The organism is Halosolutus sp. DAT137 (genome assembly GCF_059736405.1).
Genome location: NZ_JCAQID010000008.1, coordinates 282,401 through 337,606, shown reverse-complemented (window position 1 = coordinate 337,606; position 55,206 = coordinate 282,401). Strand labels below are relative to the sequence as shown.

The 55,206-nt window shown below is 62.1% G+C and carries 58 protein-coding genes, 2 tRNA genes and 1 pseudogene (2 of these 61 only partly in view); 43 read left to right on the top strand and 18 right to left on the bottom strand.

Going from position 1 to position 55,206, the window contains the following annotated elements; translation table 11 throughout:
• On the top strand, positions 1 to 878 hold the 3' portion of the coding sequence (locus AC6I6L_RS14790; RefSeq protein ID WP_497918530.1) for an HAD family hydrolase. Its footprint begins 433 nt before the window's first position; the window shows 878 of its 1,311 coding nt (coding positions 434-1,311); its start codon lies beyond the left edge, outside the window; its stop codon occupies positions 876 to 878.
• Positions 879 to 956: 78 nt separating this feature from the next.
• Here AC6I6L_RS14790 and AC6I6L_RS14785 read toward each other — a convergent pair whose 3' ends face one another.
• Complete coding sequence (locus AC6I6L_RS14785) at positions 957 to 2,066, bottom strand: hypothetical protein (protein WP_497918529.1); 1,110 nt, start codon at positions 2,064 to 2,066, stop codon at positions 957 to 959.
• A gap of 241 nt (positions 2,067 to 2,307) precedes the next feature.
• Here AC6I6L_RS14785 and AC6I6L_RS14780 point away from each other — a divergent pair, with 241 nt between their 5' ends.
• A complete protein-coding gene (locus AC6I6L_RS14780; RefSeq protein ID WP_497918528.1) occupies positions 2,308 to 3,483 on the top strand; it encodes an acyl-CoA dehydrogenase family protein in 1,176 nt (391 codons plus the stop codon).
• A gap of 118 nt (positions 3,484 to 3,601) precedes the next feature.
• Positions 3,602 to 4,141 (top strand): HAD family hydrolase, encoded by a 540-nt coding sequence (locus AC6I6L_RS14775; RefSeq protein ID WP_497918527.1) that lies wholly within the window; start codon positions 3,602 to 3,604, stop codon positions 4,139 to 4,141.
• Between the two features lie 32 nt (positions 4,142 to 4,173).
• Here AC6I6L_RS14775 and AC6I6L_RS14770 read toward each other — a convergent pair whose 3' ends face one another.
• Positions 4,174 to 4,410, bottom strand: coding sequence for a DUF5822 domain-containing protein (locus tag AC6I6L_RS14770; protein ID WP_497918526.1), 237 nt, complete (start codon positions 4,408 to 4,410; stop codon positions 4,174 to 4,176).
• Between the two features lie 130 nt (positions 4,411 to 4,540).
• Between AC6I6L_RS14770 and panB the strand changes: the two genes are divergently transcribed.
• The gene (gene panB / locus AC6I6L_RS14765; RefSeq protein ID WP_497918525.1) at positions 4,541 to 5,353 is read left to right on the top strand and encodes a 3-methyl-2-oxobutanoate hydroxymethyltransferase; all 813 of its coding nucleotides are present in this window, start codon (positions 4,541 to 4,543) and stop codon (positions 5,351 to 5,353) included.
• A gap of 134 nt (positions 5,354 to 5,487) precedes the next feature.
• Here the strand turns inward: panB and AC6I6L_RS14760 are convergent, their stop codons facing one another.
• The 3 genes from AC6I6L_RS14760 to AC6I6L_RS14750 form a co-directional block, all read right to left on the bottom strand.
• Positions 5,488 to 6,264: an alpha/beta fold hydrolase gene (locus tag AC6I6L_RS14760; RefSeq protein ID WP_497918524.1), complete on the bottom strand. Its 777-nt coding sequence runs from the start codon at positions 6,262 to 6,264 to the stop codon at positions 5,488 to 5,490.
• 190 nt (positions 6,265 to 6,454) lie between these two features.
• Positions 6,455 to 7,267: an ABC transporter permease gene (locus AC6I6L_RS14755; protein ID WP_497918523.1), complete on the bottom strand. Its 813-nt coding sequence runs from the start codon at positions 7,265 to 7,267 to the stop codon at positions 6,455 to 6,457.
• Entirely contained in the window at positions 7,264 to 8,430 is a 1,167-nt protein-coding gene (locus AC6I6L_RS14750; RefSeq protein ID WP_497918522.1) for an ABC transporter ATP-binding protein, read from the bottom strand. Before AC6I6L_RS14750 ends, AC6I6L_RS14755 begins: the two co-directional genes overlap by 4 nt.
• A gap of 262 nt (positions 8,431 to 8,692) precedes the next feature.
• Between AC6I6L_RS14750 and AC6I6L_RS14745 the strand changes: the two genes are divergently transcribed.
• Together AC6I6L_RS14745 and AC6I6L_RS14740 are read left to right on the top strand one after the other, a co-directional pair.
• Positions 8,693 to 8,992 carry an Hsp20/alpha crystallin family protein gene (locus AC6I6L_RS14745; protein ID WP_497918521.1) on the top strand — a complete coding sequence of 100 codons (300 nt, stop codon included), beginning with the start codon at positions 8,693 to 8,695 and terminating at the stop codon, positions 8,990 to 8,992.
• On the top strand, positions 8,989 to 11,253 hold the full coding sequence (locus AC6I6L_RS14740) for a CDC48 family AAA ATPase (protein WP_497918520.1): 2,265 nt from the start codon (positions 8,989 to 8,991) through the stop codon (positions 11,251 to 11,253). The genes AC6I6L_RS14745 and AC6I6L_RS14740 overlap by 4 nt, the downstream gene beginning before the upstream one ends.
• Positions 11,254 to 11,459: 206 nt before the next feature.
• Here AC6I6L_RS14740 and bcp read toward each other — a convergent pair whose 3' ends face one another.
• The 4 genes from bcp to AC6I6L_RS14720 form a co-directional block, all read right to left on the bottom strand.
• Positions 11,460 to 11,939 (bottom strand): thioredoxin-dependent thiol peroxidase, encoded by a 480-nt coding sequence (gene bcp, locus AC6I6L_RS14735; RefSeq protein ID WP_497918519.1) that lies wholly within the window; start codon positions 11,937 to 11,939, stop codon positions 11,460 to 11,462.
• A gap of 102 nt (positions 11,940 to 12,041) precedes the next feature.
• Positions 12,042 to 12,947, bottom strand: a complete 906-nt coding sequence (locus tag AC6I6L_RS14730) for a DNA replication complex subunit Gins51 (RefSeq protein ID WP_497918518.1) — start codon at positions 12,945 to 12,947, stop codon at positions 12,042 to 12,044.
• Positions 12,944 to 14,119 carry a DNA primase small subunit PriS gene (gene priS, locus AC6I6L_RS14725; protein ID WP_497918517.1) on the bottom strand — a complete coding sequence of 392 codons (1,176 nt, stop codon included), beginning with the start codon at positions 14,117 to 14,119 and terminating at the stop codon, positions 12,944 to 12,946. Before priS ends, AC6I6L_RS14730 begins: the two co-directional genes overlap by 4 nt.
• A gap of 118 nt (positions 14,120 to 14,237) precedes the next feature.
• Positions 14,238 to 14,714: a GNAT family N-acetyltransferase gene (locus AC6I6L_RS14720; protein ID WP_497918516.1), complete on the bottom strand. Its 477-nt coding sequence runs from the start codon at positions 14,712 to 14,714 to the stop codon at positions 14,238 to 14,240.
• A 94-nt stretch (positions 14,715 to 14,808) separates the two neighbouring features.
• Here AC6I6L_RS14720 and AC6I6L_RS14715 point away from each other — a divergent pair, with 94 nt between their 5' ends.
• Together AC6I6L_RS14715 and AC6I6L_RS14710 are read left to right on the top strand one after the other, a co-directional pair.
• Complete coding sequence (locus AC6I6L_RS14715; protein WP_497918515.1) at positions 14,809 to 15,252, top strand: archease; 444 nt, start codon at positions 14,809 to 14,811, stop codon at positions 15,250 to 15,252.
• 106 nt (positions 15,253 to 15,358) lie between these two features.
• On the top strand, positions 15,359 to 16,831 hold the full coding sequence (locus tag AC6I6L_RS14710; RefSeq protein ID WP_497918514.1) for an RtcB family protein: 1,473 nt from the start codon (positions 15,359 to 15,361) through the stop codon (positions 16,829 to 16,831).
• A gap of 85 nt (positions 16,832 to 16,916) precedes the next feature.
• On the opposite strand, the gene AC6I6L_RS14705 is transcribed toward AC6I6L_RS14710, so the two are convergent.
• Positions 16,917 to 17,126, bottom strand: coding sequence for a hypothetical protein (locus AC6I6L_RS14705; protein WP_497918513.1), 210 nt, complete (start codon positions 17,124 to 17,126; stop codon positions 16,917 to 16,919).
• A 195-nt stretch (positions 17,127 to 17,321) separates the two neighbouring features.
• The gene (locus AC6I6L_RS14700; protein ID WP_497918512.1) at positions 17,322 to 17,990 is read right to left on the bottom strand and encodes a helix-turn-helix domain-containing protein; all 669 of its coding nucleotides are present in this window, start codon (positions 17,988 to 17,990) and stop codon (positions 17,322 to 17,324) included.
• A 260-nt stretch (positions 17,991 to 18,250) separates the two neighbouring features.
• Between AC6I6L_RS14700 and moaA the strand changes: the two genes are divergently transcribed.
• The 19 genes from moaA (at position 18,251) to AC6I6L_RS14605 (ending at position 31,328) form a co-directional block, all read left to right on the top strand.
• Positions 18,251 to 19,282 carry a GTP 3',8-cyclase MoaA gene (gene moaA / locus AC6I6L_RS14695; RefSeq protein ID WP_497918511.1) on the top strand — a complete coding sequence of 344 codons (1,032 nt, stop codon included), beginning with the start codon at positions 18,251 to 18,253 and terminating at the stop codon, positions 19,280 to 19,282.
• A gap of 174 nt (positions 19,283 to 19,456) precedes the next feature.
• Positions 19,457 to 19,539: transfer RNA gene (locus AC6I6L_RS14690), tRNA-Ser, on the top strand.
• Between the two features lie 72 nt (positions 19,540 to 19,611).
• Entirely contained in the window at positions 19,612 to 20,130 is a 519-nt protein-coding gene (locus AC6I6L_RS14685) for a 30S ribosomal protein S13 (protein ID WP_497918510.1), read from the top strand.
• Entirely contained in the window at positions 20,130 to 20,651 is a 522-nt protein-coding gene (locus AC6I6L_RS14680; RefSeq protein ID WP_497918509.1) for a 30S ribosomal protein S4, read from the top strand. Before AC6I6L_RS14685 ends, AC6I6L_RS14680 begins: the two co-directional genes overlap by 1 nt.
• Before the next feature lies 1 nt (position 20,652).
• Positions 20,653 to 21,042, top strand: coding sequence for a 30S ribosomal protein S11 (locus AC6I6L_RS14675; RefSeq protein ID WP_006064324.1), 390 nt, complete (start codon positions 20,653 to 20,655; stop codon positions 21,040 to 21,042).
• A 4-nt stretch (positions 21,043 to 21,046) separates the two neighbouring features.
• Positions 21,047 to 21,796 carry a DNA-directed RNA polymerase subunit D gene (locus tag AC6I6L_RS14670; RefSeq protein WP_497918508.1) on the top strand — a complete coding sequence of 250 codons (750 nt, stop codon included), beginning with the start codon at positions 21,047 to 21,049 and terminating at the stop codon, positions 21,794 to 21,796.
• 134 nt (positions 21,797 to 21,930) lie between these two features.
• Positions 21,931 to 22,015: transfer RNA gene (locus AC6I6L_RS14665), tRNA-Leu, on the top strand.
• Positions 22,016 to 22,176: 161 nt separating this feature from the next.
• Positions 22,177 to 22,530: a 50S ribosomal protein L18e gene (locus tag AC6I6L_RS14660; RefSeq protein ID WP_497918507.1), complete on the top strand. Its 354-nt coding sequence runs from the start codon at positions 22,177 to 22,179 to the stop codon at positions 22,528 to 22,530.
• Complete coding sequence (locus AC6I6L_RS14655; protein WP_497918506.1) at positions 22,527 to 22,976, top strand: 50S ribosomal protein L13; 450 nt, start codon at positions 22,527 to 22,529, stop codon at positions 22,974 to 22,976. Before AC6I6L_RS14660 ends, AC6I6L_RS14655 begins: the two co-directional genes overlap by 4 nt.
• A complete protein-coding gene (locus tag AC6I6L_RS14650) occupies positions 22,970 to 23,368 on the top strand; it encodes a 30S ribosomal protein S9 (protein ID WP_497918505.1) in 399 nt (132 codons plus the stop codon). The genes AC6I6L_RS14655 and AC6I6L_RS14650 overlap by 7 nt, the downstream gene beginning before the upstream one ends.
• Positions 23,369 to 23,380: 12 nt before the next feature.
• Entirely contained in the window at positions 23,381 to 23,575 is a 195-nt protein-coding gene (locus AC6I6L_RS14645) for a DNA-directed RNA polymerase subunit N (RefSeq protein ID WP_497918504.1), read from the top strand.
• A gap of 2 nt (positions 23,576 to 23,577) precedes the next feature.
• On the top strand, positions 23,578 to 23,763 hold the full coding sequence (locus AC6I6L_RS14640; RefSeq protein ID WP_497918503.1) for a DNA-directed RNA polymerase subunit K: 186 nt from the start codon (positions 23,578 to 23,580) through the stop codon (positions 23,761 to 23,763).
• Positions 23,760 to 24,971 (top strand): phosphopyruvate hydratase, encoded by a 1,212-nt coding sequence (gene eno, locus AC6I6L_RS14635; RefSeq protein ID WP_497918502.1) that lies wholly within the window; start codon positions 23,760 to 23,762, stop codon positions 24,969 to 24,971. Before AC6I6L_RS14640 ends, eno begins: the two co-directional genes overlap by 4 nt.
• The gene (rpsB, locus tag AC6I6L_RS14630; protein WP_497918501.1) at positions 24,968 to 25,768 is read left to right on the top strand and encodes a 30S ribosomal protein S2; all 801 of its coding nucleotides are present in this window, start codon (positions 24,968 to 24,970) and stop codon (positions 25,766 to 25,768) included. The genes eno and rpsB overlap by 4 nt, the downstream gene beginning before the upstream one ends.
• A 137-nt stretch (positions 25,769 to 25,905) precedes the next feature.
• Complete coding sequence (locus tag AC6I6L_RS14625; protein WP_497918500.1) at positions 25,906 to 26,034, top strand: hypothetical protein; 129 nt, start codon at positions 25,906 to 25,908, stop codon at positions 26,032 to 26,034.
• A gap of 375 nt (positions 26,035 to 26,409) precedes the next feature.
• A complete protein-coding gene (locus AC6I6L_RS14620; protein WP_497918499.1) occupies positions 26,410 to 26,622 on the top strand; it encodes a hypothetical protein in 213 nt (70 codons plus the stop codon).
• Complete coding sequence (locus AC6I6L_RS14615) at positions 26,600 to 27,115, top strand: DUF7285 family protein (protein ID WP_497918498.1); 516 nt, start codon at positions 26,600 to 26,602, stop codon at positions 27,113 to 27,115. The genes AC6I6L_RS14620 and AC6I6L_RS14615 overlap by 23 nt, the downstream gene beginning before the upstream one ends.
• Positions 27,109 to 28,320 (top strand): DUF7284 family protein, encoded by a 1,212-nt coding sequence (locus tag AC6I6L_RS14610; RefSeq protein WP_497918497.1) that lies wholly within the window; start codon positions 27,109 to 27,111, stop codon positions 28,318 to 28,320. The genes AC6I6L_RS14615 and AC6I6L_RS14610 overlap by 7 nt, the downstream gene beginning before the upstream one ends.
• On the top strand, positions 28,317 to 31,328 hold the full coding sequence (locus AC6I6L_RS14605) for a DUF7286 family protein (RefSeq protein ID WP_497918496.1): 3,012 nt from the start codon (positions 28,317 to 28,319) through the stop codon (positions 31,326 to 31,328). Before AC6I6L_RS14610 ends, AC6I6L_RS14605 begins: the two co-directional genes overlap by 4 nt.
• A gap of 115 nt (positions 31,329 to 31,443) precedes the next feature.
• Here AC6I6L_RS14605 and AC6I6L_RS14600 read toward each other — a convergent pair whose 3' ends face one another.
• The gene (locus tag AC6I6L_RS14600) at positions 31,444 to 32,664 is read right to left on the bottom strand and encodes an outer membrane protein assembly factor BamB family protein (protein WP_497918495.1); all 1,221 of its coding nucleotides are present in this window, start codon (positions 32,662 to 32,664) and stop codon (positions 31,444 to 31,446) included.
• Between the two features lie 200 nt (positions 32,665 to 32,864).
• Between AC6I6L_RS14600 and mvk the strand changes: the two genes are divergently transcribed.
• The 6 genes from mvk to AC6I6L_RS14570 all read left to right on the top strand — a co-directional run bounded on the left by mvk (position 32,865) and on the right by AC6I6L_RS14570 (position 39,896).
• On the top strand, positions 32,865 to 33,851 hold the full coding sequence (gene mvk / locus AC6I6L_RS14595; RefSeq protein WP_497918494.1) for a mevalonate kinase: 987 nt from the start codon (positions 32,865 to 32,867) through the stop codon (positions 33,849 to 33,851).
• A complete protein-coding gene (locus AC6I6L_RS14590; protein ID WP_497918493.1) occupies positions 33,848 to 34,600 on the top strand; it encodes an isopentenyl phosphate kinase in 753 nt (250 codons plus the stop codon). The genes mvk and AC6I6L_RS14590 overlap by 4 nt, the downstream gene beginning before the upstream one ends.
• A 286-nt stretch (positions 34,601 to 34,886) precedes the next feature.
• Entirely contained in the window at positions 34,887 to 36,239 is a 1,353-nt protein-coding gene (locus AC6I6L_RS14585; RefSeq protein ID WP_497918492.1) for an RNase J family beta-CASP ribonuclease, read from the top strand.
• A 1-nt stretch (position 36,240) separates the two neighbouring features.
• On the top strand, positions 36,241 to 37,299 hold the full coding sequence (gene idsA3 / locus AC6I6L_RS14580; protein ID WP_497918491.1) for a geranylfarnesyl diphosphate synthase: 1,059 nt from the start codon (positions 36,241 to 36,243) through the stop codon (positions 37,297 to 37,299).
• A gap of 112 nt (positions 37,300 to 37,411) precedes the next feature.
• Positions 37,412 to 38,086, top strand: coding sequence for a DUF8159 domain-containing protein (locus tag AC6I6L_RS14575; protein ID WP_497918490.1), 675 nt, complete (start codon positions 37,412 to 37,414; stop codon positions 38,084 to 38,086).
• A gap of 91 nt (positions 38,087 to 38,177) precedes the next feature.
• Positions 38,178 to 39,896, top strand: coding sequence for a glutamate--tRNA ligase (locus tag AC6I6L_RS14570; protein ID WP_497918489.1), 1,719 nt, complete (start codon positions 38,178 to 38,180; stop codon positions 39,894 to 39,896).
• A gap of 91 nt (positions 39,897 to 39,987) precedes the next feature.
• Here AC6I6L_RS14570 and AC6I6L_RS14565 read toward each other — a convergent pair whose 3' ends face one another.
• Positions 39,988 to 40,152, bottom strand: a complete 165-nt coding sequence (locus AC6I6L_RS14565) for a DUF8014 family protein (protein ID WP_497918488.1) — start codon at positions 40,150 to 40,152, stop codon at positions 39,988 to 39,990.
• 266 nt (positions 40,153 to 40,418) lie between these two features.
• Positions 40,419 to 40,904, bottom strand: coding sequence for a DUF456 domain-containing protein (locus AC6I6L_RS14560; RefSeq protein ID WP_497918487.1), 486 nt, complete (start codon positions 40,902 to 40,904; stop codon positions 40,419 to 40,421).
• A gap of 417 nt (positions 40,905 to 41,321) precedes the next feature.
• Here AC6I6L_RS14560 and AC6I6L_RS14555 point away from each other — a divergent pair, with 417 nt between their 5' ends.
• On the top strand, positions 41,322 to 42,059 hold the full coding sequence (locus AC6I6L_RS14555) for an SDR family NAD(P)-dependent oxidoreductase (RefSeq protein ID WP_497918486.1): 738 nt from the start codon (positions 41,322 to 41,324) through the stop codon (positions 42,057 to 42,059).
• Between the two features lie 26 nt (positions 42,060 to 42,085).
• Here AC6I6L_RS14555 and tmcA read toward each other — a convergent pair whose 3' ends face one another.
• Positions 42,086 to 44,371, bottom strand: coding sequence for a tRNA(Met) cytidine acetyltransferase TmcA (gene tmcA / locus AC6I6L_RS14550; RefSeq protein ID WP_497918485.1), 2,286 nt, complete (start codon positions 44,369 to 44,371; stop codon positions 42,086 to 42,088).
• Positions 44,372 to 44,466: 95 nt separating this feature from the next.
• Positions 44,467 to 45,504 (bottom strand): pentapeptide repeat-containing protein, encoded by a 1,038-nt coding sequence (locus AC6I6L_RS14545; RefSeq protein WP_497918484.1) that lies wholly within the window; start codon positions 45,502 to 45,504, stop codon positions 44,467 to 44,469.
• A 302-nt stretch (positions 45,505 to 45,806) separates the two neighbouring features.
• On the opposite strand from AC6I6L_RS14545, the gene rpl7ae reads away from it, so the two are divergent.
• The 7 genes from rpl7ae to AC6I6L_RS14510 all read left to right on the top strand — a co-directional run bounded on the left by rpl7ae (position 45,807) and on the right by AC6I6L_RS14510 (position 52,181).
• Positions 45,807 to 46,169: a 50S ribosomal protein L7Ae gene (gene rpl7ae, locus AC6I6L_RS14540; protein WP_497918483.1), complete on the top strand. Its 363-nt coding sequence runs from the start codon at positions 45,807 to 45,809 to the stop codon at positions 46,167 to 46,169.
• 11 nt (positions 46,170 to 46,180) lie between these two features.
• On the top strand, positions 46,181 to 46,405 hold the full coding sequence (locus tag AC6I6L_RS14535; RefSeq protein ID WP_008159535.1) for a 30S ribosomal protein S28e: 225 nt from the start codon (positions 46,181 to 46,183) through the stop codon (positions 46,403 to 46,405).
• Complete coding sequence (locus AC6I6L_RS14530; protein ID WP_497918482.1) at positions 46,405 to 46,779, top strand: 50S ribosomal protein L24e; 375 nt, start codon at positions 46,405 to 46,407, stop codon at positions 46,777 to 46,779. The genes AC6I6L_RS14535 and AC6I6L_RS14530 overlap by 1 nt, the downstream gene beginning before the upstream one ends.
• Positions 46,776 to 47,240: a nucleoside-diphosphate kinase gene (gene ndk / locus AC6I6L_RS14525; protein WP_497918481.1), complete on the top strand. Its 465-nt coding sequence runs from the start codon at positions 46,776 to 46,778 to the stop codon at positions 47,238 to 47,240. Before AC6I6L_RS14530 ends, ndk begins: the two co-directional genes overlap by 4 nt.
• Before the next feature lie 353 nt (positions 47,241 to 47,593).
• Positions 47,594 to 47,968 (top strand): DUF7344 domain-containing protein, encoded by a 375-nt coding sequence (locus AC6I6L_RS14520; RefSeq protein ID WP_497918480.1) that lies wholly within the window; start codon positions 47,594 to 47,596, stop codon positions 47,966 to 47,968.
• A gap of 401 nt (positions 47,969 to 48,369) precedes the next feature.
• Complete coding sequence (gene sod / locus AC6I6L_RS14515; RefSeq protein WP_497918479.1) at positions 48,370 to 48,972, top strand: superoxide dismutase [Mn]; 603 nt, start codon at positions 48,370 to 48,372, stop codon at positions 48,970 to 48,972.
• Positions 48,973 to 49,199: 227 nt separating this feature from the next.
• Positions 49,200 to 52,181, top strand: a complete 2,982-nt coding sequence (locus AC6I6L_RS14510) for an FAD-binding and (Fe-S)-binding domain-containing protein (protein ID WP_497918478.1) — start codon at positions 49,200 to 49,202, stop codon at positions 52,179 to 52,181.
• An 86-nt stretch (positions 52,182 to 52,267) separates the two neighbouring features.
• Here AC6I6L_RS14510 and AC6I6L_RS14505 read toward each other — a convergent pair whose 3' ends face one another.
• Entirely contained in the window at positions 52,268 to 53,842 is a 1,575-nt protein-coding gene (locus tag AC6I6L_RS14505) for a glycoside hydrolase family 32 protein (protein WP_497918613.1), read from the bottom strand.
• 218 nt (positions 53,843 to 54,060) lie between these two features.
• Between AC6I6L_RS14505 and AC6I6L_RS14500 the strand changes: the two genes are divergently transcribed.
• The gene (locus AC6I6L_RS14500) at positions 54,061 to 54,327 is read left to right on the top strand and encodes a DUF5827 family protein (RefSeq protein ID WP_497918477.1); all 267 of its coding nucleotides are present in this window, start codon (positions 54,061 to 54,063) and stop codon (positions 54,325 to 54,327) included.
• Positions 54,324 to 54,632, top strand: a pseudogene (locus tag AC6I6L_RS14495) (ATPase); the annotation flags it as partial. The gene AC6I6L_RS14500 and the pseudogene AC6I6L_RS14495, both read left to right, overlap by 4 nt.
• Positions 54,633 to 54,756: 124 nt before the next feature.
• Here AC6I6L_RS14495 and AC6I6L_RS14490 read toward each other — a convergent pair.
• A protein-coding gene (locus AC6I6L_RS14490; RefSeq protein ID WP_497918476.1) for an MBL fold metallo-hydrolase crosses the window boundary here: on the bottom strand, positions 54,757 to 55,206 show its 3' portion. Its footprint extends 129 nt past the window's final position; 450 of the gene's 579 nt are visible here — the last part of the coding sequence; the start codon falls outside the window, past its right edge; its stop codon occupies positions 54,757 to 54,759.

Below are 55,206 nucleotides of genomic sequence, written 5' to 3'. Positions count from 1 at the left end.
CGATTCAGGGCCTGGGCAGCGAAATCGTCCATTCGGGTGATCTCTCGATCGTCTACGAGGCGGGGACGGGCGTGTTCACGCCGGGCCACGGCGCGGAGACGAAGCAACTCCTCTACGAGGACTTAGACGACGAAATCCGCGACGTCTTCGACGACGTACGCAGCCGTATCCTGCCGGAAGCGCCGGAGAACCTCCGCCGTGGATGCCACTTGCAGGGCAACGAGTTCAATATCACCATGAAGCCGAACTACGAAACCGGGTCCTCGCAGGCGCGGGCGGTGATCGACGAAGCCCTCGTTTACGAAATCGATCTGCTCGCGGACGCCGTCGCGACGGCGATCGGAATCGACGGGCAAGCGTCCGACGAGGACGACGACCCCGACGACGTGGCCGAAAACGGTGCTGCCGAGATCGAGGGCGAACGCGTCCGGGACTGGACCCGCGCGTTCTATGCGGCCCAGGACCCGGAGATCAGAGCCGTTCTCGAAGGAGAGGGTGCCTATCCGGATATCGACGTGGATGCGGTTCCGGACTCGCTCGTCGACGTTCTCGAGCGGATCGACGTCGCTTACTACGAGGCTGACGCTGCAGAAATCGGCAGTCTCGAACTCAACAAGGTCGTCGGCGTCGAACGGGCGCTCGACGTGCTCGGCATCGAAGACCCGTTCGCACTCGTCATGGGCGACTCGAAGAGCGACCTGCGGGTCATGCGGTGGGTCGACGAGAACGACGCCGGAATCGCGGCCGCGCCGGAACACGCCTCCCGCGATACGCTCGATCACGTCCTCGAAACGGACGAACTCGTCTTCGATCAAGGAAAGAGCGTCGACGTGTTGCAAACGATCTACGCGCTCAATCGACTCGCTCGATTGGAGTGATACGAATCGGTATACTGTGTTTCCGGTGATCGAAGTGGGTCGGTCGAGACGACCCGCCGACGAATCTCCGTTTCGCGTTCAGAACGATCGGGTCCGCTGGGTCCCCGTGAGGATCAGGACGCGGCCGTCGTCGGTGATCGAAAAGCTTCCAAGCGTCGCCCACTCGTCGCCGATGTCCCGGTTTGCATCGACGTACTCGCGGAGCGTATCGGCGTCCGCGTTTCGCTCGTTCTCGTAGAGGAAGGCCTGACGGAGGTCAGTTTCTTCCCCGTTCAATTCGTACGAGATCGACGATCCCATGAGTCCGTTTTGGTAGTCCTCGAGACCGCTACCGGATGAAGGCATCTCGACATCCTCGTCCACCTCTCGCGGTTGAAACAGGGTGCCGTAGGCAAGGTGGCCGGTGCTGGATCGATTCAACAGCGTTTCGGCGTCCTCGTTTTCTTCCCACCGGTTTTCTCCGTTCCACCGGGCGTCGATCGCCCGTTCGACCGCGTCTACGGCGGCGATAGGGGTCGGACCGCTCACCTGAATGACGTGATTGTTGTTGACGGCAAACGACTCGTTCTGGGATTCGTACTGGTACAGGTCGTATCCTTCGTATTCACCCTCAGAAGAGAGCCCCTGACCGTCGTCTACCGGTTCGTTGTCGTCGATCCAACGCTCGAGACTGTCTTCGACGCGTTCGGTATCGAATCCACCACTGATAACGTCGACGGTCACGCTGATGGAGTTCGACTCCTCGTACTCCTGGGTCTGCCCGTCCCACGTTTCTTCTTCGACGGTGTACTCGATTTCCCACTCGATCGTCTGGCTGAGATGCCAGTTCGTCTCGGTTGCGGGCACGCTGATTTTGTCGCGCATCCTGCTCCCGAGCGACAGCGAGTCGAGACCGCCGAGTTCCTCTTCGTGGTCGAGTATCGGGTCGGTTTGCGTGAACCTGTACTCTCGCTGCCTAATTTCTTGACTGTCGAGAGATGGGCTTGCGAAGTGGTTTTCTCGCCACTGGGCTTCCTGAAAAATCTCGCCGAACGATGGTTCGACGAGCCAGTTCGAGACTGAGACACTATCGTACTCCTCCCCCATCCCCGGAATACTCGCCGTACAACCTGCAAGTCCAGCAGCACCGACCGCAAAGAGGCCGGCGCTTCCGTTTCGGAGCGCCTCGCGTCGTGAAATCTCTTTCATCTGGTTCAGACGATTACAGCGCGATTACATAAGCTCTCTGGAATTACAGGAGAAAATGTACGTATCGCTATCCTACCGGTTTCGGGGCACGGACGGACTCACGGGAGCGCAAACCTCCAGACGCATCGCCAATTCCCGGCGATCGCGATGCCGGAAGACCGGCGATCACGCTAGCGAGCCGGTAGGCGAGTTGCGGTCGACCGACTCGACGTATTTGTGCGCCCGCTGCGTATCGGCAGGTATGGATCGTACGGAGGAACGCGCGGCAGTTCGCGACGCGGTTCGCGAGTTCGCCCGTGAGGAGATTCGTCCGACTGCGCTCGAAGCTGATCGAACCGGGACGTTTCCCGAAGACGTCTGGGACGGACTCGCCAAACTGGACCTGACGGGACTGACGGTCCCCGAGGAGTACGGCGGGTACGATGCCGATCCGGTCACTGCCGCCGTGGTCAACGAGGAGGTAGCCTACGGGATGCTCGCGGTCGCAACGGCACTGTCGGTCCACTCGCTCGCCACGTCGTGCATCGCGACGTTCGCCAGCGAAGACCTGAAAGCGCGGTGGCTCCCCGAGATGGCTGCGGGACGACCGATCGGGGCCTTCGCGCTCTCGGAACCCCACGCGGGATCGAACCCGGCCGCAATGTCGACGGAAGCGCGCCGACGCTCCGCAGCGGAGACTGACGCCGACTCGCCGGAAACCGTTGCCGCCGAAGACGGCGACGAGTACGTCATCAACGGCGAGAAGCAGTGGATTACGAACGGCGATCGGGCAGGCGTCTACATCCTGTTCGCGAAGACGGACCGGGACGATCCGTCGACGGTGACTCAGTTTCTCGTCCCCGGAGACGTAGACGGACTGACCGTCGGTGAGAAAGAAGACAAACTCGGCCTTCGCGCGAGCGACACCACGAGTCTGACGTTCGACGATGTCCGAATCCCCGCGGAATTTCGTCTGACCGAGGAAGGAAACGGGTTGTCGGCGGCGTTCGAGATTCTCACCGGCGGCCGGATTGCGATCGCCGCCCAGTCGGTCGGACTGGCACAGTGTGCACTCGACGAGGCACTCGCCTACAGCCAGGAGCGCGAACAGTTCGGTGGCCCGATCGCTGACATCCAGTCGATCCGGCACAAACTTGCCGAAATGGCGACCAGAACGTCGGCCGCCAGGCTGTTGACCCGCGAAGCCGCCAAGACGCGGGCCGAAGGGGGCGCTGCACTCGAGGCGAGCATGGCGAAATACTCCGCCAGCGAGACGGCGATGTTCGTCACGAACGAGGCGGTCCAGATCCACGGTGGGTACGGCTACGTCACCGAGACGGACGTCGAACGGCTCTACCGGGACGCAAAGATTACCGAGATTTACGAGGGCACGACCGAAATTCAAAAGACCGTGATCGCCCGCGAATTGCTGGAGTGAGACGGGTGACTCTCTGCGCTGCCGGTGTGAGACGGGGGACTCTCTGCACATCCGCCTCAAACCGAAGACGAGAAAGACGACCGAAGTCACTATTCTTCACCCACCCGTATCACGACTCGTGAGCGATTACGACGCTGTCATCTACGATCTCGACGGAACGCTCGTTCATCTCGACGTCGACTGGGCGATCGTCGAGCGGGACGTTCGGGCCGTCTACGAGCGCGCAGATATCGATCCGCCCGGCGATGGGCTCTGGGGACTGCTCGGGGGTGCGGACGGCCAGGACATCGCCGCCGACGTCGAGGCTGCGATCGCTGCCCACGAACGCGCGGGTGCCCGACGGTCGCGTCGATTACCCCACGCGGACGACCTGCTCGAGCGCGACGGCCCGATCGCGGTCTGTTCGCTCAACTGCGAGGCCGCGTGTCGCGTCGCACTCGCAGAACACGGTCTCGCAGACGCCGTCGACGTCATCGTCGGCCGGGATACGGTCCGCAATCACAAACCACATCCGGAACCGCTGCTCGAAGCCGTCGACGAACTCGACGTCGCGCCCGATCGAGCGGTGTTCGTCGGCGACTCGCAAACGGACGAACAGACGGCCGATCGAGCGGGCGTCCCCTTCGAGTACGTCTGGGACGAAGAATTAGGTCTCTGAGACGGGGTCAGAAAACACTACCTTTGTCGGACTCACTCACTCTGGGTTCGTTTTGCGTACGCGAAGACGACGAGACCGACCAGCAGCCAGACGACCGCACCGACCCGAACCGCGAACTCCGCACGCGAACTCCACGTCGGCAGGTCAGCGGGAACGGAGAGCAAGGCGACGATCGGGGCCCCCACGAGAATCGTGGTGATGAACGTGACCTGCATCACCCAACCGTAGTCGATCCCTTCGGGATCGGTGGTTTCGACGGGTTCTGGCACACCTGACGGTCGCGAGGGAGTCGTATTAAGCCCGCCGTTTCGCCACCGCGGCTGTCGGCGCTCTGTAGCCGATCGTCCGACCGTCGATCGAGAGCGGAGACATTTAACGCCCGGACGCCAACGGTCGGGTATGCCGACGGTACGCGATCTGCAGGCCAAAACCGGCGAGGAACCGATCACGATGCTCACGGCGTACGACGCCCCCTCCGCGGCGATCGTCGACAACGCGGGCGTCGATGTCATCCTCGTCGGCGATAGCGTCGGGAACGCGACGCTTGGCTACGAGACGACGCTTCCGGTGTCGGTCGACGGCATAGCCCACCACGTCGGAGCCGTCTCCCGAGAGACCGAAGACGCGCTGGTCGTCGCGGATATGCCCTTCCTCTCGTTCGGGGTTGACGAGAAAGACAGCATCGAGAACGCTGGCCGGATGCTCAAAGACGAGGGTGCCCACGCAGTCAAACTCGAAAGCGGTCCTCACACCGTCGACCTCACCGAACGGATGGTCCAGCTGGGAATTCCGGTGATGGCCCACCTCGGACTGACGCCCCAGCACGTCAACCAGTACGGCGGCTACCCCCGGCAAGGGACCGATCAGAAGGCCGCAGAGCGGATTCTCGACCTCGCACGCGCTCACGAAGAGGCCGGCGCGTTCTCGCTCGTGCTCGAACACGTCCCAGCAAACCTCGCCGCGGAGGTCACCGACGCATTGAACATTCCGACGATCGGGATCGGTGCCGGCCCGGACTGTGACGGACAGGTGCTCGTGTTAAACGACGCGGTGGGGCTGAGCGAGTGGTCTCCCTCGTTCTCGAAGCAGTTCGGCGCGGTTCGCGAGGAGATGGAACGCGCGATCGACGAGTACGTCTCGGCCGTCGAATCGGGCGCGTTCCCCGCGGACGAACACAGTCACGAACAGCAGGATCTCGAGGAGTTCTACTGAGGCCGGCCACTGAGCGCTGGCTGACAGAGAGCGACATGGAACCGGGAAGCGGCCCGGAACCGGGAGGCGGCCCGGAATCCGAAAGTGGTCCGAAAACGGGAAGCGGCCCAAAGGCGTAGGTGCGGTCGCTCCAGTCAGTCGTCGATCGAGTCGAGAAAGTCCACGAGCGCTGCGTTGAACGCCTCGGGCTGTTCGATCATCGCAAGATGGGCCGCGTCTTCGACCTCGGCGAGTTCAGCACCCTCGATCTCGTCGGCGAGGTACTCGTGGAACCACGGTGGCGTCAACTGGTCGTATTCGCCGTAGATCGCGAGCGTCGGTACGTCGATTTCGCCCACTCGATCGCGAACGTCGAACTCGTGGCAGGTCAGAAAGTCCCGGCGAGTCACCGACTGTCCGCACTCGTGCAGTTGTTCGATCGATCGCTCGCGAATCTCCGGTCCGGGATCGTGAAAGAGCCGATCGGGACCGTGGAGAAATTCGACCGCGCGATCGAAATCCTCCTCGAGCCACACGAGCAGGTCCTCGAGAACGCCGAGTCGAGCCCCCGTCGCGGTGAGGACGATCGCTTCGGGCTCGAAATCCCGTTCGAGCAACGTATGCATGACAACCGCACCGCCCAGCGAGTTCCCGACGAGAACTCCTGCGCCCGTGGCCTCGGCAACGGCGATAACGTCGTCTGCGTACGCAGAGAGGGCAACGTACCCCGAACCGGCGTCGATGTCGTCCGAATCGCCGTGGCCGCTCAGGTCGACCCGGACGACCGGCGCGCGACCGGCCAGCGATCGCTGTTGACTCCAGACCGTCCGAGAGCCGCCGCTGCCGTGAATATAACAAACTGGCGGTCCGTCGCCGCCGCGATCCGTCACGTCGTAGGCCGTCTCCCGACCGTGATGCGAAACCGTCTCCATACGTCTCTGAACGGCGGGGATACCTATAAATACTCGATTCGCACGAGTGCTTCGTCGCAGCTATCATCACCAGCGCGACCGTATGGGGCGTGTCATACGGATTAGTGTCATTAATTACCGCCGATTGGCCAATACGGTTCGCCGTTCGGCGGTACCTACGGGCACTAATCCGTATCAGTCCCACGTGTCGTCAGTAATCGCCAAGAACCCCAAGACGCCGTGCTCGTCGGGTCGAGTACTGGAATACTGCGTAGCCCGCCGCAAGGTATCCCCCGGCGACGGCGATCAACAGCCCCAGTTCGATCGGCGCGAACTCCCAGAGCCGGATTCCGTCGACCATCGCGCGCTGGAGGAGGGCACTACCGTGGGCTAGCGGAAGAAATCGCATCCATCCGAGGTCGAACGCCGGTGCGGAAACCAGCACGATGAACCCGAACTGCAGGAGGTTGAGCCAGTTGCCGATCTGTTTGTAGAGGACGGTGATGCCGCCGGCTGCCAGGCCGAGCCCGAGTACCGAGACGATACTGAGCGTTGCGATGGCGACGACGGTGAGCAGATTCAGTGCCAGCGTCGTTCCGGTAAGGATGATCATGACCACCAGCACGATCGTCGACGTGAGGAACGTCCGGACGATCTTCGCGACGCCTTTGAGGAGCACGACCGGGGCGAATCCGAACGGCGTCATCACGTGGCGTTCGAGGGTACCCCACTGGACCTCGCTCCCGATGTCGTTGGAGATAGACGAGTACGCGCCGACCGAGAGCGTCCAGAGGAAGTAGCCGACGATGATCCCCTCGATCGAGCCGGTCAGGGCCTGCCCGGCGACCATCTGCCCGCCGTAAAAGAGCACGCCGAAAAAGAACAGCGCGACGATGATGCCGCCGATCGCGTTGGCGGGATAGCGAACGAAAAGCAGGAACTCGCGGTAGAGTACGGCTTTCGAGAGTAGGTAGTAGCCCGCCGGTCGTGGCGTCTCGACAGGGTCGGTCCCGCGTGCGGTCATCGGTCCTCCCAGTGGGTCTCGCGGACGGTCATCGGTCCCTCGTCGGGCGTCGTCAGGCCAACGAACACGTCTTCGAGGTCGGGTTCGACGGTGCGGAGGCCATCGAGAGTGACGCCTGCAGCGTGGAGTCGCGCCATCAGGTCGTACACACCGTCGCTGTCCGTCGTCACCTCGATTCGCACACCCCGATCGCGTCGCTCGACCTCGATCGTCTCGAATCGATTCCGAAGCGCTGAGACGATTTCCGGGGTAAGGTCGCTACTCGTAATCCGAACTGAGTGTCGATCGCTCCGGGACAGAAGGGCATCGACGGTGTCGTCCGCGATGATCGAGCCGTCGGACATGATGAGGACGCGATCGCACACCGTCTCGACGACGTCCATATTGTGGCTGCTCAGAACGACGGTGAGGTCCTCCTCTTCGACGAGGCGGCGCAACTCCCGCTGGAGCGTGCGCGAACTCTCGACGTCCAGCCCCAGCGTCGGTTCGTCGAGAAAGACCACCGTCGCCCCGCCGGCGATGACGCTGGCCAGGGACACCTTCTGTTTCATCCCGCGCGATAGCTCGCGTACCGGAACGTCGGCCTTCTCTGCGAGTCCGAGCTGTGTGAGTAGTCGGTCGTGGCGACCGCTCACCGAATCCGGATCGATGCCGCTGATGGTCGTAAAGTACCGGAGGTTTTCCCGGACGGTCAACCGCCAGTAGTCGTTTCGCGCGCCTTCCAACATCGCGTCGACGTGGGTGTAGGCCCGGCGCGGGTCGTCATAGACGTCGATCCCCCGAATTCGGACCGTTCCGCTGTCGGGGAGGACCATCCCGAGAATCGACTTGATCAGGGTCGTTTTCCCCGCACCGTTGGGACCGAGTAGTCCGACGATCGAGCCGGATTTGATGTCGAATGTCACGTCGTCGACCGCCGTAATCGCCTCGACTCCATTCCCGAAGCGTTTGGACAGTCCTTCGACGGCGACAGCGATCTGACCATCCGTCGCTGCCGGCTCGTTGTCGCGATTCTCTCGACGATCGGCCTGTGTTCGGTCGTCGGTAACGGGTCGGTACCGACCGAGTCCCGGTCCATCAGAAGCGCCCGCGGTTGCCATCCCGCCGGTCGGGCCACCGGTGTCCTCCCCGGAGGCCAACTCGCTGTTCTCTCCCACGGTCACACTCGACACTCAGGTGTGCCAGCTACAAAAGCCCGAGCCACCCACGAGAATCCGTGTCACCGACGGGAGTCTGATCCAGCCGCGAGCAGAGACCGATCGTTCTGTACCTGTCCACGCCGACGGCATCCCGTCGAACGCGTCGCAGACCGCTTAAACTGGTGTGAACTGCGAACAACGCTCTTTACCAAATTCAACTGCAGTCTATGGGTTTATCACCGAAAGATTTATATACTTTTGGTGCTTACCTTGGGTTAGTCAAAAAATGACACTCGAACAATTCACTCGCAACGACGGGCAGATTGCCCGGACGTACGAGTACGAAGACGAGGCGATGATCGTCGTTGACTTCGGCGCGGCCGGAGCCGACGCGACCGTCGATCTAGTCGACGATACCGTTATCGTCGTGATCGGGGACGCAGGCGAGCGTTCCGGCGATCGGACGAACGAATCGTCGCCTGAGGCGGATGCACAGTACGAATTCGAACTCCCGGCTGATGTAGACGACGCGCACACGTTTATGAAAAACGGGGTGCTCACTGTCGAACTGGAGAGCCACCAATGAAACTCACTGTCAAACCACTGAAACAGAAGGACGCAGGCCGCGGACTGGCGGCGATCGATCGGGTCTCGATGCGAGAGCTCGATCTCGAGAACGGCGACTACATCCTCATCGAAGGGAAAAGTGATGGCCAGACCGTTGCGCGCGTCTGGCCCGGCTATCCCGAGGACGAAGGGCGCGGAATCATCCGAATCGACGGCCGGCTTCGACAGGAGGCCGATGTCGGGATCGACGACCGCGTGACGATCGAGCCCGCGGACGTCAACCCCGCGAAATCGGTCACCGTGGCGCTCCCGCAGAACCTTCGCATTCGCGGTGACATCGGACCGCTCGTCCGCGACAAGCTTTCCGGCCAGGCCGTCACCGAGGGCCAGACCGTTCCGTTCTCGCTCTCGTTCGGCCCGATGGCCAGCTCTGGCCAGTCGGTCCCCCTGAAGATCGCGAGCACCTCGCCGTCGGGCACCGTCGTCATTACGGACTCGACGAACATCGAGATCTCCGAGACGCCGGCCGAACAGGTCACGTCCGGTCGCGGTCCCTCCGCAGAGGGCGTCCCGAACGTCACCTACGAGGACATCGGCGGCCTGGACGACGAACTCGACCAGGTTCGCGAGATGATCGAACTGCCGATGCGCCACCCCGAGCTGTTCCAGCAACTCGGCATCGAACCGCCGAAGGGCGTCCTCTTACACGGCCCGCCGGGGACGGGGAAGACCCTGATGGCCAAAGCCGTCGCCAGCGAAATCGACGCCCACTTCGAGACGATCTCCGGTCCGGAGATCATGTCGAAATACTATGGCGAAAGCGAAGAGCAACTCCGCGAGGTCTTCGAGGAGGCAGAAGAGAACGCGCCCGCGATCATCTTCATCGACGAACTCGACTCGATCGCGGCAAAGCGCGAAGACGCCGGCGGCGACGTCGAACGCCGGGTCGTCGCCCAGCTGCTCTCGCTGATGGACGGACTCGAAGAGCGCGGTCGCGTCACCGTCATCGCGGCGACCAACCGGATCGACGACATCGATCCCGCGCTTCGCCGCGGCGGGCGGTTCGATCGCGAGATCGAGATCGGCGTCCCGGACAAGGACGGCCGCAAGGAGATCCTGCAGGTCCACACTCGTGGGATGCCCCTGACGGAATCTATCGATCTCGATCAGTACGCGGAGAATACCCACGGCTTCGTCGGAGCCGACCTCGAGTCGCTGGCCCGCGAGAGCGCGATGAACGCGCTGCGTCGCATCCGGCCGGAACTCGACCTCGAGAGCGAGGAGATCGACGCCGACGTGCTCGAATCGCTGCAGGTCACCGAACGTGACTTCAAAGACGCGTTGAAAGGCATCCAGCCCTCCGCGATGCGAGAGGTCTTCGTCGAAGTCCCCGACGTCACCTGGAACGACGTGGGCGGACTCGGCGACACCAAAGAGCGCCTCCGCGAGACGATCCAGTGGCCACTCGACTACCCCGAAGTGTTCGAAGCTATGGACATGGAGGCCGCCAAGGGCGTCCTCATGTACGGCCCGCCGGGCACCGGGAAGACCCTGCTCGCGAAAGCCGTCGCCAACGAGGCCCAGTCGAACTTCATCTCGATCAAGGGCCCCGAACTGCTGAACAAGTACGTTGGCGAGTCCGAGAAAGGGGTTCGGGAGGTCTTCGAGAAGGCGCGGTCGAACGCACCGACCGTGATCTTCTTCGACGAGATCGACTCGATCGCGGGCGAACGCGGCCAGCGTCAGGGTGACTCCGGCGTCGGCGAACGCGTCGTCAGCCAGCTGCTGACCGAACTCGACGGACTCGAGGAACTCGAGGACGTCGTCGTCATCGCGACGACCAACCGCCCCGACCTGATCGACTCGGCGCTGCTCCGTCCCGGACGGCTGGACCGTCACGTTCACGTCCCCGTTCCGGACGAGGAGGGCCGCAAGAAGATCTTCGAGGTCCACACCCGCAACAAGCCGCTGGCGGAGTCGGTCGACCTCGAGTGGCTGGCGAGCGAAACCGAAGGCTACGTCGGCGCGGATATCGAAGCCGTCTGCCGCGAAGCCTCGATGGCCGCCAGCCGCGAGTTCATCACCTCGGTCGACCCCGAGGAGATGGCGGACACGATCGGGAACGTCCGCATCAGCAAGAGCCACTTCGAGCACGCCCTCGAGGAAGTCGGCCCGAGCGTGACTCCCGAGACCCGCGATCGGTACGCGGAGATCGAAGAACAGTTCGACTCGGCCGAACCGGCCCAGGAAGAAAACCAACTCGGTCGGACCTTCCAGTAACCCGACTGTAACGTTGGCCGACGCGGTGGACGTTCAACCGCGTGTTCGGCGTTCAACCGCGTGTTCGTTTTGGGGGGACTGTTTCGTGTCCCATGCAGTGAACCCACTACTGGGAGGTCGATCGATATCGCCGCATCAGAAGTGACCGCCACGCCAGTGGTACGCTGTCTGTTAAACGAGACCGGGACCTCGCGTCGACCCGTGACTCAGTCCGAAGCCGGGACTTCCTGCCCGGACAGGTCGCCCAGAATCTCCTCTGCGTGGCCCTCGGGCGTAACGCCGTCGTAGACCGCCTCGATCGTACCGTCCGGACCGACAACGAACGTGTTCCGGAAAACGCCGTCGAAGGTGTTGCCGAACATCTGTTTCTCGCCGTAGGAATCGTACAGCGTCGCGACTTCGCCGTGTTCGTCCGACAGCAGGTCGAATTCGAGGTCGTAGTCGGCCGCGAACGTGGCCAGGTCTTCGACCGGATCGTCGCTGATGCCGACGATGTGTGCGTCACGATCGTCGAACTGCGATGTCGCCTCGTTGAACGACTGGGCTTCGATCGTACAGCCCTCCGTGTTCGCACGCGGATAGAAATAGACGACAAGTCGTTGGCCCTCGAAGTCGGAGCGGCGGACCGTCTCGCCGTGCTGGTTCGACAGTTCGAATTCGGGTGCGTCCTCGCCTACGTCGAGCATGCAGTTGTCTTGGCGAGTGCTGTTGTATATGTTGTGATTGTTCCCCACAGCCGACCCCGTGGGCTTCCGTCTCGCGGACACCCCCGCCACTGTTCGCTTACCTTACTCGAGTTGTTCTGCCGCGTCCTGTTCGACCAGCGGCGTCGCGTTCTGCTCGGGAAGCGTGACGACATCGTCGGCTGCGAGGGTATACTCCCGATCGTCGATCCCGAGTATCGAGCCGATGTCCTGTGTGATCTTGACGGTAACGCGATCGACTGCCGTCCCCGTGTCGGCCGACTCTGCTGGCGTCTCCGATCGATCGGGGTGGGGGTGATCCGGCGACGGCGCGTCAGGGCCGCTACCAGCGCGGGCGGGGGTGGAAGGCGGGCCAGCGGGCGTCTCGTCGCTCGGTGCGTCCGTCGGCACGTCACCTCCCATTACGTCTGCAGGCATCACACCACTCGAGTCCGCCGTCGCCTCGGTCGACGCGCCACCCTCAGACGCGGCGTGCTCGGGCGTGGGCTCGTCCGGTGGGATCGGCGGCGTATCGGACGGGACGGGATCGGACTCGGCCGTGTGGGGAGTTGGTTCGGCGGGCGATCGATCGGTCTCGGTATCGGCCGAATCGTCGCTGGTCTCGACTCCCTCGAGCGTGTCGAGCACTCGGCCCTTGTTCGACTGGATTCGATCGACGAGATCGGTAAAGAGGTCCTGTTCCTCGGCCGTCAGCCCCTCGTCGTCTGCCTCCATCCCGGCTGCGGCGAGGCTGGCTTGCTTGACGAGTTTGCCCATGCGGCGTTCGTAGACGGCTTCGACGACGTCGCGGGCGGTTTCGATCTCGTCGGTGAGTCTGCCCACTTCGGGAGACGAAAAGGGATCGTCGGCCGCATCGGCGACGCGATCGCGTTCGGCCTCCAGGTTGCCGATGTAGTCACCGACCTCCTGGTAGAACGAGGGGCGCAGATTCTGGAGGCTATCCTTCTTGCGCTCCTTGCTCTGGACCGATCGTAACTCGTCTAGATTCATTCTTTCTCCTTTTCGGCTCTGCCGCGTGCCATGAGGAACACTGCGACGTATTCCGGTAGTGACTGGTCACCCTCGGTGATTGTAAAACTATTCCCGCCCAGTTCGATCGGGCCGCCATCGGTGACGTCGACGGTAATCTCGTGTCTGGTAAAGGTGTCGGGGACGGCGTCGACCAGTGGCTCGAAGTCGTCGATCTCGTCCCGATCGAGTCGAACGGTTTTGAGCCCGCTCCCGCCGTGGAGGCTGCCCGGCAGCCGAATCAGCCGGTTCGTATCGGTCGTGACCGGTTCGTCGATCGGTGCGTTGTCCCGTTCGACGGCCCTCGCAGCGAATCGCTCGGCCAGTTGTGCGATCGCCGTGTGAACCGTGACGTTTCCGGCTTCGAGTCCGTCCCGGTTGTTCCGGGCGGCGTTCAGCGTCGCCTGTGCTTTTCCCTCCCCGATGCCGTCGAATTCCTGGAGGCGATCGAGGGCGGCAGAGTCTTCCATTTCGAGGAGGTGGTCGACGAAGGCCATGAAGTGTCGGTGGATGCGACTCCCCCACCCACCGTCGATTCGGAGCGTGCGTCGCTCGGTGGGTGTTTTTCGGCCGAGTCCGGCGACCGTCTCGGTTTCGATTAGTTCCTCGAAGTCGAGACCGATGCCACGGACGTAGTCGACGATTTCGCGGCGGTGTTCGCGTTCTAAGTGCACGACGTTCTCGTCCCGGACGTGAACGTGGTAGCCGCGCCCGCCCGAGAAGACGATTTCCATGTTCTCGAAGCCAAAGTCGTCCTCGAGAAAGTCGAGGAGTCGGAACAGGGCGCCCTTACAGGTGGCGAGCATCTCCGCGTAGGAGTCCTCGCCCAGCGTGACGCCGGGGAGGTGGTCGGCGTCGAGGTCGAAGACCAGATCCGCAGACTGCCAATCCTTCTCGTGCATCGAACTGGCACCCGGATCGCGAAACCGCCCCGCCGAGAAGTAGACGTGTCGCGGGCGTTTGCGAACGAGAAACTCAGAGAGATCGCCCAGCTCGAGCAGCGATCGGTGGCGAACCATCGTCGTTCCCGGGCCCTCGGTCCAGGGAATAAATCCCCACTCGCGTTCGTTCGCCGCAGGCGGTGGCGTTAGCTCCGTCCGCCGATAGTGATCGCGAAACCGCCCCCGAAGATAGGCCCTCGTTCGCTCCTCCATGCGCCTCCCCTACTCGTCGTGGGGCCGGTATAATTGTATTGGACTGTCCGCCATAGATGTCAGTCGCGTTCGAGGAGAGTCGCTGGAGAAGACCGCACTTCCGGAGGGACGGCCCACGTTACCGTCGCATGAGTTCCGAAATTCGATCGGTGAGCCGAACCTCGGAACCGAGTTTCAGGTAGTAGGCATCGCCGCCGTCCTCGTAGTAGCCGTCGATTCGGCGTTTGATCTCGAATCCGAGATGTTCGTAAAACTGGAGCGCGTTCTCGTTGGACGTGCGTGCGTGACACGTGATGCTATCGTGGTCTTCCGCCACGCGGGCGATGAGGCGCTTCCCGATTCCCTCGCCTCGAGAGTCGGGCGAGACGGCCAGAAACAGGATGTAGCCGTCGCGTCGAACGGCCGCAAAGCCCACCAGTTCCCCCTCCTGAAGATAGCAGTGGACCGTCGATCGGCGGTACGCGTCGGTGAAGAAATCACGTCGCTGTTTGAGGACCGCTTCCCGCCGGCTTATCCGCTCTTTGAGCTCCCAGGCTTCCTCCACGAAGTCGTCACTCCCCGGCGTGACGACGCGACTGTCGATGTTGACGCTCACTACCACGGTATACCATCGTGGCCAATATAATTCCACCGGCAGATCGCGACCGGAACCGACGGGCATAGGGCGGCGGCGGGCGAATATCGTGACGATGGGTTTCGAACTCCGCGACCACACGGCTGACGTTGGCGTCGCAGCGACGGGTGAGACGCTCGCGGACGTCTTCAGCGCAGTCGCCGACGGTCTCGCCGCGGCGATGTGTGACGAACGCGATGGTGGCGGCGACCGCTTCTCGCTGTCAGTCACCGCAGAGAGTCGCGAGGCGCTGTTGTTCGATTACCTCGACGAACTGATCTACCTCCGGGATGTCCGCGGCGAACTCCCTGTCGACAACCGCGTCGAATCGATCGACGGTCCAGCGGGCGAAACGATGGATGACGGTACCGAGACCGACGCGTGGTCGCTCGAGGCCAGCGCCCGGGGCGTCCCGCTGTCGACGATCGATGCTCGCGAGGTAAAAGCGGTAACGTACTCCGAGATGCGACTCGAAGCGATCGAGAACGGCTGGGAAGCGCACGTCGTTTTCGACGTGTAGAAGTCGTCTTCCAGGAGAGAAACCGGAACACTGACCGGTGGTCCGCACCCAGCGCCGGCGAGCCGAGAGACGAACATCTTTCATTGTTGCGGACGGAGATTCAGGTATGAGCAACCCCACGTTCGAGGCGGACGGCGTCACGCTCGAACAGGTCCGCGACTACGTCTGGGAGATCCCACGGGAAGGCGACATGCGGACGCCGGCGCGAGTGCTGGCGAGTGAAGCCCTCTTAGAGGAGATTACCGAAGACAAGACGATCGAACAAATCAAAAACACCACGCATCTGCCGGGGATCACCAAGCACGCAATTTGTATGCCCGACGGCCACCAGGGCTACGGCTTCCCCGTCGGCGGCGTCGGCGCACTCGACGCCGAAAGCGGCTGTATTTCGCCGGGAGCGGTCGGCTACGACATCAATTGCGGCGTTCGAATGATGCGGACGAACCTGACCTACGACGAGCTTCAGGGCCGCGAGGAGGAACTCGTCGACTCCCTCTTTGCGAACGTTCCCTCAGGGCTCGGCGGCGGCGGTATCGTCGAAGCGGGTGTCGACACCGTCGACGAGATTCTCCAGCGAGGAGTCGACTGGGCCCTCGAGAACGGCCACGCCGTCGAGGACGACCTGTTGCACTGCGAGGACGAGGGGATGCGCGAGGGTGCCGACCCCTCGAAGGTGAGTCAGAAGGCCAAAGACCGCGGCAAAAACCAGATCGGGTCGCTCGGGTCGGGAAATCACTTCCTCGAAGTACAGCGCGTGACCGACGTTTTCGACGACGAAGTGGGCGCGGCGTTCGGTCTGGAGGAAGACCAGATCGTCGTCCTGATCCACTGCGGATCGCGTGGACTTGGCCACCAGACCTGCAACGACTATCTGCGCAAAATCGAGAAACAGCACAGGGGGTTGTTAGACCGGCTGCCGGACAAGGAACTCGCGGCCGCACCCGCAGGCTCACAGCTCGCTGACGACTACTACGGCGCGATGAACGCCGCGATCAACTTCGCGTGGGTCAACCGCCAGCTGATCATGCACCGTACCCGGCAGGTCTTCGAGCGGGTGTTCGATCGATCGTGGGAGGAGATGGAGATGGAACTCCTGTACGACGTAGCACACAACATCGCGAAGAAGGAGACGCACGTCGTCGATGACGACGGCACCGAACGCGAACTGTACGTCCACCGAAAGGGGGCCACCCGAGCCTTCCCCAAAGGTCACCCGGAGGTGCCGTCGGCGTACCGCGACGTCGGCCAGCCGGTCATTATTCCGGGCAGTATGGGGACCGGCAGCTACGTCCTCCGCGGCGGCGAGAACTCGATGGACCTGACGTTCGGCTCGACGGCACACGGCGCGGGCCGACTGATGAGCCGCACGCAGGCCAAAAACGAATACTGGGGCGGCGACGTTCAGCAGCAACTCGAGCAACAGGACCAGATCTACGTCAAGGCCCAGTCGGGCGCGACGGTCGCGGAGGAGGCTCCCGGCGTCTACAAGGACGTCGACGAGGTCGTCCGGGTCTCCGACGAACTCGGCATCGGAGACAAAGTCGCACGGACGTTCCCGGTCTGTAACATCAAGGGGTGATCGGCCGTCTGCGACAGCGAGAACGGCCTGAAGCCACGAGAACGGCCAGCAACCCCGAAGAGTCCCACGAACCGGGGGGACGATATCATTTCAGCCTGAACGGATTGTCGTCGTCTTCCTCGTCGGCCTCGCGTTCGTACGGCTTTCGAGCCGTGATCGTCACGGTCGCCTCCGGATCGTCCTCGTCAGCCCATGGACTGTCGTAGGCGGAGAGTTCGAGGTCCGTGATCTCCCAGCCTTCGTTTTCGACGAGTTCGACGAGTCGGCGCTGATCTGCGAGCATATCGTCGTCCATACAGTCACGTCCGGGACCGATTTGATAGGTGTTGTGCCGTCCAGGGCCTGTGGAGGTGTTCTACCGCTCGTGACCTATAGGGACGAGTCTCGTGTCGTCCGGACCGCGTCGGGGATCAGACCGTATCGGGGATCAGACCGTATCGGGGATCAGGTTCAAGCCGTATCGGAGATCAGGTCCAAGCCATATCGGGGGTTAGGGATCGTCCCCGCGTGCGTCGGCGTGAACCGCCTCCTCGACGAGCGCGCGGTGGGCCCGCCTGAGCCGCTCGGAGAGCGCCTGGTGAGAGACCCCGAGCCGGTCCGATAGCCCCTCCATATCGACGCCTCTGGGAATCTCGTAGTAGCCGCGATCGATCGCCTCGACGAGCGCCTCGTGCTGGGCGTCGGTCAAACCGTACCGGTTCCTGTAGGAGTCGTCCAATCGGTGAATCTTGCGCACGTCGATCGTTAGTCCCCGATCGGTGGCGAACTCGTAGGTCCGGGAGAGCGCGTCGCGTTCCGGGAAGAGAACGCGAAACCGCCACTGAGTGTTTTCGATGGAAGCGTCCATCACCGTGGCCTGTTCCTCGGTCAGCATGTGCAACATGACGGTGACGTCGTCGACCCAGTTCATCCGGTAGAGGCGCTCCTCACCGATATCCGTCAGCAGTTCGGCTTTTTCGACGCTCGGGTCTTCCGCGAGCGCGTCGTCGAGGGTTGCCAGCGTCGATTCGTCGCCGCCGAACCAGATGTAGGGCATGACCGACCCCGGGTCGTGTGCGACGACGCGCTCGATTTCGACGCTAAGCTCGTCGGTCCGCTCGAGCGTCTCGCGGAGTGCGAACTCTTCGGCGGGTACCACCAGTTCGGCAATGGTACTCATACCGGGGACCACCACGTCCACGCCCAAGAGTGATTCATCGTCTCCACAGACCGTTTGGCGTGCGTACCATCTCGGACGCCCATCGTCATCGTCTCGGACAGCCAAAGTCGTCTGCCGGCACTGCTCGAGGGCGCAGCCAATTCGAGAACGGGCGGGTCGAACACGCGGCGGATTTCGGCAGACGACGACGTAACCGAAATCGATTGCGAACGGCCGGAACGCCCGGCGTGTTTAAGCGGTTCCGCCTGCAACTGGCAGATATGCTCACCGACGAGTTCGGACGCGAGGTGACGGGGGTTCGGATCTCGCTCACCGACCGGTGTAATTTCGACTGCGTCTACTGTCACAACGAAGGGCTTGGCGACACCAGGGGACCAATGGACCCACAGGACGACGAGATGTCCGCAGACGACGTCGTTCGGTTTCTCGAGGTCGCCGCGGAGTTCGGCGTCGACGCGGTCAAGTTCACCGGCGGCGAGCCGATGCTTCGCCAGGATCTCGAAGAGATTATCGAGCGTACGCCCGACCAGATGGAGATCTCGCTGACGACCAACGGTACGTTTCTCCCCGATCGCGCCGAGGCCCTCGTCGACGCCGGACTCGATCGGGTCAACGTCTCACAGGACGCACTCGACGCCGAGGACTTCGCCGCCATCACGAAAAGCGGCGCCTACGAGAAGGTTCTCGAGGGCGTCGAGGCGGCGCTCGAGGCCGGCCTGGATCCGGTCAAACTCAACATGGTTGTCTTCGAGCACACCGCGGGCTACGTCCCGGAGATGGTCGATCACGTTGCAGAAAACGAGGGTCTCCAGCTCCAGTTGATCGAGTACATGCCCGAACTCACGGGGAAACCGGAGTGGAACATCGACATCCAGCGGGTCCACGACTGGCTGGCCGAGCAGGCCATCGAGATCGAACATCGCGAGATGCACGATCGAAAGCGCTACTGGGTCGGAACCAGCGGCTCAGACCGCCCGTCAGCAGACGCGAGTGAAACCGTCGACACGGGCGCTCTCGGAATGGTCGAGATCGTCGACCCCGTCGAGAACCCCACCTTCTGTGCGAACTGTCACCGTGTGCGGGTTACTCACAAAGGGTATCTCAAAGGCTGTCTCAACCGCAACGACGACCTCCGTCCGATGGGCGAGATGACCAAGCCCGAAATCCGGGAGGCGTTCCGCGAGGTGGTCACAAACCGGGTGCCATACTACGGCGAGTACATGATTCGCAACGAGGACGGCGAGTGGGAGATCAACGACGAGTACATCGACATCGAAACCCCAGCGGACTGATCTGGCGAGATCGATCGCTTCGTTCTGGTCACCTCCCTCGATCGACCAGTAAAGCCGCCGATCGATAGTCGGAACCTTTCGTTGCCCTTAAGTACCCGACGGGGGTACGTTCGGTTGCGATACGTGTAGGGGATGCAGTCCCCGAGTCCGGAAGGGCGATGATAGACTCACGGTGTCGTGGTAGCCAAGCGGCCCAAGGCGCATGGTTGCTAACCATGTGGCGTCAAGCCTCCGGGGTTCGAATCCCCGCCACGACGTCGGATACACCAGACTGGCAATTTGGCCAGTCGCTTTGCAACGCGCGCAGACCAGACATACATCCATCACACATGAGCGAGGAAGCACCTCAAGAGCAAGAGGACGAAGACCTTCAGTACTTCGTCCGCATCGGTCAAACCGACCTCGACGGGACGAAGTCTGTCGAGCGCTCGCTCTCGGAGATGAACGGGATCGGTCGTCGGACCGCCCGACTCATCGCCGAGAAAGCGGGCGTCGATCGGACGGCGACGTTCGGTCGACTCGACGAGGACGTCATCGACGACGTCGTCGAGATCGTAGAGAACTACGCCGGAGAAGTTCCGGACTGGCTCAACAACCGCCAGAACGACTTCTACTCGGGCGAGACGACTCACGAGATCGGTAACGACCTCCAGTTGACCCGCCAGCACGACATCAACCGGATGAAGATGATCGACTCCTACAAAGGCGTTCGCCACAAGCGCGGCCAGAAGGTCCGCGGCCAGCGAACCAAGTCCACCGGCCGAACGGAGGGCACCATCGGAGTCAACGTCGAAGAGATCCGAGAAGAACAAGCAGAGGAAGCCGCTGCCGAGGAGGATGACGAATAATGCCGCTTGGAACTGACACCAAGCAGTACGAGACGCCGAATCACCCGTATCAGGGCGAACGGATCGCGAGCGAGCACTCGTTGCTCGACCGGTACGGCCTGAAGAACAAAGAAGAACTATGGCGCGCCCAGTCCCAGCTTCGTTCCTACCGGCGCGAGGCGCGTGACCTGCTCGGGCAGGCACAGGACGACGAGGCCGTCATCCGCCGCTCCGAAGAGTTCCTCGGTCGACTCAAGCGCGTCGGCGTGCTCGACGAGGCGGACGAACTCGGCGACGTCCTGTCGCTCGAGATCGAAGACGTCCTCGAGCGCCGACTCCAGACGGTCGTCTACCGCAGCGGACTGGCTAACACGACCCAGCAGGCTCGCCAGTTCATCACCCACGGCCACGTCGTCGTCGGTGACCAGCGCCAGCGCATCCCGTCGTACGTCGTCGACGTCGACGAGGAAGACCTCGTGGCCTTCGACGAGAACAGCCCACTCGCGGACGAACTCCACCCGGAACGAGCGGAGGGTCAATAACATGAGCCAGGACGACGAGAAGTGGGGAGTCGCCCACGTGCACGCATCGTTTAACAACACCGTCATGACCGTGACCGACCTCACGGGCGCGGAGACGATCGCGAAGTCCTCCGGCGGGACGGCGGTCAAACAGAACCGCGACGAGGCGTCGCCGTACGCGGCCATGCAGATGGCCGAATCGATCGCCGAAGAAGTCAAAGCAGCCGGTATCACCGGCCTGCACGTCCGCGTTCGCGGTCCCGGCGGAAACCTCCAGAAGTCACCCGGCCCAGGCGCACAGGCGACCATTCGCGCACTCGCCCGATCGGGCATCGAAATCGGTCGCATCGAGGACGTCACGCCGATTCCACACGACGGATCGCGGGCACCGAAAGGAAAGGGCGGCTACTAGACTCATGACAGAAGAGTACGACGTCGAGTTCGTCGAACGCGAGGATCGCGAGGCTCGGTTTCTCGTCCGCGGCGTAACGCCAGGATTCGCCAACGGCATCCGTCGAGCGATGATCGCCGACGTCCCGACGATGGCGATCGACACCGTCCGGTTCGTCGAGAACTCGTCGGTCATGTTCGACGAGCAACTCGCCTTGCGGCTGGGACTCGTCCCGCTGACGACGCCGCCGGTCGGTGAGTTCGCGGAAGACGACGTCGTCACGCTCTCGATCGACGTCGAAGGGCCGGCGACCGCGTACTCGGGCGATCTCATCACCAGCGACGAACTCGTCAAACCGGCTGACGAGAACGTCCCGATTATCGACCTCAAGGACAACCAGCGCCTCGAGGCCGAGGCAGACGCGACTCTCGAACGCGGGAAAACGCACGCAAAACACCAGGGTGGCGTCGCGGTCGGCTACCGCCATCTTCAGCGCGTGGAGGTCGTCGGTGATCTCCCCGAGTTCGAAGAACAAGAGAGCCAGATCGTTCGCGGTGTCATCGAGGACGACGGCGAACTCGTGGCGACCAGCGAGTTCGATCACGATCTCTCGAATCGGTATCCCGGCAAAGAGATTCGACTCGAGGACGTCCCGAACGCTTTCGTCTTCCACGTGGAGACGGACGGCTCCTTTACCGTCGAGGACCTGGTTACGCGAGCCGCCGAGACGATCGAAGCACGCGCGACCGATCTCGAAACCGCAGTACAGCTATAGTATGATCCACCGCCCCCGACCTCACTACGCAGTCGATGCGCCCGTCGCCAGCGCCGCGAGCGACGAGACTGGCGACGCGTCGACAGTCCGAATCGAAAGGGGTTTGAAGGGGCGACGGGTAGACGGAAGTGCGAGCAGGGATAGCCAAGTCAGGCCAACGGCGCAGCGTTCAGGGCGCTGTCTCGTAGGAGTCCGCAGGTTCAAATCCTGCTCCCTGCATCCACTACGTTTCTGTCGAGCATCCCACGCCGGCCAGCCGATCGGTTCCGATCGCGGTCGCGTCGGGTTGCGAGACCATATCTGGACGACCAACACCATCGACGACGCAGCCGCGCGTCGTCGATCGATTGCAGTAGCAGTTTCGCAGTTGGAGGAAACCAATGAGTAGCAAGACTAATCCGAGGCTCAACGATCTTATCGCCGAGTTGAAGTCGACGTCCCGAAACACGGACGCCGACGTCTGGCGAGACGTTGCGGACCGACTCGAAAAGCCCCGGCGCACCCACGCAGAGGTGAACCTGGGCCGTATCGAGCGGTATGCACGTGAAGATGAGACAGTCGTCGTTCCCGGCAAAGTGCTGGGTTCAGGCGCACTACAGAAGAACGTCACCGTCGCAGCCGTCAACTTCTCTTCGTCCGCCGAGACGAAGATCGAACAGGTCGGTGACCCAGTACCGCTCGAGCAAGTGCTCGAAGAGAACCCCGATGGATCCGGTGTCCGGGTGATTCGATGAGTATCGCAGAGTTCGACGCAGACGTCGTCATCGACGCCCGAGACTGCATTCTCGGTCGCGTCGCAAGTGAGGTCGCCCAGCGCGCCCTCGCTGGCGACCGAATCGCGATCGTCAACGCCGAAGATGCCGTCATCACCGGCGACAAAGAAGACATCTTCGAGACCTACCGGACGCGCATCCAGCTCGGCTCCGACAGGGGACCGAACTACCCGCGCCGACCGGACACCATCTTCAAACGCTCCGTTCGCGGGATGGTGCCCTACAAGAAGCCACGCGGTCGCGAAGCGTTCGAAAACGTCCGCGTCTACCTCGGCAATCCGTACGAGGACGACGACGCGTACGACGCCGAGATTCTCGACGACACGTCGCTGGATCGACTCTCGAACATTCGCTTCGTCCACCTGGGCGAAGTCTCCGAACAACTCGGTGCTAACGTCACATGGTAACCAACACGAGTGGCAAGAAAAAGACCGCCGTCGCACGCGCGACCGTCCAGGAAGGCGAGGGTCGCGTTCGAATCAACTCCACGCCGGTCGAACTGGTCGACCCGGAGACCTCGCGACTCAAAATGCTCGAACCGTTCCGCATCGCTGGCGAGGATCTCCGTAGCGAGATGGACATCGACGTTCGCGTCGAGGGTGGCGGCATTAGCGGCCAGGCAGACGCCGTCCGCACCGCCATCGCACGCGGGATCGTCCAGCACACGAACGACGCCGAACTCCGTGACGCGTTCATGGAGTTCGATCGACTACTGCTGGTCAACGACGTTCGTCAGTCCGAACCCAAAAAGTGGGGCGGTCCCGGTGCTCGGGCCCGCTACCAGAAGTCCTACCGCTAAGGTGATTCAACAATGATGGTACCGGTCCGGTGTTTCACCTGTGGCACTGTCGTCGGCGAACACTGGGAGGAGTTCGACGAGCGAGCGAACGACGGCGAGGAAGACCCCCAAGAGGTCCTCGACGACCTCGGGGTCGATCGGTACTGCTGTCGCCGCATGCTCGTCTCGCACACTGACCTCGTCGACATCGTCGCTCCGTACCAGTAAGCATGCAACAGCAACACCACAACCGATACGAGAAAGCACGGATCCTCGGCGCACGAGCGCTGCAGGTCTCCTACGGCGCGCCAGTACTAATCGAGACGGATCAGACGGAGCCGATCCTGATCGCCGCCGAAGAGTACGATGCCGGCGTGTTACCGTTCACCGTCAAGCGAGGATACGATCGAAAATGACACTCATTACCGACATTCGACTCCGACGGATCCTCGATTCCCGAGGCAATCCAACCGTCGAAGCTGACGTACTGACCGAGAGTGGTGGCTTTGGCCGTGGCGCAGCACCGAGTGGTGCCAGCACCGGCGAGTACGAAGCCGTCGAGCGACCACCGTCCGAAGCGATCGCTACGGCCCGCGAACACGCCGTTCCACGTCTCATCGGGGAGGCCTACGCCGGCAACCAGCGCGAAGTCGACGGGATTCTCCGCGCCGCAGACGGAACCGACGACTTCTCCGAGATCGGTGCAAACAGCGCGGTTGCGATCTCGATGGCCGCCGCGAAAGCCGGTGCCGACGTACTGGGTGCCCCGCTGTTCCAGCACCTCGGCGGAACGTTCCGCGGACAGAACTTCCCGATTCCGCTCGGGAACGTCGTCGGCGGTGGCGAACACGCCGCCGACGCGACCGACATTCAGGAGTTCCTCTCGGCACCCGTCGGCGCACCGAGCGTCGAGGACGCCGTCTTCGCGAACGCCGCCGTCCACGCCGAAGTCGCCGACCTCCTCGAGGAACGCGACCTTCCGTCGGGCAAAGGTGACGAAGGCGCGTGGGCTCCGTCGGTCGACGACAGCGAGGCCTTCGAGATCGTCGACGAGGCAGTCTCGTCGGTCGAAGACGATGTCGGCTTCGAGATCAAATTCGGACTCGATGTCGCTGCCGCCGAGATGTACGACGACGACTCGGGAACCTACGAATACGAGTCCGCCGGCATCAGCCGCGACACCGACGAACAGATCGACTACATCGCAGACCTCGTCCGCGAGTACGACCTCGTCTACGTCGAGGACCCGCTCGACGAGAACGACTACGAGGCCTTTGCCGACCTCACCGATCGCGTCGGTGATCAGACGCTGATCTGTGGTGATGACCTGTTCGTCACGAACACCGACCGCCTTCGCGACGGGATCGAACAGGGTGCAGCAAACAGCATCCTGATCAAGCCGAATCAGATCGGCACGCTGACCGACGCCTTCGACGCGATCGAACTCGCGACGGAGAACGGCTACGACTCGGTTATCTCCCACCGATCGGGCGAGACCGAGGACACGACGATCGCACACCTCGCCGTCGCGACCGACGCGCCGTTTATCAAGACGGGCGCAGTCGGCGGTGAGCGAACCGCCAAGCTCAACGAACTTATCAGAATCGCAGACGACGCGACATGACAGACAACGACGCAACCCAGGAAGGGCTCGACGCCGCCGAGTCGGAGATCGACGAGGAGCCAGCCGAGGGGGCTGGTCCCGCCGCCGAACCCGACGCAGACGTCGAGCCGACGGACGAACAGTCCGCCGAGGCAGCAGACGCCGAGGCCGAACAGGAGCCAGCAGACGACGTCGACGAGGGCCCAACGCTCGACGACGACGTGATGTCCGACGAGGAAGCGGATCTGCTGATCCCCGTCGAGGACTACCTCGGGGCGGGTGCCCACATCGGGACCCAGCAAAAGACGAAAGACATGGAGCGGTTCATCCACCGCGTCCGAACCGACGGGCTCTACGTGCTCGACGTTTCGAAGACCGACAGCCGCATCCGAACGGCTGCGGACTTCCTCGCGAACTACAGCCCCGAACAGATCCTCGTCACCTCGAGCCGCCAGTACGGTCGGTTCCCGGCGGAGAAGTTCGCCGAAGCCGTGGGCGCACGCGCCCGCACCGGTCGCTTCATCCCCGGCACGCTGACCAACCCAAAATACGATGGCTACATCGAACCTGACGTCCTCGTCGTCACCGACCCGATCGGTGACGCCCAGGCCGTCAAGGAGGCCATCACGGTCGGTATCCCGGTTATCGCGATGTGTGACTCGAACAACCAGACCAGCAACGTCGACCTCGTCGTCCCGACGAACAACAAGGGTCGAAAGGCCCTCTCGGTCGTCTACTGGCTGCTCGCAAACGAAGTCCTCGACCGACGCGGCGCGGAGCCGTCGTACTCGCTCGAGGACTTCGAGAGTATGGTCTAACCGGATTCGAATTTACAGCGGCGTTTTCTCTCGGTATCGGTCAACGACCGATCTAACACTCGTATTCCGACGATCGACGCACGAGGATCGAACTGGAAGAGCGACAGAGTTAGGTGGCGACCGTCGAAAGACTTGGTATGATCGATTGGCTCTTCGAGTTCGAACGGGAGATGCTGCCACCCACCGTCGTGCTGGCAACGGTGGCGCTGATCGCGATCTTCGCGCTGGGCCTTGCCTACCGTGCGATCGCGTTCGTCGCATTCTGACGCCCCGGTTCGTCTCGCTTCCGTGTTCGATTATCTTAGTACCTTCCCAAACGTCGACTGATGAGTGAAACCGGATAAACGAAAACGGTTTCACCCATCAGTTCAGGCTTGGAACGCCACTTATAATAACAACTGAAACGATTCACACACCGATCGCAAGACGGCTGTGCGATCGGGTGTGCATTGACTGTCAGTGGCTACTATAGTTTCACGCCACCACACAGTTCTCACTCGCCACGGTAGTCGCCCCTCCTTTCGTGACCAGAGGTCAACCAGAGCGTTGTTTTCGAGGCTCGATCGATCACTCGGTGAGTTGTCCCCTTGATCGTCGTTCGCGACTCCGAATTTAAATACGAACGGGCGGCCAGTCGAGCTATGGATGGGAACGCACTTGGCGATGGCGTGGGCGCGTTGCTCGACGAATCGATGGCGACGCATTCCACACCAGCTACCGACGCCCGCGCGACTCGCGGTCGATCGCAACTACGCCCCACACCGGTCAAAGATGATCCGTTCGCCGTCGTCGAGATGTGTGTCGATACTAGCGACACGACAGGTGAGATTCGTGAGACGAGTCGACCGGTCTAGAGCCCAGACCGAACCGATCGGGGCGCTGGTCGCCGTGATGGCGATCGGCGTCGGCATTAGTGCTTACGCGGTCTACGTCGGTGCTATCCTCCCCAGCCAGACCGATCGCGCCGTCGAAGAGACGACGATCGATCTCGTCTGGGCGGACCTCCAGGACGACGATCGCGGCGTGTTTCCGGCCTACGAGTACGCGTCCGGGACGGATACCGCGATGCGAGAGGCTATCGATCGCGAATCGCTCCCCTTCGGCAAGAACGTCTACATCGAACTCTGGACGTACGACGACGGGATGGCGACGGAGGTCGCGGCGGCACAGTTCCGATCCGACGGCAACAGTTTAGCCGAGCAACAGGTGGAAGCCGACGAACAGGATTTCGGTCCGCCACGAAGACCGGGAGAACCCGCCGACACGGGAGCCACGACGCGGCCCGTTCCGATCGAAGTGACCCCCGCCGACGTTCGCGGCGGCACGCTTTATGTTGAGGTATGGTAGTCGTGCGTCGACTCGAGATGTCGAACCAGCGACGCGGTTCCAGTTCCGATCGAGGTGTCAGCACCGTCGTCGACGTCACGCTTGCGTTGTTGCTGATTTCTGCAAGCATGCTGTTCGTCGCCGCTTCGCTTGGCGACAGCGGCGGCAGCGGTGAGTCGACGGTCCGCGAACCAAACGGCGCTGGGACGGGCGTCATCGACCGGGACCAGGACGGGCAGTCGGCAAGTCACGCGATGGAAACGCTCGCCACGTCGACGGTCACCGTCACGTACAATCTCGAAGCCGTACGGAACGAGGCGGCGTTCTCGGAACCAGTCATAACGGATGCCACCACGTACACGCGAACCGATCACGGCGCGCCGCTCGGACTGTTGGCTGACGCCGCCGTGGCGAACCATCAGATCGACGGCGAACCGATCCTAGCGTACGGCGACGCCTACGAGGAGGCTCTCGACTGGGCCATCCGACAAACGCTCTTCGGAGCCGAACGGAATGTCTACGTCGTCGCCACGTGGGAACCCTACGAGGGTGCGGCTATCAACGGAACGGCAACCGCCGGCCAACGACCGCCTGCTACTGCAGATGTTTCCAGTGCGACGACGACGGTTCCCAGCGGCTTTTCGACGATCGATGAGGAAGAACTCGAGGAGAACTGGATCGACGCCAACGACTGGTGGGACGAATGGATCGACGACATAGCCGACGTGCTTCCGGCGATCGACGACTCTGCAGACGTTTCCGGAATGAAAGGCTCGGAGAACAAGTCTCACGCGGCGGCTGGAACCGTAATCGGTGAGGAAGTCGTCGCCGGACTATTCCCACCCGAACCATCCCAGTACGCGCTGGAAGATCAGGGGATCGATCGCGCACTCAAGGTCTATCACTACAACTCGATCGTCACGGCAATCGGAGATTTTTCGTTTCGGAACGCGGACATACACCGTCCGCTGGTTCGATCGGAAGCCCGCGCCGAGGAAGCCAATCGCCAGGTTCTGGTCGGGCAGGAGGGAGGATACGATTTCACCGACGCCGACGCACTCGCCGCCTGGATCGCGGCGGACATTCCCCGTGCATTCGAGGACGAATTCGCGTCGATCGATGAGGCCTACGAGGGTGCAGAACGCGAGGAGAAGAAAGTCGAGACCGTCGTCGAGGCGCTGTCGAACGACGAGGTGACTGTCACCGTTCACACCTGGGACGAATGAGGACGAGACAATCCACCACGGTTTCGATCGCAGACGACGACCGGGCGCGGATTCCGTTCGCGGTTATCGGCGCGCTGTTGCTCGTCAGCAGCGCCGCGATCGTCGCCACGCTGGAAACGCGAAGCGAGCCGGAGATCGATCGCAGTACGGCCGTGGCGATCGACCGCGGCGAAGCCTACGCGACCGGACAGATCCGTCACGCGGCCGTTCGGGCGACCGATCGGGTCGTTCGATCGCCCGTGACGACCGTCCATTCCGACATGGAGGACGTACTCGACGCGGATCAGGCATTTCAGGATCAGACGCGGCTCACGATCTTTGCCGAAGTCACGGCCGCACTCGACGGCCGCGAGCAAGACGTTGGGCAGGACCGGACCGTCGAGATCTCGGTCCCAGCAATCGACGACTGGACGGACGAGGACGAACTCGCGGGCGCGATCGACGCCGTCGAACTCGAGGAAAAAGACGGGATCATGGAGGTGACGATCGAGAACGTCGAGTTCACCGTACTCGACGAGACCGGGCGCGAAGAAACAGTGACGACGCGCGATATCACCGTCGCGATCGGGACGACAATGATGGAACTTCACGATCGCGTCGAGGAGTACGAGGAGTACCTGAACAAGGGAATGCTCGACAGCGTTGCCGATCGCGAGGGCTACGGCTACGACCTCGCGAAACGACTGTGGCCCCTCGTCTGGGGGAAAGCCTACTACGATCGACTCGCTGGCGACGCCAGCGATCGCGCCTTCGAGAACGTCACCCCGAACGACCACACGGAAGTGATGGCGAACGATGCCCGATTTGCGGCCCAACAGGAGGTCTTCGGAACCCAGGACGACTACGGGAATCGCGTCATGGCTGGACCGTTCCTCTGTATGGCCTTCGATCTTGTCGACGCGGGACTCGAAATCGTCGATCGCGATCGATTCGACGCGATCGCGGACGATCTTCACCCCGACGAGAACGTTACTACAGTCGACGAACTCTGCACCAGGGGCCTCGTTTCTCCGGATGGCGAATTGCCGTCGATGCCGACGATCGAGGAGATCATTGCGGGACTGTTAGACCATATCGACAAGAGCGGGGAAATTCAGGGCCATCCGTTCGCGGATATGGCGTATCACGAGATGGAGGGTGGGTACGATCGTGAAATAATTGAAGATGATTCGTACGAACCATTAAATAATAGTGAAAGATTTACTTCTGATCATCTGGACGACTACTTTGCTCAGAGCGATCGAATAGACACCACTGAGAATATCATTGATTCTGAGGCTCTCACTGATTTCATTGGAGGTTTTACTGAGTTTCAAAGGCAAGCAATAGAGGACGATGACATTAGTGTCGTAATCGACGAAATCTATACGGTGAATTCAGAATTCGATAGAGGGATAGTTACCAGAGACGGTGGAACACATCCGTTTCCACCACGGCTCGATTCAGACGATTACGACACGGAGAATTATACGATCGAAGACACCAGAAGAACGACATCGAGAATCGGGATCGATGCGAGTATAGAGAAAGCGACTGCGGACAACGGGGATACGAGTCTCGATCGGTCATTAGTGTCTGTAGAGACTGAAATAGAGATGCGGTACACCACGACACGGACGTGGAACGACACGAATACCAATTCGTCGACCGACGCGATCAAAAGCGAGTCCCGGACCACCAACTATACTGGATATTACGAACTCCACGGAGAGTTTGCCCCGGATTCAGAGCTTAGCCCGAGTGATATCGGTCACGTCCTCGATAGTGGTGGATCCGCTGGTCCAGTGGGCACTGCAACCAACTGGGACGGAGCGCCAGACGAAGTGACCAAAGACTTCTTCGGTGAAAATATCGATAGCGATTCCGAGTTAGAGAGCTGGCTTCGATCGAGAGACAGCGATATCGAATCCGCTATCGACTTCAGAGACGCGATCAAGTACGATACTGGCTACGAGGAGGAACTGGTGATTGAACCGAACAATAGGCAGCTACTCCATAGCTGGATTATGGGGCTTCTCCTCGAGGTTCATCTGGAGACAGTCACCGAAGTCGAACCGGTCGAAGCCGAACTCATGGACGTTCTCGATGCCGATCCGAGTCCGTTCCGTGAGCACGAGGACGGATTTGAAAAGATGGAGAACGAACACGTTGATGACGCGGAGGAGTACGAAAATGCACCTGATCTCGCGAGAATGGAGGCGCGACAGGTGTACTTCGACAACATTTACGAGCATATCGACGACCTAGCCAGCGAGCACGAAAAAGTAGCACAGGGTGGCGAAAATATGCTGAACGATCTGTTGGGTGAGTTTTTGGATAGTCTAAACGAGGTTATTAACGGCCCGATGGATCTACTCGATGAAATGTTGGGTGCGGGTGAGGAGATGCTTCAAGACGAAGGTGGTGCCGAAGTCGACACGCCGGAGGTACTGAATGACGTCAACATTGACGTCGATGGCTCACCTACTTATCATACGTCACAGGTCGCGGTCAACCAGACTGAGGTTCCTGCAGTCCGGGCCAGAGGCGATGGCCCACTGGACATCGACGAGGATGTGGACTTTGCCCCGATGGGTGTCGGGTACGAAAACGAGGTTGGGCTGCCTGGATTTCCATTAATTCCGTGGCCACCGCTATTCTATCTACAGGCCGACGTCTGGCACATCGAAACCGAGGGCGAATACGCACGCTTCGAGATAGAGTCGACTAGCGGCGATCCGTCGATAACCGATTCAACGACGTACATCCGTGAAGACAAGGATGTCGTGCTGGAGACTCCTGACGGGGACGATCTCCAACTCGGATCGACCGATCCAATTGAGTACGAGAACGGCCAGACGATACTCGTTATCGTACCCGCACCACAGTTCTTGCCACAGGGTGCCCCCGGAGTCGGTGATAACACACTTGGTGGAGACGCGCCGGGCGAACTCTGTTCGCCCCTCTGGGACGAGATTGGTCCCAAGTTTGGTGAAGACGATCCTGAATCAGAAGAGAACTGTCTGTAACGCCACACACAAACATCCGCGTTCAATCTCGGATCTCTTCTATCCAGACCGAGCAAGATACGCCGCCCGATATCCGTGAGGGGGAGTTACCCGTTGACTGATTTTGCTCTTCGAATCAGGCCTCTTCGATCACGTACAGGGTTTCGTCCCGAGAGGAGAGGTAGATCCCTCCATCGGAAACTGCAGGGGACGAACTGAACCTGATGTCGCTCTCGTCGGGAACTATGTAATCCCATTCAAGTTCTCCAGATGCTGCGTCATACGCCGAGAGTCCATTTCTAGTAATGACGTAACAAATAGCATCGGCTATTACAATATCCTTTGGTTCTCCTACGACAAAATCATCTGCTTTCCAATGCAGCTTACCGTCTTTGGCATCAGCTGCTACTATTTGAGTACGATCGCCAGTGTAAACGATTCCGTCTGCAACTGCTGGACTTGTCTCGATTCGACGATTCATTTTGGCAGCCCATACTTCTTTACCTGAATCAATACTGATCGCACGGAGTTGTCGATCCCCACTAGTAACGTAAACTAACCCATCACTGACGGCCGGGTTGCTATCGGAGATTTTTCTTTCTTCTTCAGTTTCGAACTTCCATTCGACTTCCGCCGTATCGGCACTTATCCCATATAGCTCAGAGGAACGTCCTACGTAATACATTTCATTATGAAACGCCGGTATATCTGTGAAATATGTGATAGACGGAGATGCCTCGAAGAATTTTGTGTATTCGCCTGTATTAGTGTTGACTTGCCAGATCACGTCATCCGCTGCAACCAGAAGCCTCTCTCCGAGAGGGATCGGTGTGCGCATACTATTTACAGACTCTATCTCATCTGAAGCCCATTGCTCTCCAGTATCGACGTGGTATGCATATAGCTGCCCGCCGTCTCTCGGACCATAAACCATCCCGTCGTGAACGATCGGCGCTCCGTACCCGTCCCCTTCCCAGAGAATTTCTTCGCTGTCACGATCGACTGCGTAGGTTTTTCCATTACTACTCGGCACATATATGATTCCGTCGACGATCGCTGGCGGATGATAACTCCCTCCGTTCAGATCGATCACCGGTCGGCACACCAGTTCGTCACCATCGGGCCCCGTCGCTTCTGGGTGATGCGCCGTATTCTGCAGATCGACACCGTACATCGGCCAGTCGGCTTCCGTCGAGTCCACGGTTGAATCCGCGTTCTCAATGTTGCTATTCTTCCCGTCGTCGCTGCGATCGGTTTCGGCGGAACGCTCCGAACACCCGGCGACTATCGGTGCACCCGCAAGCGTTGTGCAGGTGGTAAGCCATCGTCGTCGCGTTTGCGAGTCGCGATCGATCATTGCACGACATTTATTTTCAACAACTAAATGACTTTTGCAGTGGTAATTACCGATCGTTGGTTCGGGATTCGTCGCCGGAAGGTTGGTATCCGTTCGATCAGGTGGGCATACCGGAGTTGATCTGCTGTCGGTTCTCATCAGGGACCGCCGAGGACGGCGGACACAGAAGCTATTAACCGTCGTCGTACGAACGCCCGCCCATGACACGATCGAGCGCTCCCGGCAAAGTCTATCTGTTCGGGGAGCACGCAGTCGTTTACGGCGAGCCTGCGGTGCCGTGTGCCATCGAGAAGCGGGCGCAGGTGGAGGTCGATCGACGCGACGACGGGAAATTACGCGTTCACTCCGAGGACCTCAGTCTGAACGGGTTTACCGTCGAGTACGGTGCGAGTCCGGACGATCGACCTGACGTCGACGTTTCGGAGTCGCTGGTCAGCGCCGCGATGGGCTACGTTGACGGGGCGATCGAACAGGTTCGCGCCGTGACCGGGGCGGATGACGTGGGCTTCGATGTGACGATCGAAAGCGAGATCCCGCTGGGTGCGGGACTCGGCTCCTCGGCCGCGGTCGTCGTCGCGGCGATCGACGCTGCGACGCGAGAGCTCGGCGTTACCCTTGGGACGGACGAACTTGCCGAGCGCGCATTTCAAACGGAACACGCGGTCCAGGACGGACAGGCCTCGCGCGCGGACACGTTCTGCTCGGCAACCGGGGGCGCAGTTCGTGTCGAAGGCGACGACTGTCAGGCGATCGACGCTCCAGACCTGCCGATCGTGATCGGGTTCGACGGCGGGGCCGGGGATACGGGCCAACTGGTCGCTGGCGTGCGGCGTCTCCGCGAGGAGTACGAGTTCGCAGCGGACACGGTCGAGACGATCGGTGACATCGTCCGCAACGGCGAAGCCGCGCTCGCAAACGGCGATGTCGAGGAACTCGGCCGACTGATGAATTTCAACCACGGACTACTTTCGGCGCTCGGCGTTTCCTCGCGATCGCTCGACGCGATGGTCTGGGCGGCGCGAGACGCCGATGCTTACGGCGCGAAACTGACCGGCGCTGGCGGGGGCGGCTGTATCGTTGCGCTCGATCCAACCGAAGACACCGAGACGGCACTTTCGTATACGCCGGGTTGCAAGGACGCTTTTCGTGCGGAACTCGCAGAGGAGGGGGTGAAGCAACTCGAATGATCGTACTCAAACTCGGTGGCAGCGTGATTACCGACAAAGATCGCGCCGAGACGCTAGACGGCGAGGCGCTCGGCCGGGCCGCGGACGCCATTGCGGCGGCGATCGATCGCGGCGAGGGCGCGCTCGCTGATGGCCTCGTGATCGTCCACGGCGGCGGCAGCTTCGGCCACTACGCGGCGAGCGAACACGGTGTCAGCACGACAAGCGGGACACGCGACGCGGGAGCCGTCCTCGATATTCACGGCGCGATGAAGACGCTGAATAACTTCGTCCTCTCGCGACTCCACGACCGGGGGGTCGGGGCCGTTCCCGTCCATCCACTCTCGACGGGTCATCGCGACGACGAGGCGTCGCTTTCGCTTCCGACCGGACAGGTCGCGACGCTGCTCGCCGAGGGGTTCGTCCCCGTCCTCCACGGCGACGTGATCGCCCACGAGAGCGCCGGCGCAACGATCGTCAGCGGGGACGAACTGGTCGCGACACTCGCAGGAGACCTCGATGCTGACCGGATTGGACTCTGTTCGACGGTTCCGGGCGTCCTCGACGGCGACGACGCCGTGATCGATCGAATCGAATCCTACGACGATGTCGCGGATGTCCTCGACGAAAGCGAGTCGACCGACGTGACTGGCGGCATGGCGGCGAAGGTGCAGACCCTGCTCGAACTCGACCCCGAGGCGACAATTTTTGGCCCGGACAATCTCGAGGGGTTCCTCGCTGGGAGTGCGGTCGGGACGACGATTGAGTAAGACGGGGTCGCGAGAAACGATCGTCAGGGACGGAATTACTACCCCATCGTCAGGGACGGAATCACCAACCCACTGTGTTTTTAACACCCCGGCGTGTAGGTTGCCTTAGCGAAGCCCGCGGGCAAGTGCGTTCGTGGTTTACGCAGTGGCCGATCGTTCGACGGTCGTCGCTGTCACGAACGCATAGCGGGATGGCCGACGCGCTGTAAGACGCCGGGGCCGCATGACCGGGAGTCCGCGGACCGTTTCGATGAGAGTCCACCACGCGGCTTTCAGTACAACGACCATGGAAATTGAAATTGCAACGATAGGCGGTTACGAGGAAGTCGGACGGCAGATGACTGCCGTTCGCGCCGGCGACGACGTCGTCATCTTCGACATGGGCCTGAACCTCTCGCAGGTTCTGATCCACGACAACGTCGAGACCGAGCGGATGCACAGTCTCGATCTGATCGATATGGGCGCGATTCCGGACGACCGGATCATGTCCGACCTGGAAGGCGACGTACAGGCGATCGTCCCGACTCACGGTCACTTAGATCACATCGGTGCTATCTCCAAACTGGCCCACCGATATAACGCGCCGATCGTCGCCACGCCGTTTACGATCGAGCTGGTCAAACAGCAGATCGAGGGCGAACAGAAGTTCGGCGTCGAGAACGACCTGATCAAGATGGACGCCGGCGAGACGATGTCGATCGGTGACTCCGGAAAGATCGATCTCGAGTTCGTCAACGTCACGCACTCGATCATCGATGCGATCAATCCGGTCCTCCACACGCCCGAGGGCGCGGTCGTCTACGGGCTGGACAAACGGATGGACCACACGCCGGTCATCGGCGACCCGATCGATATGGAGCGGTTTCGCGAGATCGGTCGCGAGGGCAACGGCGTCCTCTGTTACATCGAGGACTGTACGAATGCGAACAAGAAGGGGCGAACGCCGAGCGAAAACGTCGCCCGCGAGCACCTTCGCGACGTCCTCTACAGCATGGAAGACTACGACGGCGGCATCGTCGCGACGACGTTCTCGAGTCACATCGCCCGCGTGACGAGCCTCGTCGAGTTCGCGAAAGATATCGGCCGCCAGCCGGTCTTGCTCGGCCGATCGATGGAGAAGTACTCCGGCACCGCCGAGCGACTCGACTTCGTCGACTTCCCGGACGATCTGGGGATGTTCGGCCATCGAAAGTCCGTCGATCGGACGTTCAAGCGGATCATGAACGAGGGCAAGGAGAACTTCCTGCCTGTCGTCACCGGCCACCAGGGAGAGCCACGCGCGATGCTTACCCGGATGGCCCGCGGCGAAACGCCGTACGAACTGGACGACGGCGACAAGGTCGTCTTCTCCGCTCGTGTGATCCCGGAGCCGACCAACGAGGGCCAGCGCTATCAGGCGGAGAAACTGCTGGGCATGCAGGGCGCCCGCGTCTACGACGACATCCACGTCTCGGGCCACCTCAACCAGGAGGGTCACTACGCAATGCTCGATGCGCTCCAGCCACAGCACATCATCCCCGCACACCAGGACATGAGCGGCTACTCGAGTTACGTCAACCTCTGTGAGAGCGAGGGGTACAAGATGGGACGGGACCTCCACGTCACGCGCAACGGAAACCTCATCCAGATCGTCGACTGACATGACGAGCGCCGAGGCACGAGAAGAAGCGGTTCTCGAGGCGGTTCGCAAGCGCCGCGAGCAGGTCAACGACGCGATTCCGGATGCGCTGCCGATCAAACGACCGGAGCGACTCTACGAAGCGTCCCGTTATCTGCTCGACGCCGGGGGAAAACGGCTTCGCCCGGCCGTCTTGCTAACGACCGCGGAGGCCCTCGCCGACATCGAACCGATGAGTGCCGACTATCGATCGTTTCCCACCCTCGAGGGGTCCGATGCGGAGACGATCGACGTTATGGCCGCAGCGGTCAGCGTCGAGGTCATCCAGTCGTTTACGCTGATCCACGACGACATCATGGACGACGACGACCTCCGGCGGGGCGTTCCCGCAGTCCACAAGGAGTACGATCTCGAAACCGCGATCCTCGCGGGCGATACGCTCTACTCGAAAGCGTTCGAGATCATGCTCGAAACCGGCGCGGACGCCGATCGATCGGTCGAGGCTCTCGACGTGCTCGCGACGACCTGTACGAAAATCTGTGAGGGTCAGTCGCTGGACGTCACGTTCGAACAACGGGCGGACGTCTCACCCGAGGAGTATCTCGAGATGGTCGAACAGAAGACCGCGGTGCTGTACGCCGCCTCGGCCTCACTCCCCGCGGTGTTGCTGGGTGCGGACGACGAGACGATCGAGGCCCTCTACGGCTACGGACTCGACATCGGTCGGGCGTTCCAGATTCAAGACGACGTGCTCGATCTGACCGTCCCGAGCGAGAAGCTCGGGAAACAACGCGGCAGCGATCTGGTCGAAAACAAACAGACGCTCATTACCGTTCATGCCCGCGATCAGGGGCTCGATGTCGAGTCACTGGTCGATACGAGCACCGTCGAAGCGGTGACCGAGGCAGAGATCGACGAGGCGGTATCCGAACTCGAAACCGTCGGCTCGATTGCCTACGCGAACGAGACAGCTCGCGATCTGATCGCCCAAGGGAAAGCGCGTCTCGAGGTCGTGCCGGACAACCAGGCTCGCGAACAGCTGTGTGCGCTTGCGGACTACCTGATCGAGCGCGGCTACTGATCGCGACGCCCCGATCGGGCAACTGCTCTAGCTGAGGCGGATCGATCTCGATCGAGACTCACCGCTCGATATCGACCGGGACTTTTTGGGTATACTATCCAGAGTGACAGTCATGATAGACGACTCTGTTTCCGATCCTGGCACCGGTCCGTCCAGGCGTCGATTTCTTGGCGGAATCGCTGCCGCAGTCGGAACGATCGCAACCCCCGGCTGTCTCGGTTCCGTCCTCGGTTCGTCGCCGTCCCGGTACGAGGTCGACCGCGAGGAACCGAGCGAGCCCCGCGAGGGGACGCCCGGCGAGTTCTATCACTTTCTCGAAACGAACGGGATCACCGTAGACACGCTCGTTCGCGACGAGGACGAACTCGTCTTGCTCTACGAGTCCGAGGCGGAGACCGTCGAGGAATCCGACGAAGAAATCCTCGTCGTCTACCAGGTGTACAAGCAGGCGCTCGTCGATCGGGGCTCCGAAATCGAGTTTCTGTACTGCGAGATTACGAACCCGTTCGACGGGCAGGCCTACGGCTGGGGTGTCGATACGGAGTGGGTTCGACGATACGATTCCGACGACGCCGGCGACGCGGAGCAAAACGACGACGATCCGTCGATCGAGGACGGCGAAGAGACTACCGCAAGCGAGAACGGTGACGAGTCCGCGGACGGAAACGAAACCGACGACGGTATCGATATGAACCAGGTAACGCTCTGGAACAATATCATGAACAGTAAGGTCTACGAGGACGATATCGACGGGAGCGGCGACACTGACGACGGGAGCGGCGAGTGAGAACTGTAGCGAGCAGGGGCTGTGTCAGGTAGGCGCTCTGCGGCCCGCGACATCGCGGCTGTTTTGGGCAGTGCGCGTCTATCAATCGTCAATGGACGACGAGTTACGCGAGCGTGTCGAACGCGAGGCCGAGAAACACGCGCTGTTGAACGCGGTCAAACACGAAAGCGACGCGAACGTCGGTGCCATCATGGGCCCGCTGATGGGCGACAATCCCGACTTCCGCGAGCACGGCGACGAAATCCCCGGCGTCGTCGGCGGCGTCGTCGGTCGGGTTAACGATCTCGACTACGACGCCAAACGCGATCGACTCGAGGAACTCGCGCCGGAGGAACTGGCTGAGATCGAAGCCGAAGACGAGGAAGACGACCACGATCTGCCGGACCTGCCGAACGCGGAGGCGTACGACGAGATCCGGATGCGGGTCGCGCCGAACCCGAACGGGCCGTGGCACGTCGGTCACGCCCGGATGCCCGCCGTCATCGGGACCTACAAGGAGCGCTACGACGGCTGGTTTTGCGTCCGGTTCGACGACACCGACCCTGAGACGAAGCGTCCGGATATGGACGCCTACGACGCCATTCTCGAGGATCTGGACTACCTCGGATTCGAGCCCGGCGCGACGTATCGGGCGAGCGATCGCGTCGAGACATACTACGAGTACGCCAGAGAGCTGGTCGACCTGGGTGGGGCTTACACCTGCTCGTGTTCCGGCGAGGCGTTCTCCGAGCTGAAAAACGCCGGCGAGCCGTGTCCACACCGCGACAAGCCCGTCGAAACCGTCCGCGGGGAGTTCGAGGCGATGGTCGACGGCGAGTACGACAGCGGAGAGATGGTACTGCGGGTGAAGACGGACATCGAACACAAGAACCCGGCCCTGCGCGACTGGGTCGCGTTCCGGATGATCGACACGCCCCACCCACGCGAAGAAGCCAGCGAGTACCGCTGTTGGCCGATGCTCGACTTCCAGTCGGGGATCGACGACTACCTGCTGGATATCAGCCACATCATCCGCGGTATCGACCTGCAGGACTCCGCGAAGCGCCAGCAGTTCGTCTACGACTACTTCGACTGGGACTACCCGGAAGTCGTCCACTGGGGGCACGTTCAGCTCGATACCTACGACGTGAAGATGAGCACCTCGACGATCGCGGGCCTCATCGATCGGGGCGAACTCGACGGCTGGGACGATCCGCGCGCCCCGACGCTCAAGAGCCTGCGCCGGCGTGGCATCCGCGGCGAGGCGATCGTCGACGCGATGACCGGCCTCGGAACCTCGACGAGCGACGTCGATCTCGCGATGAGTACGATCTACGCGAACAACCGCGACCTGATCGACGAGGAGACCGATCGTCGGTTCCTCGTCCGAGACGGCAATCAGATCCCGCTGGCCGGTAGCCCACCCGAAGAGGCGAACCCGCCGCTACATCCGAACCACGAGGATCGCGGCGTGCGCGAGATTCCGGTCGGTGACTCGGTGCTACTGGAATCGGACGACCTCCCACAGCGCGAGGACCGAATCTGGCTGAAAGGACTGGGCTGTTTCCGCTACACCCGCGACGCCCTCCAGTACACCGGCGAGGACATCGACGTGGTCCGGGAGGGAGACGTCGATGTCGTTCACTGGGTGCCTGTCCACGATCGAGTCCCGGTCCGGATGCGCACGCCAGACGGCGACGTGGCGGGACACGCAGAACCCGGCGTCGGGGACCTCGAACCCGACGATGTCGTCCAGTTCGAGCGCGTCGGGTTCGCCAGAATCGACCGCCACGAGGACGACGAGACGGTCGTCTACTACACCCACCCCTGACAGCGACACACTCCTGACCGCGACACATTCCTGACCGCGACACACTCTGTCCCAATCGAACTGTCTGCGTCCCGTTCTCGACTCTCGATTGCTACTCGAGTAGGTCGTCGGCCCGATCGGGAAACGGGTCCGCGACCACCCCGTCCTGGCGGCCGAGAACGCGCGCGTGAGCCGCACAGACGTACCGGTTTTCCGCCCACGGAATGTGTAACTCGACGGCGACGGGCCGATCGCAGTCCGCTTCCGCGCAGTTCATACGTGTGTGAACGATCGCCACGAAATGAGTCTTTCCCCGATCCGGTGCGGTGAACATCCTGAGGACGGAGAACTGATGAGCTAGCGAAATCGATCGCGTCCGTTCGATCGTCGATCTCCACCGGTTCAGCTCCCGAATCCCAATACCTAGAACTATGCACCATTTCACTTCGATTATTGAACTATAGATCTGAACGGCTTTTGGAGACCGGTTTCGGGTGTAGTGGAGAGGTTGCGATCGATCGATTCGCCGCCGCCGATCGATCCTCAGAACAGGAAGACGGCGACGAGGAAGCCAAAGAGAATCGTGGTCGTCAGCAGCGCCTGAGCGGCCGTCGAGGCGAGCATCCCAACGGTCGCGTAGAACGCCGAGCGAGTACTCCGATCGAGATCGCCGTTGCGAGCGAACTCGAGGACGAAGACGGTGCCGAACAGGCCGACGAGCAACCCGATCGGGCCGGTGACGATCATGAGGGTGATCCCGGCGACGGCGGCAGCGGCCGTCGTTCCCCACGACGCCCCGCCGGCTTTCGCGGCGATCGACCCACCGAAAAACTCCACGAGGAGGGTGAGCACGCCGAGAGCGGTGAGCACGAGCAGGGTGATCGTTCCGGGCGCGGTGAATCCCGAGTGCCACCAGTAAAGGTACACTCCCGACAGCGAGAGGAGACCGCCGGGGACCAGCGGCACGAGCGTTCCGACGATGCCGGAGACCAGCAAGGCGACCGCGACGAACGTAATCGCATCGACCATACCGTTCTCGAAGACGGTAGACGGGAAAGGCGTACCGTCCCGGCTCTGTCAAATCACTTTTCAGAAACTGTCGCCCGCGAACGTGCACTTCGCTACCCGTGGGGAGTAACCGACTACTGTCACCGGAAAAGTAACGACAGTCCGCATGCACTATTCGTCTATGGCTGGCGACAGGAAGGATACAAAACCGCCCGACGAAGATGATGAGAACGCCGGAAAATACGATAAATACGTCGATCGGGTTTTGGACATATTCAGTCTATTTTAGAGATAGTACACCTATCATCCGCTACAGAATTCACGGGTGGTCGAGGCGGATGCCCCGATGCTTGAGGTCGGGATTATTGATCGAAGGCACCACGATCGGCATCGATACTGATCCCATATCATTACGTCGCTCGAAGATCATCAGGAACTATGACACGTGGTGCGATCGTCGTCGGCGCGTCCTCGGGAATCGGTGAGGCGCTGGCCCGACGGCTGGCCGACGACGGGTACGAGATCGGACTGGCGGCACGGCGAACCGAACGGCTGAAAGCGATCGGGTCCGAGTTGCCGACGAACGCTTACGTCGCGACGATCGACGTGACGGACGTCGAGGACGCCCGCGAGGGGTTTTTCGAACTCGCTGAGGCGATGCCGTCGGTCGACGTCGTCGTCCTCAGTGCCGGCGTCGGCCACGCGAACTACGAACTCGACTGGGAACGAGAGCGCCGGACGATCGACGTCAACGTCCGCGGGTTCACCGCTATCGCGACGGCCGCGATGGAGTACTTCGAGACCACCCCAGACCACGCCAGCGAGACCGACGGCCACCTCGTGGGGATCTCCTCGGTCGCCGCCCATTTCGGCAACGGCGGGACGCAAGCGTACAACGCCTCGAAGGCGTTCGTCTCGACGTATCTCGCTGGGCTTCGAGATCGTCGAGCCGGCTCGGACGCGGACGTGACGATCACGACGATCGAGCCGGGATTCGTCGATACCGACCTCTCGATGGGTACGTTCTGGGAGTGCTCGCCGGAGACGGCTGCCGCCCAGATCGCCCGCGCGATCGAGCGAAAGCGCGCTCACGCCTACGTCACGCGCCGCTGGCGACTCGTCGCGGCTGCGCTTGACCTGCTGCCGGAGTTCGTCCTTCGGCGCGCGCTATCCTGACTCGACGGACATACAGCGCGTGGCAGTCACTCCGCCAGGAACCGATCGCGAACCGCCAGCGCCGCCTCGGAGCCGTAGCGATCGACGAGCGGGCGGCAGGCCGTTCCGAGGGCGCGCTTGCACTGTCCGGCGGAGTGATAGCCGAGGCGGTCCGCGACGGCTTCCCACGCGTGGCCCTGCAGGGCGCGCAGGACGAAGAGGCGCTCTTCGCGCGGCGACAGATCGATCTCTGGCGAGTCGTCGAGGAAGTACCGCACGACGAGGTCGCGAAACGGGCCGGGGTCGACGTCGAACAGCCCCGGGCCGTAGGCCGCTCCCGCGACGACGCGCCACTCCCGATCGGTAGGTGCCAGCTGCGGCGGGGTCACGTCCATACTCCGCAAGAGCGCGCGGGCGACGTCGGGATCGAGATCGGCGAGCGAATCCGAGCAGACGGCGGCGATCCGACGGGCGAACCAGTCGCCGTGTCGGTCACACAGCTCCCGCCCGGCGGCGGAAGTCGGCGCCACCATGAGTGCGGAGTACTCACCGCTGGCCTCGTTGCGGGTCGTCGAGAGGTGGACCGCCCGATAGCCGTTCTCGTGCCAGAATCCGAGCAGCCCCGGCGTCGCGCCGAACCCGGTGCCGAGCCAGTCGAGTTCTCCCTCGAACTCGTCGCGGATATCAGCGAGCAGCCGCGAGCCGAGGCCTCGCGATCGAGCGACGTGATGGGTGGCGATGCGAACGATTCGGATTCCGGCGGGTCCTCCCGCCCGTTCGTCCCGAAGCTGGCTCGTGAGTATGTCGGGGAGCATGTTCCCCCGGACGCGGCCGCCCTCGTACATCATCGCCCGCGTGTCGGCGTCGAGGTTCCCCTCGCGGGCCAGCAGGGCGACGGAGACGACGTGTCCGTCGTGACACAGCGCCCGTGCGTCGAGATTCGGCGCGTCGAGCAGCCGTGCGAGGTCGTTCGGCTCGGTTCGGTAGTGTGCGAGGACGAGCAGGCCGAACGCTTCCCGGAGCAGGCTCTCGTCGGCCAGCAGGTCCTCGGGGTCGAGCCGGCGGTACTTGACCGCGCTCGAGGAGGGTTCTGCGTCGGCGACGAGCGAATCGACCGGCGGCCGAGCGTCGAGCAAGAGCGCGCGAAACGCCCAGACCTCGATCGGGTCGCCGGCGGCGTACCGAATCGGCTCCGATAGCCGACAGTCCGTGACCGTGTGGTCGCTCTCGGCGAGTCGATCGCGAAAGCGGACCGAAAACCCGCGACCCGCACCTTCGTAGCCGTGAATGGTCGTCGCGAACGCGACGTGATCGGCCGCGAGCAGGGATTCGAGCACCGAGACCGACAGCGCGGCGGCCTCGTCGACGATGACCACGTCTGCGGTGTCGAGGCGATCGTGGGTAGCGGTTGGCTCGAGAAATCGGATTCGCCCACCGGTACTCGTCTCGATCCGTTTCGGTCCGACTGCGCTTGCGACGCCGAGGGTTTCACAGAGGTCGCCGGCGCGATCGAACACCTCTCGTGCGTTCCGGAACTGGGGAGCGGTGACGAGGACGTCCCGGCCGTCGGCGGCGATCGCTCCCGCTGCGAGACCGGCGGCACTGGATTTGCCACGGCCGCGATCGGCCTCGAGAACGGCGGCCCGTTTCGCTCCCGAGTCGACATCACCTCTCTCGACTGAGAGCGATTCGAACGCCGAAACGGCCTCGACCTGATCGGCCGTCAAACAGGCCTCGTAGGCGGCCTCGGGAAAGCGTCGATCGTCCGGTGGGTCGGGACGCCACCGTGCCGACGCGAACCGGGGAGCGGGACGGGTGAGACCCTCGTCCGCGATCGTGCCCGTATCGCAGTCGACGATCGCGATCCCCCGGTGATCGCGAAGGGTCTCGACGAGTCGCCGCCGAAACCGACCGGTGACGTCGTCGATCGAAAACGGTGGGACGGCGAGTGACTCGTCGAACCGGCCGCGTCTCTCGGGCCACTCCTCGAGCGGCGGCGTTAGCAAGACGAGCAATCCCCCACCGTCGACGGTACCGACGAGTGTTCCCAGTGCATTTGGTTGGAGATTCCCGTGCGTATCGATCGCCACGAGGTCCCGCGTCGTTCCGAGGAGTTCGCTCACATTCGACTGGGGTAATTGCTCACAGCGGAGGCGGTTCTCCGGGCCGACAAGCGTCGTTCGCGTGATTGCAACCGGCAGGTCGTCGAGGACGGATTCGAGGGCGTCGTACCCGCGTTCGCGATCGCCCGCGAGCACCAGCAGTCGCCGCTCGTCCGTCCGTGTGGCTTCTCGACGGAGGCGACGAGCGAGATCGACGATTGCGGCGTCCATGTCTTCGTCTTGGCCGCTCGAGAGTAATAGGCACCGGACGGCGTGGAGCGCGATAGGTACCGGACGGCGTGGTGTGATACCGCGACGGAGCGTGGCTACCGGAGGCTGCGCGTAAGAACGAATACGAGCAGCGCCAGTAGCAACGCTCCGAGTAACGATTCGATGCTGGCGAGGACCCGTGCCCAGCGGCCCACGGGCTGAATATCCCCATAGCCCAACGTCGCGAACGTGACGACACTGAAATACAGGCTTCGGAAAAACGCGCTGAGAAGCACGCGTTCCGGCGTTTCCGTCGGGTCGTCGATCCGGTAGGTGATCGTTTCGTCGCCCGCGACTTCGCGGACCCCGCCGGTCAACGGGAACAACATAGCACAGACGAGAATCAGGAGCAACGACGTCGCGACGACGCGCCACGGACTCGTCCCGTATCGCATGACCCATCGCGACCCAGCTAACTTGATCGCCGGGAGATAGTCCCCGACCCGCCACGCTCGTCTGCGCCGAAGGTCCATCTCTCGAATGTAGTTCGCTTTCACTCGATCGGGAAACGCGTTCTCGTCGTACACTCGCTGGAGTTCTCGATAGACCCATCTCGCGGAGTCTGCCTTTTTTTCGACCGTGGTTCGGGCAGTCTGTCCATCGATTTCTTCCTCGTACACCGACGCGTCTCCGAACGTGGTATCGAGATCGATCCGAACGTCCGTCAGCCCCGCCCGATAGAGCCTCGCGTCCTCGAAATTCGCCCCTCGGAGGTCCACGAAAATAAACAGCGAATCGTGGAGGTTTGCCCCTTCGAAGGACGCCTCGCGAGCGTCGACGTCGCGGAAGGTCGCCCGACGAAGGTCGGCCCTCGAGAGGTCAGCGTGATCGATGATCGCGTCGGTGAAATCGGCTCCGATCAATGAACAGTCGGTGAAATACTCGATGTCCGCGAGCGATGCGCCCCGGAGATCCGCGCCGTCGAGTCGGCTCTCTGACGGCGGGGCGGCGTCTCGATACGCTGCGGGTGGGACCGACTCCGAGGTGTGCCAGAGACACCGATCCGCATCGTTCCACGTCGGTCGCCAACAGCAGACCGCACCGACGTCTTCGATGCCGCTGAGTCGAGCCGTGTACCCGCACCGATCGTCCATAACGAATTCTGGTCCCGACGCTCACTAATTCTGGTGCGGGCTATCGCAGCCAACGGCGGGTACCAGTACGGTTCCAACACACTGCATCGCAGCCGGATCCGATCGGCGTGCGGAACCCTCTCACGGACCCGATCGTTTGAACACGCTTTTATGGGGGGCAGGGCTACTCCGTACTACACCCTACGCGGGGTTGATGATGCTCCTAGCTTCACAGGACTTCCGCCGGGTCGAACCCGGCCCGGAGTCGTTGACTCCGGACGGCAGGGGAGCGCGAGCCCACACGTAGGAGAGGTGAACAACCAATGTCAGTCTACGTCACAACCGACATCCCAGCAGACCTCGCAGACGATGCCCTCGAGGCACTCGAGGTCGCACGAGACACCGGACGAGTAAAGAAAGGAACCAACGAAACGACGAAAGCGATCGAGCGCGGCAACGCCGATCTGGTCTTCGTCGCCGAGGACGTCTCTCCCGAGGAGATCGTCATGCACATTCCCGACCTCGCTGAGGAGAAGGGAATCCCCGTCGTCTTCATCGAGACCCAGGACGACGTCGGCCACGCTGCCGGCCTCGAAGTCGGCTCGGCCGCCGCGGCGATCGTCGACGCTGGCGAGGCGGGAGACGACGTCGAAGACATCGCCAACAAGGTCGAGGACCTCGACTGAGGTGAGTAGAGATGAGTGCTGAAGAGGAAGAAAGCGGCTCTACGCCCGCCGAGGTCATCGAGATCGTCGGCAAGACTGGCATGCATGGCGAGGCCATGCAGGTCAAATGCCGAATCAAGGAGGGCGAGAACCAGGGACGTATCATCACCCGAAACTGTCTCGGACCGGTCCGCGAAGGGGATATTCTCCAGCTTCGTGAGACCGCCCGCGAGGCCGACTCCATCGGAGGGCAATAATGGTCGAGAAACGAACCTGCGACTACACGGGCGAAGAGATCGAGCCCGGAACGGGCATCATGTACGTCAAAAACGACGGCAGCGTGCTCCACTTCGTCGACTCGAAGGCGGAGAAAAACTACAAGCTCGGTCGCGAACCGCGTGATCTCGAGTGGACCGCGGAAGGCCGTCGCGGCAAAGGGCCAGCCCAGGTCCAGACGCCGGCTGACGAGGAGTCAGACCAGGACGAGGACTCCGTCGAAGAAGACGAACTCGCCGACGAAGCTGAGGCTGACGCCGACGCCGAGGGAAGCGCTGACGAGAGCGACGAAGGCGCTAACGAATCCGCCGACGCCGAGGAAAGCGCCGACGACGCCGAGGAGGTCGAACAGTGAGCGACCACGAGCGCACCTTCGTGATGGTCAAGCCCGACGCCTTCGCACGTGGACTCGTGGGCGAAGTCGTTTCCCGACTCGAGGATCGCGGCCTCAAACTCGTCGGGATCAAAGTGCTCAACATGCCCGAGAAGCGGGCCCAGGAGCACTACAGCGAACACGAAGACAAGCCGTTTTTCGACGACCTCATCGAGTTCATCACCGCCGGTCCGGTCGTCCCGATGGTCTGGGAAGGCCAGGACGCGACTCGACAGGTCCGCCAGATGATCGGCGCGACCGACCCGCTCGAGGCTGCACCCGGTACGATCCGCGGTGATTACGCACTCGATCTCGGCCGGAACGTCGTCCACGCGGCCGACCACGAAGACGAGGGCGCGAACGAACGCGAAATCGCGATCCACTTCGACGAGGACGAACTGATCGACTACGATCAGCACGACGCCGCCTGGCTCTACGAGTAACGCCGCATCGATCGGCTCGTATCCGCATTTTCCGCCGTTTGTTGACCCGAAGCGATGCGTCTTCGAAACCCGTCTCTCGCGATCGATTTCGTCGACAGTGGACGTGGGGGACGGGGGACGCTTCGTCGGATGGGGACGACCGATCCGTGTTACTGACGGGTACTCGATCGCTCCCGACGGGACCCAGAAATCGATCGAACGGGCATGAAATCGGGGATTCGTACCACAGTCCTTCGCTGAATACACCACAATAAATACATGTTCCCTCATAGAGGGACACAACATCTAATGTACCGGCTGTAGTAGCAAGGGTTGGTGGTTCCGAATGGTAACTTACGGTAGGTGGTTCGCGAATGCGTGAAACGGAGGGGAAATCGACGTCATTGGCCGCGGAGGCGACGCCATCGCTAGATCGCATTTTCGAGATACTATCGAACCGGCGGCGGCGGTATCTGTTGTACTACCTCAACGAGCAGCCAGACGGCGTTGCAACGGTCGAAGAACTTGCCGACGCAGTCGTCGCGTACGAGGAACAAACAACCCAGTCGTCGATCGATCCGGACGAGGTGTACGAACAGGTTCGGACGGAGTTTCGACACGTCCACCTGCCGAAACTGGTCGCAACCGGAATCGTCGAACACGATCAACGCAGCGAGACGATCCGGTATCGAACCCAGCCGTCGCTCGAGGAGTGGCTCGAGCACGCACACCACAAAGAACTGTCGTAATTTTCCCCAGCGAGACCGCGCCGAGGTGGGCGTTGGTCTCGAGATGCGCGAGTGGCGAATTGCCAGATTGTGCTTCCGGGGTCGGCGGGTCGCCCGCGAGGACTGCACTCGAGTGCCGTCAGTCGCAATTTCCGATCGGTCGAACGCAGATCCGTCTGGCCCGTGATCGAGGGGCCTGGCCGTTTCGACTCGAGAGACGGTGCTGATCGGCTCGTTAGCCGTGAGATAACCTGCTTTCGGACGGCAGACACCGCTGTTGAAAGGTTTAACATGCGGTTCGACGTTCGTCAACGGGAGGAGTGATCCACAGGACGGGACGCCGATGGCCTGTGAGATGTGATATCGTCTCACTCCTCAAAACTTAACAGGGGAGATATCGTACCAAGATAACAGGTGACACTATGACTGATCACGAACTTCCACCACTTCCGTACGACTACGACGCACTCGAACCATCGATTTCAGAACAGGTCGTAACCTGGCACCACGACACCCACCATCAGGGGTACGTCAACGGCCTCAACGCCGCCGAAGAAACCCTCGCGGAGAACCGCGAGTCCGGCGAGTTCGGCTCGACGCCCGGCGCGCTCGGCAGCGTTACCCACAACGGCTGTGGACACTATCTCCACACGCTGTTCTGGGAGAACATGTCGTCCGACGGCGGCGGTGAACCCGAGGGCGACCTCGCAGACCGTATCGAGGAGGACTTCGGCTCCTACGAGGGCTGGAAAGGCGAATTCGAGGCCGCTGCCGGAGCCGCCGGTGGCTGGGCCTTGCTGGTCTACGACCCCGTGGCCAAACAGTTGCGAAACGTCGCCGTCGACAAGCACGACCAGGGCGCACTCTGGGGCTCGCATCCGATCCTGGCCTGCGACGTCTGGGAGCACTCGTACTACTACGACTACGGCCCGGACCGCGGCAGCTTCATCGACGGCTTCTTCGACGTCGTCAACTGGGACAAGGCAGCAGAAGAGTACCAGAAGTGTCTCGACCACTTCGAGTGAGTCGCACACGCGAGACTCGTCGCCGCTGAGACCGTTCACACTCGTATTTTTTGTGCCGATCGAAGCGCGTAGCCACGCGTCAGCTTCTGCTCCGTGCGAGGAGCGGTCTACCCCTGTGCGAGCTGGTACCCCGACAGTGTGAACCGGCACCACGGCAGTGTAAATAGTATCACGACAGTGTGAACCAGTGCCACGATTTAATTATGCACGTAACAATGGGGACGTGTATGGCCGTCGAAGACAGCCACACTCAGGGCGAAAGAAGGGCGCGCGAGGACGCTGGCAACGGCGTAGCGACGGCGACCCTGGAGTGGACGCTCGCAGACGCCTGCCGCGGCGACGTTCGCTTCGACGAGTACGCCCGCGTCCTCTACGCGACGGACGGTAGCATCTACGGGGCACAGCCTGCCGGTGTCGTCTTTCCGCAAGACGCCGCGGACGTACGAGCGGCTGTCCGTGTCGCAGCGGAGTACGACGCCCCGGTTCTCCCCCGAGGGGCTGGCTCGTCGCTGGCCGGGCAGGCCGTCGGACCCGGCTGCGTCGTTCTCGATCTGTCCCGGCACATGAACGACATCCTCGAGATCGACGCAGATGCACGGCAGGCGATCGTCCAACCGGGCGTCGTTCAGGACGACCTCGACGCCGCGCTCGCGCCCGACGGACTCCGATTTGCGCCGGACCCAGCCTCCTCGAATCGGGCGACGATAGGGGGCGGAATCGGGAACAACTCGACGGGTGCCCACTCGGTGCGCTACGGCATCACCGACGCCTACGTCGACGAGTGCGAGGTCGTCCTCGCAGACGGCTCCCAGATTCGTACGCGAGACGTCGTCCTCGACAGTCCCGAGTGGGAGGGGATCGTCGAGAAAGACGATCGCGAGGCCGCGATCTACCGGGCCGTTCGGGCGATCATCGAGGACAACGCCGCCGAAATCGAGGAGCGATACCCCGATCTCAAACGCTCCGTGAGCGGCTACAACCTCCAGAAAGCGATTCGTGAAGATGCGAACGGCGATCGAGTGATCAACCTCTCGAAACTCATTGTGGGGGCGGAGGGAACGCTCGGCGTCGTCGTCGAGGCGACGCTCTCGCTCGTGACTCGGCCCGAGGAAACCGCACTTCTCGTCTGCTGTTACGACGACTTACTCGAGGCGCTCGCCGCGGTTCCGGAGGCACTGGCCGTCGACACGAGCGCGGTCGAACTGATGGACAGCGAGGTGTTTCGTCTCGCGGCCGACTCACCGGAGTACGCCGAGTACGCGGCCCCGATCCCCGACGGAACGGAAGCGGCGCTGATGCTCGAGTTCGACTCGGAGGTGGTCGACGACCTCCCCGACGCGATCGACGGGGCGACTGACCACCTCGTCACAGAGGGGACGGCATTCGAGTCGATCGACGCGTTCAGTCCCGCGAAACAGAACCGCCTCTGGAAGCTCCGGAAGGCGGCCATTCCGCTGCTTATGAGCATGGACGGCGATCCGAAGCCCTACCCCTTCGTCGAGGACGCCTCCGTTCCGCCGGAGGAACTCGCGGCGTACGTCGCGGGCTTTCAGGAGATCCTCGAAGACCACGACACGACGGCGGCGTACTTCGCCCACGCGGGCGTCGGAACGCTTCACATCCGACCAGTCCTGAACCTGAAAACCGAAGACGGCGTCGAGACGATGCGATCGATCGCCGACGACGTGACAGACCTCGTTTGCGAGCACCACGGCTCGTTTTCGGGCGAACACGGCGACGGACTGGCTCGGACGGAGTTCAATCCGAAGCTCTACGGTCCCGACCTCTGGGAGGCGTTCAAACAGCTCAAATCCGCCTTCGACCCGGACTGGCGCATGAACCCCGGGAAGGTCGTCTACGGCGACGATGATCCTACAGACATCCGCGAACACCTGCGGTACGGGCCGGACTACGTCTCACTCGAGCCGCGGACGACGCTCGATTTCGACGCTGAGGGCGGCTTCTCGCCCCTCGTCGAACTCTGTAACGGCTGTGGCACCTGTCGCCAGACCGGCAGCGACGTGATGTGTCCGACCTACCGCGCGACCGAAGAGGAGATCGCGACCACGCGCGGCCGGGCAAACATGCTGCGGGCCGCGATCAGCGGCGAGATCGACCCTGACGAACTGTACAGCGATCGGTTCCAGTCGGAGGTGCTCGATCTCTGTATCGGCTGCAAGGGCTGTCAGAGCGACTGTCCGACTGGCGTCGATCTCGCGAAACTCAAAGCCGAGGTGAAACACCAGTATCACGACCGAGAGGGCACGAGTCGCCGCGAGCGCCTGTTCGCGGACGTCGATCGGCTCGCCGCGATGGGGAGCGCCACGGCTCCGATCGCCAACCGTCTGCCGGACCTGCCGGGTGCGCGGACGGTTCTCGAGCGAGTCGGCGGAATCGCGGCTGATCGGACGCTGCCGACCTTCGAGCGGGAATCGCTGGTCGACTGGTTCGCAGGGCGAGGCCCGCAGGTGGACGGGGCGACGGCGACCGATCGGGTCGTCCTCTTCCCCGATACGGACACGAACTACTCGCATCCGGCGGTCGGAAAGGCGGCCGTCAGGGTGCTCGAAGCCGCGAACGTCCGCGTCGTCGTTCCCGACCTCGGCTCGACCGGCCGGGCCGCCTACTCCCAGGGGTTGCTCGACCGGGCGAGAGCCGACGCCCGATCGCTGCTCGAGAACCTCGAGCCGTTTCTCGACGACGGCTGGTCGGTCTGCTTCGTCGAGCCATCCGACGCGTCGATGGTCGTCGACGAGTACCGATCGCTGCTGGCGGACGATCGCGTCGAGACGCTCGCGTCGAACGCCTACGATATCTGTGAGTATCTCGACGAAAACCGACTGGACGAGGAACTGGCGGTGGCGGCGACTGGCGAGCGACTGATATACCACGGTCACTGCCACCAGAAAGCGCGCGGCTCGGACCACCACGCGGTCGGCGTGCTCAGACGCACGGGCTACGCGGTCGACCCGGTCGATTCGGGCTGCTGTGGCATGGCCGGCAGTTTCGGCTACGAGGCCGAACACTACGACCTCTCGCGGGCGATCGGATCGGTACTCCGCGACCAGCTCGGGGAGAGCGGCGGAGACACCGTCATCGCGCCGGGTACCTCCTGTCGCACCCAGATTGGCGATTTCGAGGGACAGGATCGCCCGCCCCATCCGATCGAGGTCCTCGCGAGCGGACTGTCAGACGAGTCTTGTGAGTAGGCGCTACCGCGCGAACGAACACTCCCTCCCGGTCAGAAACTCACCGGCGTCGATCGAGTCATCGCCATCGGTTGGCAGGTGGACGGTTAGTCGTCTGCGTCGACGGTCGCGATGGTGTAGGCCTCAAACGTCTCGAGCGTCGCGGTCCCGCCGGTAGCGCGAAGGGAGAACCCCCCGCCGATTTCGTCCGGGAAGATCCGGTTTGTCATCGCGAACGTGCCGTCGTTGGCGAAGAGTTCGATCAGGCTCCGATCGAGCAACACGCGAAGGGCGATCGTGCCGTCCGGTCGCACGGAGAGCGGTCCGCTCGCGATGTCCATCTCGGTGTCCCCGAAGAAGGACCCGGAGTCGGCCCGATCCAGAAACAGTTCCTCCATCTCGGCGTCGTAGGTGATCGTCGTCCGCTGGTTACGACCGTGGTCAAGGGTGAGCGCAACGGTGTCGGCGTCGCCGGGATCGATTGTCGTGACCAGTTCGAACCGCGCGTCGTCGACTGCGAGTCCGGCGAGCGGGTCGGTCTCGCGATCGATCCGCGTGTCGTCGATCGCGGCGATCTGTTCGTCGCGTGCGGACGCGAGTGCATCGTCGGGCGACTGGAGGGGGAGGATATCGCCATCTACCTCCGCAAGTTCGAGAGACCGGGGGAACGCCTGTGCTCCCTTCCAGCCGGTCTCGGGTGTCTCCATCGCGTACTCCCAGTGGTTCGTCCATCCGACCACGAGCCGGCGATCGGGTTCGGGTTCGTTCGACCACGACTGGCAGCCATAGAAGTCCCTGCCGTCGTCGGCCCAGAAGACGTCGTCGACGCAAAACCGAGAGCCGTCGAAGTGACCGACGTGGTACTGGTGGTGGTCCCAGTCTCTGGATACCGACAGTACCCAGCGGCGCTCCGAACTGTTCGTGACCGGGAGTTCGTAGAGGTCGGGACACTCCCACTGGTCGTCGCCGGACTCGTACGTGCTGCAGTAGGTCCATTCGGTCAGGTTCTCTGACTCGTAGATCTCGACGCCGCGGGGGCGGTCCGGGTGTTCCGGGTGATGGTCGACGCGGGAGACCACCAGTCGCCAGTTTTCTGTCGGCTCGTACCAGAAGACGTTCGGGTCGCGAAAGTCACCCACGTCGCTCGGGATGACCGGATTCCCCTCGTAGACGGTCACCGTTTCGCCACCGTCCGTACTGTATGCCAGCCGCTGGTCCTGTCTTTCGGAGTCATCGAAGTGAGCGGTAAAGAAACAAACGAGGGCGTCCTCGCCGAACCCGGCTGTATTTTCGTGATCGACGACGGCCCCGCCCGAGTACGCCTGGTACTCGTCGGTCGCTGGGATTTTGGTCCCGTGTTCGGTCCAGTTTCGCAGGTCCGAGGAGGTCGCGTGATCCCAGCGACGCCGGTCTTCGCCGGCCTGATAAAACAGGTGGTACGTCCCGTCGTGATAGACCAGACCGTTCGGATCGTTCATCCAGCCAGCGGACGGAGTAAAGTGATAGCCCGGCCGATAGGGGTCTTGACCCTCGGCCACGTGTCCGGCTTCCTCGTCTCCAGTCTCGTCCGTCCGGTCAGTTTGTGAGTTGGTGACGTTCTGGGCGTGAGTATCCCCTCTCGGTGGACACCGTACACTCGATGGCTCTTCCCCGTCCGTCCCGTCTCGATTAGTACAATCCATTGACATGATCCGAGAGATCCCTCACAGGTGGCTGCGTGTGATCCACTACCCTACCACTACGTGGAGACGATCCACTTTAATCTTTTTTGATCACTGTTGGCTCGAATTCTCGGTGCCTGCAATTGCCAGTCGTGAACGTGGCCGCGCGTGTCTCTGTCGAGACCTGATTCGAGCCGAGAGCGAACGGTTTAGGCACGCGGGAGCGATATCTACCAACGATGCCCGTTCCAAAGTCGGAATTCGATCGTCTCCCACCCTGTGATTTCTACACACCCGAAGAACTGCTTGCTGACGACCAGATGTACACCGTTTACGAGATCGCCCGCCTCTTACAGGGACTCGATTCGGACGCCGACATCGATCGAGAGACCGAGGACATCCTGATCGACTGGGCGATTCCGTGGATCATGACGAACGCGGACGATCTCGTGGTTGCTGAGCCCCGAACCGAAGACGAACCGGGGTATTACGGCCTGAGCGAATGAACCCCCTCGTCGTCGGGGCAGACCGCGTCGACGCCGGAAAATCGATGTTTTCGGCTGAACTGCTCGATCGAACCGGCGGCTACAAACCCCGTTCAGGGAACGAGTACTGGTTCGACCACGACGATTGTCAGACGGCGCTGGCCGACGGCCGTCCCAGCGGCACGGACACAGCTCAAGTTGCGGCCGCCGAGAGACGCGATCGACACCCCGAACGGCTCAATCCAGTACACCGGCTGTGACCACCGTCGCCGGACGGCGCGACCGGACTGCTCGGCCGGTCGAACCTGGCGTTCCTGCTCGCTCGATCGCGTTCGACTGCCCCAGCTTTCGGGTGACGATCGGCGCGATCCCGAGCGGATCACCGCGGCCTACGAGTTGGCCGACGACGACCTGCTCGAGGCCGCAAACAGGGCTAAGCTGGAACGCGTCTCAGGCCCGCCGAGCCATCTGTGCTGCGAGTTCGACGTGATCGGACGGTGCTCCCGTCACGGCGGGTCCGTGGCCGGTGTACATTTCCGCGAGATCATCGTCGATCCGCTCGTAGAGTCGATCGATACTCTCGATCAAGGTTTTGCGATTTCCCTCTTCGAGATCGGTCCGACCGAAACTGCCGTTCTGGAAGACGAGGTCGCCCGCGAACAGGATGCCCGCTTCTTCCGAGTAGAAACAGAGGTGGTCGTTTTTATGACCCGGCGTATGCAAGGCGACGTACTCGTGATCGCCTAGTTGGACCGTCTCCTCGTCCGCGATCGCTCGATCGACGCCCTCGATCGACGGATCGTACCCCCACGCCTCGACGTCGAAGGTATCTTTGACCGCGGCGAGATTTCCGACGTGGTCCGGGTGCGTATGCGTCAGCACGACCGCGTCGAGGTCGAC

What these genes read in the sequence shown, in the direction of transcription:
- AC6I6L_RS14645 (WP_497918504.1), top strand. Translation starts at nt 23,381, where the DNA reads ATGATGGTACCGGTCCGGTGTTTCACCTGTGGCACTGTCGTCGGCGAA.
- AC6I6L_RS14610 (WP_497918497.1), top strand. Translation starts at nt 27,109, where the DNA reads ATGGTAGTCGTGCGTCGACTCGAGATGTCGAACCAGCGACGCGGTTCC.
- AC6I6L_RS14520 (WP_497918480.1), top strand. Translation starts at nt 47,594, where the DNA reads ATGCGTGAAACGGAGGGGAAATCGACGTCATTGGCCGCGGAGGCGACG.
- AC6I6L_RS14570 (WP_497918489.1), top strand. Translation starts at nt 38,178, where the DNA reads ATGGACGACGAGTTACGCGAGCGTGTCGAACGCGAGGCCGAGAAACAC.
- bcp (WP_497918519.1), bottom strand. Translation starts at nt 11,939, where the DNA reads ATGCTCGACGTAGGCGAGGACGCACCCGAATTCGAACTGTCGAACCAG.
- AC6I6L_RS14675 (WP_006064324.1), top strand. Translation starts at nt 20,653, where the DNA reads ATGAGCCAGGACGACGAGAAGTGGGGAGTCGCCCACGTGCACGCATCG.
- AC6I6L_RS14755 (WP_497918523.1), bottom strand. Translation starts at nt 7,267, where the DNA reads ATGACCGCACGCGGGACCGACCCTGTCGAGACGCCACGACCGGCGGGC.
- AC6I6L_RS14685 (WP_497918510.1), top strand. Translation starts at nt 19,612, where the DNA reads ATGAGCGAGGAAGCACCTCAAGAGCAAGAGGACGAAGACCTTCAGTAC.
- AC6I6L_RS14640 (WP_497918503.1), top strand. Translation starts at nt 23,578, where the DNA reads ATGCAACAGCAACACCACAACCGATACGAGAAAGCACGGATCCTCGGC.
- moaA (WP_497918511.1), top strand. Translation starts at nt 18,251, where the DNA reads ATGCTCACCGACGAGTTCGGACGCGAGGTGACGGGGGTTCGGATCTCG.
- AC6I6L_RS14600 (WP_497918495.1), bottom strand. Translation starts at nt 32,664, where the DNA reads ATGATCGATCGCGACTCGCAAACGCGACGACGATGGCTTACCACCTGC.
- mvk (WP_497918494.1), top strand. Translation starts at nt 32,865, where the DNA reads ATGACACGATCGAGCGCTCCCGGCAAAGTCTATCTGTTCGGGGAGCAC.
- AC6I6L_RS14670 (WP_497918508.1), top strand. Translation starts at nt 21,047, where the DNA reads ATGACAGAAGAGTACGACGTCGAGTTCGTCGAACGCGAGGATCGCGAG.
- AC6I6L_RS14660 (WP_497918507.1), top strand. Translation starts at nt 22,177, where the DNA reads ATGAGTAGCAAGACTAATCCGAGGCTCAACGATCTTATCGCCGAGTTG.
- idsA3 (WP_497918491.1), top strand. Translation starts at nt 36,241, where the DNA reads ATGACGAGCGCCGAGGCACGAGAAGAAGCGGTTCTCGAGGCGGTTCGC.
- AC6I6L_RS14760 (WP_497918524.1), bottom strand. Translation starts at nt 6,264, where the DNA reads ATGGAGACGGTTTCGCATCACGGTCGGGAGACGGCCTACGACGTGACG.
- AC6I6L_RS14505 (WP_497918613.1), bottom strand. Translation starts at nt 53,842, where the DNA reads ATGGATTGTACTAATCGAGACGGGACGGACGGGGAAGAGCCATCGAGT.
- AC6I6L_RS14585 (WP_497918492.1), top strand. Translation starts at nt 34,887, where the DNA reads ATGGAAATTGAAATTGCAACGATAGGCGGTTACGAGGAAGTCGGACGG.
- AC6I6L_RS14555 (WP_497918486.1), top strand. Translation starts at nt 41,322, where the DNA reads ATGACACGTGGTGCGATCGTCGTCGGCGCGTCCTCGGGAATCGGTGAG.
- AC6I6L_RS14590 (WP_497918493.1), top strand. Translation starts at nt 33,848, where the DNA reads ATGATCGTACTCAAACTCGGTGGCAGCGTGATTACCGACAAAGATCGC.
- AC6I6L_RS14500 (WP_497918477.1), top strand. Translation starts at nt 54,061, where the DNA reads ATGCCCGTTCCAAAGTCGGAATTCGATCGTCTCCCACCCTGTGATTTC.
- AC6I6L_RS14510 (WP_497918478.1), top strand. Translation starts at nt 49,200, where the DNA reads ATGGCCGTCGAAGACAGCCACACTCAGGGCGAAAGAAGGGCGCGCGAG.
- AC6I6L_RS14565 (WP_497918488.1), bottom strand. Translation starts at nt 40,152, where the DNA reads ATGAACTGCGCGGAAGCGGACTGCGATCGGCCCGTCGCCGTCGAGTTA.
- AC6I6L_RS14705 (WP_497918513.1), bottom strand. Translation starts at nt 17,126, where the DNA reads ATGGACGACGATATGCTCGCAGATCAGCGCCGACTCGTCGAACTCGTC.
- AC6I6L_RS14650 (WP_497918505.1), top strand. Translation starts at nt 22,970, where the DNA reads ATGGTAACCAACACGAGTGGCAAGAAAAAGACCGCCGTCGCACGCGCG.
- AC6I6L_RS14655 (WP_497918506.1), top strand. Translation starts at nt 22,527, where the DNA reads ATGAGTATCGCAGAGTTCGACGCAGACGTCGTCATCGACGCCCGAGAC.
- panB (WP_497918525.1), top strand. Translation starts at nt 4,541, where the DNA reads ATGCCGACGGTACGCGATCTGCAGGCCAAAACCGGCGAGGAACCGATC.
- AC6I6L_RS14710 (WP_497918514.1), top strand. Translation starts at nt 15,359, where the DNA reads ATGAGCAACCCCACGTTCGAGGCGGACGGCGTCACGCTCGAACAGGTC.
- AC6I6L_RS14780 (WP_497918528.1), top strand. Translation starts at nt 2,308, where the DNA reads ATGGATCGTACGGAGGAACGCGCGGCAGTTCGCGACGCGGTTCGCGAG.
- AC6I6L_RS14535 (WP_008159535.1), top strand. Translation starts at nt 46,181, where the DNA reads ATGAGTGCTGAAGAGGAAGAAAGCGGCTCTACGCCCGCCGAGGTCATC.
- AC6I6L_RS14730 (WP_497918518.1), bottom strand. Translation starts at nt 12,947, where the DNA reads ATGAATCTAGACGAGTTACGATCGGTCCAGAGCAAGGAGCGCAAGAAG.
- AC6I6L_RS14740 (WP_497918520.1), top strand. Translation starts at nt 8,989, where the DNA reads ATGAAACTCACTGTCAAACCACTGAAACAGAAGGACGCAGGCCGCGGA.
- AC6I6L_RS14605 (WP_497918496.1), top strand. Translation starts at nt 28,317, where the DNA reads ATGAGGACGAGACAATCCACCACGGTTTCGATCGCAGACGACGACCGG.
- sod (WP_497918479.1), top strand. Translation starts at nt 48,370, where the DNA reads ATGACTGATCACGAACTTCCACCACTTCCGTACGACTACGACGCACTC.
- AC6I6L_RS14715 (WP_497918515.1), top strand. Translation starts at nt 14,809, where the DNA reads ATGGGTTTCGAACTCCGCGACCACACGGCTGACGTTGGCGTCGCAGCG.
- AC6I6L_RS14745 (WP_497918521.1), top strand. Translation starts at nt 8,693, where the DNA reads ATGACACTCGAACAATTCACTCGCAACGACGGGCAGATTGCCCGGACG.
- AC6I6L_RS14575 (WP_497918490.1), top strand. Translation starts at nt 37,412, where the DNA reads ATGATAGACGACTCTGTTTCCGATCCTGGCACCGGTCCGTCCAGGCGT.
- AC6I6L_RS14560 (WP_497918487.1), bottom strand. Translation starts at nt 40,904, where the DNA reads ATGGTCGATGCGATTACGTTCGTCGCGGTCGCCTTGCTGGTCTCCGGC.
- AC6I6L_RS14680 (WP_497918509.1), top strand. Translation starts at nt 20,130, where the DNA reads ATGCCGCTTGGAACTGACACCAAGCAGTACGAGACGCCGAATCACCCG.
- rpl7ae (WP_497918483.1), top strand. Translation starts at nt 45,807, where the DNA reads ATGTCAGTCTACGTCACAACCGACATCCCAGCAGACCTCGCAGACGAT.
- priS (WP_497918517.1), bottom strand. Translation starts at nt 14,119, where the DNA reads ATGGAGGAGCGAACGAGGGCCTATCTTCGGGGGCGGTTTCGCGATCAC.
- AC6I6L_RS14700 (WP_497918512.1), bottom strand. Translation starts at nt 17,990, where the DNA reads ATGAGTACCATTGCCGAACTGGTGGTACCCGCCGAAGAGTTCGCACTC.
- AC6I6L_RS14785 (WP_497918529.1), bottom strand. Translation starts at nt 2,066, where the DNA reads ATGAAAGAGATTTCACGACGCGAGGCGCTCCGAAACGGAAGCGCCGGC.
- AC6I6L_RS14620 (WP_497918499.1), top strand. Translation starts at nt 26,410, where the DNA reads ATGGATGGGAACGCACTTGGCGATGGCGTGGGCGCGTTGCTCGACGAA.
- AC6I6L_RS14625 (WP_497918500.1), top strand. Translation starts at nt 25,906, where the DNA reads ATGATCGATTGGCTCTTCGAGTTCGAACGGGAGATGCTGCCACCCACC.
- AC6I6L_RS14545 (WP_497918484.1), bottom strand. Translation starts at nt 45,504, where the DNA reads ATGGACGATCGGTGCGGGTACACGGCTCGACTCAGCGGCATCGAAGAC.
- eno (WP_497918502.1), top strand. Translation starts at nt 23,760, where the DNA reads ATGACACTCATTACCGACATTCGACTCCGACGGATCCTCGATTCCCGA.
- tmcA (WP_497918485.1), bottom strand. Translation starts at nt 44,371, where the DNA reads ATGGACGCCGCAATCGTCGATCTCGCTCGTCGCCTCCGTCGAGAAGCC.
- rpsB (WP_497918501.1), top strand. Translation starts at nt 24,968, where the DNA reads ATGACAGACAACGACGCAACCCAGGAAGGGCTCGACGCCGCCGAGTCG.
- AC6I6L_RS14530 (WP_497918482.1), top strand. Translation starts at nt 46,405, where the DNA reads ATGGTCGAGAAACGAACCTGCGACTACACGGGCGAAGAGATCGAGCCC.